Annotated in this window: 55 protein-coding genes, 1 tRNA gene and 1 pseudogene (1 of these 57 only partly in view); 39 read left to right on the forward strand and 18 right to left on the reverse strand. The window is 67.4% G+C overall.

The window, feature by feature from the left end; all coding sequences use genetic code 11:
- The 5 genes and pseudogenes from A5658_RS28560 to A5658_RS23290 all read left to right on the forward strand — a co-directional run.
- Positions 1-524, forward strand: a pseudogene (locus tag A5658_RS28560) (ABC transporter substrate-binding protein); the annotation flags it as partial.
- A gap of 1 nt (position 525) precedes the next feature.
- The gene (locus tag A5658_RS23275) at positions 526-1,452 is read left to right on the forward strand and encodes an ABC transporter permease (RefSeq protein WP_067340787.1); all 927 of its coding nucleotides are present in this window, start codon (positions 526-528) and stop codon (positions 1,450-1,452) included.
- Complete coding sequence (locus A5658_RS23280; protein ID WP_067340788.1) at positions 1,445-2,317, forward strand: ABC transporter permease; 873 nt, start codon at positions 1,445-1,447, stop codon at positions 2,315-2,317. Before A5658_RS23275 ends, A5658_RS23280 begins: the two co-directional genes overlap by 8 nt.
- A gap of 48 nt (positions 2,318-2,365) precedes the next feature.
- Complete coding sequence (locus tag A5658_RS23285; protein ID WP_067340791.1) at positions 2,366-3,958, forward strand: ABC transporter ATP-binding protein; 1,593 nt, start codon at positions 2,366-2,368, stop codon at positions 3,956-3,958.
- Between the two features lie 73 nt (positions 3,959-4,031).
- The gene (locus A5658_RS23290) at positions 4,032-4,808 is read left to right on the forward strand and encodes an oxidoreductase (protein ID WP_067340794.1); all 777 of its coding nucleotides are present in this window, start codon (positions 4,032-4,034) and stop codon (positions 4,806-4,808) included.
- Between the two features lie 398 nt (positions 4,809-5,206).
- Here A5658_RS23290 and A5658_RS23295 read toward each other — a convergent pair whose 3' ends face one another.
- A complete protein-coding gene (locus A5658_RS23295) occupies positions 5,207-6,055 on the reverse strand; it encodes an HAD-IB family hydrolase (RefSeq protein ID WP_067340797.1) in 849 nt (282 codons plus the stop codon).
- Positions 6,056-6,434: 379 nt separating this feature from the next.
- Here A5658_RS23295 and ssd point away from each other — a divergent pair, with 379 nt between their 5' ends.
- The 7 genes from ssd to A5658_RS23330 are packed head-to-tail and all read left to right on the forward strand — an operon-like array spanning position 6,435 to position 10,886.
- On the forward strand, positions 6,435-7,514 hold the full coding sequence (gene ssd / locus A5658_RS23300) for a septum site-determining protein Ssd (RefSeq protein ID WP_067340800.1): 1,080 nt from the start codon (positions 6,435-6,437) through the stop codon (positions 7,512-7,514).
- A complete protein-coding gene (locus A5658_RS23305) occupies positions 7,511-8,668 on the forward strand; it encodes a TadA family conjugal transfer-associated ATPase (protein WP_067340803.1) in 1,158 nt (385 codons plus the stop codon). Before ssd ends, A5658_RS23305 begins: the two co-directional genes overlap by 4 nt.
- Complete coding sequence (locus tag A5658_RS23310; protein WP_067340805.1) at positions 8,665-9,447, forward strand: type II secretion system F family protein; 783 nt, start codon at positions 8,665-8,667, stop codon at positions 9,445-9,447. Before A5658_RS23305 ends, A5658_RS23310 begins: the two co-directional genes overlap by 4 nt.
- Entirely contained in the window at positions 9,447-10,025 is a 579-nt protein-coding gene (locus A5658_RS23315) for a type II secretion system F family protein (RefSeq protein WP_197503202.1), read from the forward strand. The genes A5658_RS23310 and A5658_RS23315 overlap by 1 nt, the downstream gene beginning before the upstream one ends.
- A gap of 24 nt (positions 10,026-10,049) precedes the next feature.
- On the forward strand, positions 10,050-10,241 hold the full coding sequence (locus tag A5658_RS23320) for a DUF4244 domain-containing protein (protein ID WP_067340810.1): 192 nt from the start codon (positions 10,050-10,052) through the stop codon (positions 10,239-10,241).
- Positions 10,242-10,264: 23 nt separating this feature from the next.
- Positions 10,265-10,564 (forward strand): TadE family type IV pilus minor pilin, encoded by a 300-nt coding sequence (locus tag A5658_RS23325; protein WP_067340816.1) that lies wholly within the window; start codon positions 10,265-10,267, stop codon positions 10,562-10,564.
- A 34-nt stretch (positions 10,565-10,598) separates the two neighbouring features.
- Positions 10,599-10,886, forward strand: coding sequence for an Rv3654c family TadE-like protein (locus A5658_RS23330; RefSeq protein WP_067340818.1), 288 nt, complete (start codon positions 10,599-10,601; stop codon positions 10,884-10,886).
- Here A5658_RS23330 and A5658_RS23335 read toward each other — a convergent pair.
- Together A5658_RS23335 and A5658_RS23340 are read right to left on the reverse strand one after the other, a co-directional pair.
- On the reverse strand, positions 10,883-11,902 hold the full coding sequence (locus A5658_RS23335) for a PAS domain-containing protein (protein WP_067340821.1): 1,020 nt from the start codon (positions 11,900-11,902) through the stop codon (positions 10,883-10,885). The genes A5658_RS23330 and A5658_RS23335 overlap by 4 nt on opposite strands.
- 252 nt (positions 11,903-12,154) lie before the next feature.
- Positions 12,155-14,497: a DEAD/DEAH box helicase gene (locus tag A5658_RS23340; RefSeq protein WP_067340824.1), complete on the reverse strand. Its 2,343-nt coding sequence runs from the start codon at positions 14,495-14,497 to the stop codon at positions 12,155-12,157.
- A 335-nt stretch (positions 14,498-14,832) separates the two neighbouring features.
- Between A5658_RS23340 and A5658_RS23345 the strand changes: the two genes are divergently transcribed.
- From A5658_RS23345 to A5658_RS23360, 4 genes are all read left to right on the forward strand, one after another.
- Complete coding sequence (locus tag A5658_RS23345) at positions 14,833-15,036, forward strand: cold-shock protein (RefSeq protein ID WP_003925183.1); 204 nt, start codon at positions 14,833-14,835, stop codon at positions 15,034-15,036.
- Between the two features lie 141 nt (positions 15,037-15,177).
- Positions 15,178-15,756, forward strand: a complete 579-nt coding sequence (locus A5658_RS23350) for a hypothetical protein (protein ID WP_067340827.1) — start codon at positions 15,178-15,180, stop codon at positions 15,754-15,756.
- 172 nt (positions 15,757-15,928) lie between these two features.
- The gene (topA, locus tag A5658_RS23355) at positions 15,929-18,739 is read left to right on the forward strand and encodes a type I DNA topoisomerase (protein ID WP_067340829.1); all 2,811 of its coding nucleotides are present in this window, start codon (positions 15,929-15,931) and stop codon (positions 18,737-18,739) included.
- 151 nt (positions 18,740-18,890) lie between these two features.
- Positions 18,891-19,289 (forward strand): hypothetical protein, encoded by a 399-nt coding sequence (locus tag A5658_RS23360; RefSeq protein WP_067340831.1) that lies wholly within the window; start codon positions 18,891-18,893, stop codon positions 19,287-19,289.
- On the opposite strand, the gene A5658_RS23365 is transcribed toward A5658_RS23360, so the two are convergent.
- Positions 19,286-20,878, reverse strand: a complete 1,593-nt coding sequence (locus tag A5658_RS23365) for an adenylate/guanylate cyclase domain-containing protein (protein WP_067340834.1) — start codon at positions 20,876-20,878, stop codon at positions 19,286-19,288. The genes A5658_RS23360 and A5658_RS23365 overlap by 4 nt on opposite strands.
- A 104-nt stretch (positions 20,879-20,982) precedes the next feature.
- Between A5658_RS23365 and A5658_RS23370 the strand changes: the two genes are divergently transcribed.
- Positions 20,983-22,179, forward strand: a complete 1,197-nt coding sequence (locus A5658_RS23370) for a DNA polymerase III subunit delta' (protein ID WP_067340837.1) — start codon at positions 20,983-20,985, stop codon at positions 22,177-22,179.
- Positions 22,180-22,231: 52 nt separating this feature from the next.
- Positions 22,232-22,304, forward strand: a tRNA-Thr gene (locus A5658_RS23375).
- Positions 22,305-22,339: 35 nt separating this feature from the next.
- On the opposite strand, the gene A5658_RS23380 is transcribed toward A5658_RS23375, so the two are convergent.
- A complete protein-coding gene (locus tag A5658_RS23380) occupies positions 22,340-24,169 on the reverse strand; it encodes a hypothetical protein (RefSeq protein WP_067340839.1) in 1,830 nt (609 codons plus the stop codon).
- On the opposite strand from A5658_RS23380, the gene A5658_RS23385 reads away from it, so the two are divergent.
- The gene (locus A5658_RS23385) at positions 24,135-25,079 is read left to right on the forward strand and encodes an NAD-dependent epimerase/dehydratase family protein (RefSeq protein ID WP_067340991.1); all 945 of its coding nucleotides are present in this window, start codon (positions 24,135-24,137) and stop codon (positions 25,077-25,079) included. The two genes, A5658_RS23380 and A5658_RS23385, sit on opposite strands and share 35 nt — an antisense overlap.
- A gap of 77 nt (positions 25,080-25,156) precedes the next feature.
- On the opposite strand, the gene A5658_RS23390 is transcribed toward A5658_RS23385, so the two are convergent.
- The 5 genes from A5658_RS23390 to A5658_RS23410 are packed head-to-tail and all read right to left on the reverse strand — an operon-like array spanning position 25,157 to position 29,514.
- Positions 25,157-26,680: a neutral zinc metallopeptidase gene (locus tag A5658_RS23390; protein WP_067340841.1), complete on the reverse strand. Its 1,524-nt coding sequence runs from the start codon at positions 26,678-26,680 to the stop codon at positions 25,157-25,159.
- A 44-nt stretch (positions 26,681-26,724) separates the two neighbouring features.
- The gene (locus A5658_RS23395; protein ID WP_156751619.1) at positions 26,725-27,174 is read right to left on the reverse strand and encodes a hypothetical protein; all 450 of its coding nucleotides are present in this window, start codon (positions 27,172-27,174) and stop codon (positions 26,725-26,727) included.
- Positions 27,175-27,198: 24 nt separating this feature from the next.
- On the reverse strand, positions 27,199-27,540 hold the full coding sequence (locus A5658_RS23400) for a DUF2304 domain-containing protein (RefSeq protein ID WP_067340846.1): 342 nt from the start codon (positions 27,538-27,540) through the stop codon (positions 27,199-27,201).
- Positions 27,537-28,229: a glycosyltransferase family 2 protein gene (locus tag A5658_RS23405; protein WP_067340848.1), complete on the reverse strand. Its 693-nt coding sequence runs from the start codon at positions 28,227-28,229 to the stop codon at positions 27,537-27,539. Before A5658_RS23405 ends, A5658_RS23400 begins: the two co-directional genes overlap by 4 nt.
- A gap of 25 nt (positions 28,230-28,254) precedes the next feature.
- Positions 28,255-29,514 (reverse strand): hypothetical protein, encoded by a 1,260-nt coding sequence (locus tag A5658_RS23410; protein ID WP_067340850.1) that lies wholly within the window; start codon positions 29,512-29,514, stop codon positions 28,255-28,257.
- A 197-nt stretch (positions 29,515-29,711) separates the two neighbouring features.
- Here A5658_RS23410 and A5658_RS23415 point away from each other — a divergent pair, with 197 nt between their 5' ends.
- The gene (locus A5658_RS23415; RefSeq protein ID WP_067340995.1) at positions 29,712-30,674 is read left to right on the forward strand and encodes a TerC family protein; all 963 of its coding nucleotides are present in this window, start codon (positions 29,712-29,714) and stop codon (positions 30,672-30,674) included.
- Here A5658_RS23415 and A5658_RS23420 read toward each other — a convergent pair.
- Positions 30,671-31,321: a hypothetical protein gene (locus tag A5658_RS23420; RefSeq protein ID WP_067340998.1), complete on the reverse strand. Its 651-nt coding sequence runs from the start codon at positions 31,319-31,321 to the stop codon at positions 30,671-30,673. The genes A5658_RS23415 and A5658_RS23420 overlap by 4 nt on opposite strands.
- A 100-nt stretch (positions 31,322-31,421) precedes the next feature.
- Positions 31,422-31,910 (reverse strand): inorganic diphosphatase, encoded by a 489-nt coding sequence (locus A5658_RS23425; protein ID WP_067340852.1) that lies wholly within the window; start codon positions 31,908-31,910, stop codon positions 31,422-31,424.
- A gap of 114 nt (positions 31,911-32,024) precedes the next feature.
- Here A5658_RS23425 and dacB point away from each other — a divergent pair, with 114 nt between their 5' ends.
- Genes dacB through hpt form a run of 4 tightly spaced genes read left to right on the forward strand, consistent with a single transcriptional unit; the run spans position 32,025 to position 36,005 of the window.
- Positions 32,025-33,410, forward strand: a complete 1,386-nt coding sequence (dacB, locus tag A5658_RS23430) for a D-alanyl-D-alanine carboxypeptidase/D-alanyl-D-alanine-endopeptidase (RefSeq protein ID WP_156751620.1) — start codon at positions 32,025-32,027, stop codon at positions 33,408-33,410.
- Positions 33,407-34,450, forward strand: a complete 1,044-nt coding sequence (locus A5658_RS23435) for a zinc-dependent metalloprotease (protein ID WP_067340999.1) — start codon at positions 33,407-33,409, stop codon at positions 34,448-34,450. The genes dacB and A5658_RS23435 overlap by 4 nt, the downstream gene beginning before the upstream one ends.
- Positions 34,429-35,391, forward strand: coding sequence for a tRNA lysidine(34) synthetase TilS (gene tilS / locus A5658_RS23440; RefSeq protein WP_067340855.1), 963 nt, complete (start codon positions 34,429-34,431; stop codon positions 35,389-35,391). Before A5658_RS23435 ends, tilS begins: the two co-directional genes overlap by 22 nt.
- Positions 35,392-35,402: 11 nt before the next feature.
- On the forward strand, positions 35,403-36,005 hold the full coding sequence (gene hpt, locus A5658_RS23445) for a hypoxanthine phosphoribosyltransferase (RefSeq protein ID WP_067340858.1): 603 nt from the start codon (positions 35,403-35,405) through the stop codon (positions 36,003-36,005).
- 7 nt (positions 36,006-36,012) lie between these two features.
- Here hpt and A5658_RS23450 read toward each other — a convergent pair whose 3' ends face one another.
- Positions 36,013-36,972 carry a hypothetical protein gene (locus tag A5658_RS23450; protein WP_067340861.1) on the reverse strand — a complete coding sequence of 320 codons (960 nt, stop codon included), beginning with the start codon at positions 36,970-36,972 and terminating at the stop codon, positions 36,013-36,015.
- Between the two features lie 8 nt (positions 36,973-36,980).
- Entirely contained in the window at positions 36,981-37,703 is a 723-nt protein-coding gene (locus A5658_RS23455) for an SIMPL domain-containing protein (RefSeq protein ID WP_067340863.1), read from the reverse strand.
- Positions 37,704-38,307: 604 nt separating this feature from the next.
- On the opposite strand from A5658_RS23455, the gene A5658_RS23460 reads away from it, so the two are divergent.
- Together A5658_RS23460 and A5658_RS23465 are read left to right on the forward strand one after the other, a co-directional pair.
- The gene (locus A5658_RS23460; protein WP_231997425.1) at positions 38,308-39,474 is read left to right on the forward strand and encodes a DUF4185 domain-containing protein; all 1,167 of its coding nucleotides are present in this window, start codon (positions 38,308-38,310) and stop codon (positions 39,472-39,474) included.
- A 157-nt stretch (positions 39,475-39,631) separates the two neighbouring features.
- Entirely contained in the window at positions 39,632-40,003 is a 372-nt protein-coding gene (locus A5658_RS23465; RefSeq protein WP_231997426.1) for a hypothetical protein, read from the forward strand.
- 18 nt (positions 40,004-40,021) lie between these two features.
- On the opposite strand, the gene A5658_RS23470 is transcribed toward A5658_RS23465, so the two are convergent.
- Positions 40,022-41,470, reverse strand: coding sequence for an amino acid permease (locus A5658_RS23470; RefSeq protein ID WP_067340878.1), 1,449 nt, complete (start codon positions 41,468-41,470; stop codon positions 40,022-40,024).
- A gap of 565 nt (positions 41,471-42,035) precedes the next feature.
- On the opposite strand from A5658_RS23470, the gene A5658_RS23475 reads away from it, so the two are divergent.
- A complete protein-coding gene (locus tag A5658_RS23475; protein ID WP_067340879.1) occupies positions 42,036-42,335 on the forward strand; it encodes a PE family protein in 300 nt (99 codons plus the stop codon).
- Between the two features lie 9 nt (positions 42,336-42,344).
- Entirely contained in the window at positions 42,345-43,580 is a 1,236-nt protein-coding gene (locus A5658_RS23480; RefSeq protein WP_067340882.1) for a PPE family protein, read from the forward strand.
- 6 nt (positions 43,581-43,586) lie between these two features.
- Here the strand turns inward: A5658_RS23480 and A5658_RS23485 are convergent, their stop codons facing one another.
- The 3 genes from A5658_RS23485 to A5658_RS23495 are packed head-to-tail and all read right to left on the reverse strand — an operon-like array spanning position 43,587 to position 46,743.
- Positions 43,587-44,600, reverse strand: a complete 1,014-nt coding sequence (locus A5658_RS23485) for a zinc-binding dehydrogenase (protein ID WP_067340885.1) — start codon at positions 44,598-44,600, stop codon at positions 43,587-43,589.
- Positions 44,600-45,778, reverse strand: a complete 1,179-nt coding sequence (locus A5658_RS23490; RefSeq protein ID WP_067340887.1) for an LLM class flavin-dependent oxidoreductase — start codon at positions 45,776-45,778, stop codon at positions 44,600-44,602. Before A5658_RS23490 ends, A5658_RS23485 begins: the two co-directional genes overlap by 1 nt.
- Positions 45,775-46,743 carry an alpha/beta fold hydrolase gene (locus A5658_RS23495; RefSeq protein WP_197503203.1) on the reverse strand — a complete coding sequence of 323 codons (969 nt, stop codon included), beginning with the start codon at positions 46,741-46,743 and terminating at the stop codon, positions 45,775-45,777. The genes A5658_RS23490 and A5658_RS23495 overlap by 4 nt, the downstream gene beginning before the upstream one ends.
- 262 nt (positions 46,744-47,005) lie before the next feature.
- Here A5658_RS23495 and ftsH point away from each other — a divergent pair, with 262 nt between their 5' ends.
- The 11 genes from ftsH to A5658_RS23550 form a co-directional block, all read left to right on the forward strand.
- A complete protein-coding gene (gene ftsH / locus A5658_RS23500) occupies positions 47,006-49,342 on the forward strand; it encodes an ATP-dependent zinc metalloprotease FtsH (protein ID WP_067340890.1) in 2,337 nt (778 codons plus the stop codon).
- Between the two features lie 17 nt (positions 49,343-49,359).
- Positions 49,360-49,968: a GTP cyclohydrolase I FolE gene (gene folE, locus A5658_RS23505; RefSeq protein WP_067340894.1), complete on the forward strand. Its 609-nt coding sequence runs from the start codon at positions 49,360-49,362 to the stop codon at positions 49,966-49,968.
- Positions 49,965-50,798 carry a dihydropteroate synthase gene (gene folP, locus A5658_RS23510; RefSeq protein ID WP_067340896.1) on the forward strand — a complete coding sequence of 278 codons (834 nt, stop codon included), beginning with the start codon at positions 49,965-49,967 and terminating at the stop codon, positions 50,796-50,798. Before folE ends, folP begins: the two co-directional genes overlap by 4 nt.
- Positions 50,791-51,180: a dihydroneopterin aldolase gene (folB, locus tag A5658_RS23515; protein WP_067340898.1), complete on the forward strand. Its 390-nt coding sequence runs from the start codon at positions 50,791-50,793 to the stop codon at positions 51,178-51,180. The genes folP and folB overlap by 8 nt, the downstream gene beginning before the upstream one ends.
- Positions 51,181-51,232: 52 nt before the next feature.
- Entirely contained in the window at positions 51,233-51,772 is a 540-nt protein-coding gene (folK, locus tag A5658_RS23520; RefSeq protein ID WP_067340900.1) for a 2-amino-4-hydroxy-6-hydroxymethyldihydropteridine diphosphokinase, read from the forward strand.
- Entirely contained in the window at positions 51,772-52,248 is a 477-nt protein-coding gene (locus A5658_RS23525) for a DUF3180 domain-containing protein (protein ID WP_067340902.1), read from the forward strand. The genes folK and A5658_RS23525 overlap by 1 nt, the downstream gene beginning before the upstream one ends.
- A gap of 98 nt (positions 52,249-52,346) precedes the next feature.
- Positions 52,347-53,942: a DUF6779 domain-containing protein gene (locus A5658_RS23530; protein ID WP_067340904.1), complete on the forward strand. Its 1,596-nt coding sequence runs from the start codon at positions 52,347-52,349 to the stop codon at positions 53,940-53,942.
- A 112-nt stretch (positions 53,943-54,054) separates the two neighbouring features.
- Positions 54,055-54,960, forward strand: coding sequence for a Rossmann-like and DUF2520 domain-containing protein (locus A5658_RS23535; protein WP_067340906.1), 906 nt, complete (start codon positions 54,055-54,057; stop codon positions 54,958-54,960).
- The gene (panC, locus tag A5658_RS23540) at positions 54,957-55,898 is read left to right on the forward strand and encodes a pantoate--beta-alanine ligase (protein ID WP_067340909.1); all 942 of its coding nucleotides are present in this window, start codon (positions 54,957-54,959) and stop codon (positions 55,896-55,898) included. Before A5658_RS23535 ends, panC begins: the two co-directional genes overlap by 4 nt.
- Positions 55,898-56,305: an aspartate 1-decarboxylase gene (gene panD / locus A5658_RS23545; protein WP_067340917.1), complete on the forward strand. Its 408-nt coding sequence runs from the start codon at positions 55,898-55,900 to the stop codon at positions 56,303-56,305. The genes panC and panD overlap by 1 nt, the downstream gene beginning before the upstream one ends.
- Before the next feature lie 13 nt (positions 56,306-56,318).
- Positions 56,319-57,009, forward strand: the 5' portion of a protein-coding gene (locus A5658_RS23550) for a type III pantothenate kinase (RefSeq protein ID WP_067341011.1). Its footprint extends 125 nt past the window's final position; only the first 691 of its 816 coding nucleotides appear in the window; it begins with the start codon at positions 56,319-56,321; its stop codon lies beyond the right edge, outside the window.

Consider the following 57,009-nt stretch of genomic DNA (forward strand, 5'->3'; position numbering starts at 1 on the left):
CTCGGACGCTGTGGTCGCAGGCCGATGCGATCTCGAAATGGTCTGGCAGATACGCGATTTCCTATAACGCCGACGGCTCTCATCAGGAGTGGGTGGATGCGGTGGCCAACAGCATCAAGAACACGCTGGGCATCGACGCCGTCGGCGCGCCGCAGCCCACGTTCGCCGGCTTTCGGACTCAGATCACCAGCCGCACGATCAACACGGCGTTCCGGGCCGGCTGGCAGGGCGACTTCCCGTCGATGCTTGAATTCCTGGAGCCGTTGTTCGTCACCGATGCGGGCGCCAATGACGTCGGCTACTCCAATCCGCGGTTCGACGCCGGGATCGCCGCCGCCGAGGCCGCCGCGGACTTGCCGCAGTCGTACTCGCTTGCCAACGCTGCGCAGCGAATCCTGTTGCAGGACATGGCCGTCGTTCCGCTGTGGTACACGGTCGCGGTAGCAGGACGGTCATCCGCGGTCAGTCACGTCACGCTGACCTGGAACGGGCTGCCCGACTATGAACACATCGTGAAGGCCTGACGTGGGTTGGTATCTGGTGCGACGTGTCGCGGCGATGGTCCCGGTCTTCTTGGGTGCCACCCTGCTGATCTACGGCATGGTGTTTCTGCTGCCCGGCGATCCGATTGCGGCATTGGGCGGCGATCGCCCGCTGAGCCCCGCGGTCGCGGCGGCCCTGCGTGCGCAATACCACCTCGACGACCCGTTCTGGCTGCAGTACCTCCACTACCTCGGTGGGGTCCTGCACGGCGACCTCGGCCACGCGTACTCCGGTCTTCCGGTCAGCACCGTTCTGGCGCAGGCATTTCCGGTGACCTTCACATTGGCGTTGGTTGCGCTGACCGTGGAGACGGTGTTCGGGGTCGGGTTCGGCGTGATCGCCGGGCTGCGCAAAGGTGGGTTCTTCGACGCCGGGGTGCTGATCGTCAGCCTGGTCGTGATCGCCGTGCCGATTTTCGTGTTGGGGTTCCTCGCGCAGTTCGTCTTCGGGGTCCGCCTGGGTGTCGCCGCGGTGACGGTGGGCGACCAGCCGACATTCGCCCGGCTGCTGTTGCCCGGCGTCGTCCTCGGCGCGGTGTCGTTCGCGTACGTCGTGCGGCTGACCCGGTCCGCGGTGGCCGACAATGCGCACGCCGACTTTGTCCGCACCGCCACCGCGAAGGGGTTGTCGCGGCCACGCGTGGTCGCCGTGCATATCCTGCGCAATTCGCTGATCCCGGTGGTGACGTTCCTCGGTGCCGATCTCGGCGCGCTGATGGGCGGTGCCATCGTCACCGAAGGCATCTTCAACATCCACGGTGTCGGCGGCGTGCTGTATCAGGCGGTGACTCGTCAGGAAGCGCCGACCGTGGTGTCGATCGTCACGGTGCTGGTCGTCGTGTATCTCGTCACCAACCTCGCGGTCGATCTTCTCTACGCGGCGCTCGACCCCAGGATCCGTTATGGCTGATTCGCCCGATGGCAAGGGTCTGTGGTGTGACATGTGGCGCACGCTATGGCGGCGCCCGCAATTCGTCATCAGCGCGGCTCTGATCGCGCTCGTCCTGCTGGTCGCCGTGTGCCCGTCGTTGTTCACCGCAGCCGACCCCGGCTACGCCAACCCCGACCAGAGCCTGCTCGCGCCCTCGGTGGCGCACTGGTTCGGCACCGACCTGCAGGGACACGACATTTACGCCCGGACCATCTACGGCGCCCGCGCCTCGATCACCGTCGGGCTCGGTGCCACCCTGCTGGTGTTCGTGGCCGGGGGCGCGCTGGGTGCCCTGGCCGGCTTCTACGGCGGCTGGCTCGACGCGATCGTGTCCCGCGTTGCCGACGTGTTCTTCGGAATTCCGTTGCTGCTGGCCGCCATTGTGCTGATGCAGGTCATGCACCACCGCACGGTATGGACGGTGATCGCGATCCTCGCCCTGTTCGGCTGGCCGCAGATCGCCCGCATCACCCGCGGCGCTGTGCTCGCGGTTCGCGGCAGCGACTATGTGCTGGCGGCGAAGGCGTTGGGGATGAACAGGTTTGGGATCCTGCTGCGGCACGTGCTGCCCAATGCAATCGGTCCCGTGATCGCAGTCTCGACGATCGCGCTCGGCTTGTTCATCGTCACCGAGGCCACGCTGTCATACCTCGGTGTCGGGTTGCCGCCGTCGGTGGTGTCATGGGGCGGCGACATCAGCGTCGACCAGATTCGGCTGCGCGCCGGATCGCCGATCCTGTTCTATCCCGCTGGCGCGCTGGCGATCACGGTGTTGGCATTCATGATCATGGGCGACGTGCTGCGTGACGCCCTGGATCCTTCGTCGCGGGCGTGGCGACTGTGACTGCGCCGGCGACGATGCGGAGCGTAGCGACGAGGAGAAGCGGCGCCCATGAACACCGCTGACCCGCTGCTGAGCGTCACCGGCCTGGAGGTCCGCTTCGGTGACGCCCTCGCGGTGCGCGGCGTCGAGCTCGCGGTACAGGCCGGTCAGACCGTGGCGATCGTCGGCGAGTCGGGTTCGGGCAAGTCGACGACGGCCGCGGCGATCCTGGGGCTTCTCCCACCCGGCGGCCGAATCACCGCGGGCCGCATCGAGTTCGACGGGGTCGACCTCACCTCCGCCGGTCGACGGCAACTCCGCGCGATCCGGGGCAGCGGGATCGGCTATGTGCCGCAGGATCCGATGACCAACCTGAACCCGGTCTGGCGGATCGGCTTCCAAGTACGAGAGGCGTTGCGCGCCAACAATATCAAGCGTAGTGCCGACGAATTGCTGGCCGACGCCGGCATGCCGGATCCGGCGCACCGCGCCCGGCAGTACCCGCACCAGCTGTCCGGCGGAATGTGCCAGCGGGCCCTGATCGCGATCGGGCTGGCCGGCCGGCCGCGGCTGCTGATCGCCGACGAGCCGACCTCGGCGCTGGACGTCACCGTGCAGCGTCGAGTGCTCGACCACCTGCAGCAACTCGCCGGCGATCTCGGCACAGCGGTGCTGCTGATCACCCATGACCTGGCCTTGGCCGCCGAGCGAGCCGAGCGGCTGATCGTCATGCACCAGGGCCAGGTCGTGGAAGCCGATGCGGCCCAAGCGATTCTACGCGATCCACAGCACCCCTACACGCAGCGACTGGTGGCTGCCGTACCGTCTTTGCGCCCCGCGCCAGCCAAAAAGCCGGTTCTGCAATCTCCCGACGTGATCGTCGCATCCGGGCTGAGCAAGATCTACCGGTCGTCGCACGGGGTTCCGTGGCGTACGACCGAGGTGCGTGCCGTCGACGACGTGTCGTTTCGGCTCAGGCGAGGCACCACACTGGCGCTGGCGGGCGAATCCGGATCCGGCAAGTCCACCCTGTCCCGGATGGTGTTGGGTCTGCTGCAACCAAGCTCCGGCACAGTGGTTTTCGACGGGCTCGATATCTCGTCGTTGAACCGGCGACAGACGTTCGCGTTTCGCCGCAGAGTGCAGCCGGTATTCCAAAATCCTTACGGCAGTTTGGATCCGATGTACTCGGTGGCCCGCATCATCGAGGAGCCGCTGCGGATCCACCGGATCGGGGACCGTCACCAACGACGGCAGACCGTTCGTGAGGTGGCCGAGCGGGTCGCGCTGCCCGCGTCGCTACTGAACCGGCGCCCGCGCGAGCTGTCTGGAGGACAGCGTCAGCGTGTCGCGATCGCGCGGGCCTTGGCGCTCAAGCCGGAGGTGGTGGTCTGCGACGAAGCGGTCTCCGCGCTCGACGTGGTGGTGCAGGCTCAGATCCTCGAACTGCTCGCCGAGTTGCAGGCCGAGCTGGGCCTGACGTACCTGTTCATCAGCCACGACCTGGCGGTGATCCGGCAGATCGCCGACGAGGTGATGGTGATGCGGGCCGGTCGGGTGGTCGAGCACGCGGCCACCGAGGACGTCTTCACCCGCCCGCAGCACGAGTACACCCGCCAGCTGCTGGCCGCGATTCCCCGCGCCGGCGCTGGCCTATCCTGAGCGGCGCAATGACTTGCGCCGGTGACGATAAGCGGAGCAGTCCGATGAAGAGAGGGCAGGAGGAGCGGCGCCGATGAGCACTGATCCGCTCGCCCCGCTGATGGAGCTGCCCGGTGTCGCCGCCGCCAGCGACCAGGCCCGCGAAGCTCTCGGCCGCGCGCACCGGCACCGCGCCAACCTGCGGCGATGGCCCGTCACCGCCGCCGAAGCGGCGCTGCGATCGGCGCGGGCGTCGGCGGTGCTGGACGGCGGCGGCCACAAACTCGACGACATCGACGTCACGGTCGTCAGCGACCCCGTGTTCGCCGGAGCCCTGCGCGTCGCGCAGGCCCTGGAGGGTGGCGAGACCAACCTGGTCGGGGTGTGGCAGCGCGCCCCGCTTCAGGCCCTGGCCCGGTTGCACATGCTGGCCGCCGCCGATCGCGTCGACGAGAGCCGGCTGGGCCGGCCGCGCGCCGACGCCGATGTCGGGCCCCGCCTGGAACTGCTCGCGCAGATCGTGTCCGGCGGCACCCGCGCGCCGGCACCGGTGATCGCCGCCGTCGCTCATGGTGAATTGCTGACCCTCGCGCCGTTCGGTACCGCGGACGGAGTGGTCGCGCGTGCGGTGTCCCGACTGGTGACGATCGCCACCGGACTCGATCCGCACGGGTTGGGTGTGCCGGAGGTGGGATGGATGCGTCGCGCCGCCGATTACCGCGAGGCCGCGGCCGGGTTCGCGTCCGGAAAGCCCGAAGGCATGACCAAGTGGTTGGTGCTGTCCTGCCGGGCGATGCGCACCGGCGCGCAGGAGGCGTTGACGATTGCTGAAACCCTCACCGAGCAGGGCGGGAGCGGGCACCAGAATTGATAAAGCGGGCGGCGTACCGAAGGCTTTCGGCTCGCCGCCCGCTAGCACGGATCTCGGTTACCATGCGTGCACCTGTGGGCTGCGTGGGATGGCCTCGGCGTTCTCGCGACGCTTCCGGTTACCGCCCCACCCAAAGGGCCGTGATCCCATCCACTCTTCGCAATTACGCAGGCCCGCAACACTTCTGCCATTATCGCGGCTATGACTCCGCGTGGGTGCCGAGAACCGTGCTCGGTTGCCCTGTCCGGGAGATCGACCCTTCTCTTCTGGATCGACCTTGGCCGTACGGGCTTCCGTGAGTCCTTTGTACTCCGTGACCCCGGTCACATCAAGAGTCAATTATCATGAAACCGTCAAAACGATGCGCAGCCGTGACGCTAAAAGTTTGCTGTGTGTAGCTACAGCGACAACCGCCGCAACACCGAGTAGGTCAGCGCGCCGGCCGCCAGGGCGCTGATCCCCACCGCCGCAGTGGTCGCGACCGCTGCTCCCGACGGCGCGGGGATGCGGTCGCGCAACGACACCGGCCGGGAAAACTCCAGCACCGGCCAGTCGCGAGAACTCGCCTCGCGACGTAGCGCGCGATCGGGATTGACGACGCTCGGATGCCCGACGATCTCGAGCATCGGCATGTCGGTGATCGAGTCGGAGTAGGCGTAGCAGTGCTCGAGCGGATAGCCCTCGCGCGCGGCCAACTCGCGAATCGCCTGCACCTTGCCTTCGCCGAAGCAGTAGAACCCGATGTCGCCGGTGTACTTGCCGTCTTCGACCACCATCCGGGTCGCCATCGCGTGGGTGGCTCCCAGGGCGCGCGCGATCGGTGCGACGAGTTCCTCGCCGGATGCCGACACCACCACCACGTCGCGGCCACACAGTTTGTGGCTGGCGATCAGGTCGGCGGCCTCGGCGAACACCAGTGGCGTGACGATGTCGTGCAGCGTCTCGTTGACGATGGACTTGACCTGCTCGACGTCCCATCCGGTGCACATGTTGGTGAGGTGGATCCGCATCCGGTCCATCTGGTCGTGATCGGCACCGGAAAGCAGAAACAAAAACTGCGCATAACTCGACTTGAGCACGGCCCGGCGGTTGATCAGCCCTTGCGCGAAGAAGGGTTTGCTGAACGCCAGCGTGCTCGATTTGGCGATGATCGTCTTGTCGAGATCGAAAAATGCCGCGGTGCGGGGACTGGGACCGGGGGGCGTCGACGATGTTTGCTGGTCAGCGGCCGAGTCGGAAACGGTCACCGCCCCAGCATAGGGGCGAAAGTCGGCAAATTGCGATGCCGCCGGTAAAACCGCCGGTCAAAAGTGGTCTAGTAACACGTGAGACCAGCGAGACGTTTGGTTCAGCTACTTAAAGGTCATACGCTTCTTTCAAACGCAACCCTTGCGCTGCGTGACACTCTCGTGTGTATAGTAAGTGTCACTCGGCTTTGCCGAGGGTGTATCAGCCCGACCCCCCGGGGCTGATACACGACGACCCTCGCCTCCTCCCCCCCTGGCGGGGGTCGTCCCTTTTGTCGGGTAAATCCTTAGCCGGACCGTCTCCGCATCGCCTCGACGTTGTCCACAAATTCTGTTGTCGCGACTGGCCGCGTCGACGTGTCGGCGGCACGGTGGACCGATGCCAACCACCGATGCCCGCGGGATCCTTGCGGTGCTCGACGATTCCGTCCTGCGCGACGAACTCGACCGGGTGGCAGCGGCCGTCGGCCTACGGGTGGTCCACGCCGCCGGCTCGTTGCCGGTGAGTAGGAAGGCGTGGTCGGCGGCATCGGCGGTGGTGCTCGACGAAGCGGCGGCCGTTGGCTGCGCCCGCAGCGGGCTACCGCGGCGTGCGCACATCGTCGTCGCGACCGGCGACGACCCGCCGCCGCCAACCTGGGCAGCGGCCATCGAGGTGGGTGCCCGGCGCGTGTTGAGATTGCCCGCACAAGAGCATGATCTGATTCGCGAACTCGTCGACGCCGCAGAGTCGGTCCGCGACGATGGCACCCGAGGCGCCGTGGTCGCGGTGATCGGCGGGTGCGGTGGCGCCGGCGCGTCGCTGTTCGCCGCTGCGCTGGCGCGAACGGCGTCCGATCCGATGCTGGTTGACCTCGACCCCTGGGCCGGCGGCATCGATCTACTGATCGGAGCGGAGACCGCTCCGGGCGTGCGCTGGCCGGACCTCGCACTGCAGGGCGGACGGCTCACCTGGCCCGCCGTGCGCGACGCGCTACCCCGGCACCGCGGGCTGAGCTTCTTGTCGGGCACCCGGTGCGCCTACGAATTAGACGGCGGCGCAGTGCAATCCGTGCTCGACGCCGGTCGGCGCGGCGGGGTCACAGTCGTGTGTGACCTTGCGCGTCGGATGACGGACGCCATCGAAACCGCCTTGGACATCGCCGATCTCGTGGTGGTAGTCAGCCCATGCGATGTGCGGGCCTGCGCGGCGACCGCGACCATCGCGCCGGTGCTCGCCGCGATCAATCCCAACCTGGGCCTGGTGGTGCGGGGACCATCACCGGGTGGGCTGAGCGCGGGGGAAGTGGCGACGATCGCGGGCGTGCCGCTGTTGGCGGCGATGCGGCCGCACCCGGGATTGGCCGGACAACTCGAACACACCGGCCTGCGGATAGGCCGACGTTCGGCGCTGGCCGCGGCTGCTCGCAAGGTCCTCGCCGTGCTACCGACGCATCGGCCCGAGGTGCACGCCGCGTGAGCGACTCTCTGATCGACCGGGTGCGCGAACGGCTTGCGGCCGAGCCGGCTCCGCTGCGACCGAACGTGGTCGCCGACGCGATCCGAGCCGAATCCGGCGGAGTTCTCGGCGACACCGAGTTGCTGAGTAATCTGCGGACACTGCAGACCGAGCTAACCGGCGCGGGAATTTTGGAACCGCTGCTGTGCGCGGACAATACGACCGACGTACTGGTCACCGCGCCCGACGCGGTGTGGATCGACGATGGAAAGGGATTGCGACGCACCGGTATTCGCTTCGCAGACGAGGCCGCGGTGCGGCGGTTGGCGCAGCGGCTGGCCTTGGCGACGGGCCGGCGTCTCGACGATGCGCAACCATGGGTCGACGGTCAGCTCACTGGACTGGGTAGGTTCGCGGTCCGGCTGCACGCCGTGCTACCGCCGGTCGCTGCCGGTGGCACCTGCCTGTCGTTGCGGGTGCTGCGACCGGTCACCCAAGATCTCGCCGCGTTGATTGCGGCAGGGGCCATCGCGGCGGCGGCGGCGGAGTTGATCGACGACGTCATCACCGCGCGGCTGGCGTTCCTGGTGTCCGGCGGGACCGGCGCGGGCAAGACGACGCTGTTGTCGGCGATGCTGAACGCGGTGGCCGCCGACGAGCGGATCGTGTGTGTCGAGGACGCGGCCGAGTTGGCACCGCCACATCCGCACCTGGTGCGCCTGGTAGCGCGCGGCGCCAACGTGGAGGGTATCGGCGAGGTGACCGTGCGCCAACTGGTCCGCCAGGCGTTGCGGATGCGGCCCGACCGCATCGTGGTCGGCGAGGTTCGCGGCGCCGAGGTGGTCGATCTGCTGGCCGCGCTCAACACCGGTCACGACGGCGGCGCCGGCACGGTGCACGCCAACAGCCCCGGGGAAGTCCCGGCTCGTCTCGAGGCGCTAGGCGCTCTCGGCGGACTGGATTGTGCTGCGCTGCATAGTCAATTGGCCGCAGCGGTCCAGGTGCTGCTTCATGTCGCCCGCGATCGTGACGGCCGGCGGCGGCTGGCCGAAATTGCCGTGTTGCGTCGCACGGACGAGCGGGTGCGCGCGGTCACCGTGTGGCACGCGGACCGCGGATACAGCGCCGAGATCGACGACTTTCGGCGACTGGTACGAAGCCGGATGTCGTCATGATCGTGCTCGCTGCCGGCGCGTTATCCGTTGCGGCGTTGATGCTCCCGTCGTCACCGCGGTCGCGGCTGATTCGTACCGATCGCAAGATGTTGCCACCGCAAGTTCTGCCACTCACGTTGGCCTGTTCGCTGGCCGTTAGCATCGTATTACTGCCGCTGACAACCATTTTGGCGATCGTCGTAGTGGTCGCGACAATGTCCCTGCGCTACCGGCGTCGACGTCGCAGCGACCGGGCGATACATGAGAGCCGGTCGATGGAGTCCGCGATCGAGGTGCTGGTGGGCGAACTGCGGATCGGAGCCCATCCCGCGGCGGCGTTCGCCGTCGCAGCGGAAGAGGCAGCCGGGCCCGTCGGGATGTCGTGCCGCGCGGTGGCCGCGCGGGTCCGGTTGGGCGCCGACGTCGCCGCGGGCCTGCGTGGCGTCGCGGAGACTTCGGCGCTGGCCTCCCAGTGGGAGCGGCTGGCGGTGTGCTGGCAATTGGCCACCGACCACGGGCTGGCCATGTCGGCGCTGATGCACGCGGCACAACGCGATATCGCTGAGCGGCAGCGGTTCTCGGGCCACGTGCGATCGGCGATGGCGGGCGCCCGCGCGACTGCGACCATCCTTGCCGCGCTGCCGGTGTTGTCGGTGGTGATGGGGCAACTGATCGGCGCGCACCCGCTGCCGTTCCTGCTCGGTGGAGGGCTGGGTGGCTGGTTGCTGGTCATCGGGCTGACGCTGATCTGCGGCGGGCTGCTGTGGGCAGACCGCATCACCGATCGAGCTGTCGCGTGATAGCGACCGCGGCAATGCTTTTGGCCGCTGCATTACTAGGTAGTGCCGGCCCTTCGGCTGTTCGGGCCCGAGCCGCGCTGCTGGCCCGTCAACCGCAAGCGGCCCGACCGGTGACGCGCGGGCCGGATCCGCTGGCGGTCGCCTCGAGCCTCGATGTGCTTTCGGTGTGCCTGGCCGCCGGGATGGCGGTGTCGACTGCCGCCGCGGCGACCGCCCCGTCGGCGCCACCGGAGTTGGGGCTGGTGCTACGTCGCGCAGCCGACCTGCTGGCGCTGGGCGCCGATCCGGCCGTCGCGTGGTCCGCGCCGCCGGGCTCCGCCGACGCGCAGATCGACGCGGTGCTGCGGCTGGCCCGGCGGTCGTCGGCGTCCGGAGCGGCACTCGCCGATGCGGTCTCCGGGCTCGCCGCACAGTGCCGCCAGGACGCGGTACACGCGGCCGCCGCCACCGCCGAACGTGCCGGCGTGCTGATCGCCGGTCCGCTCGGCCTGTGCTTCCTGCCGGCCTTCGTCTGCCTGGGCATCGTCCCCGTCATCGCGGGTCTGGCCGGTGACTTCCTGCAATCGGGATTGCTGTGATACCGGAAAAAGAAGAGGAGCAACATGTTTCACACATTGAGGGCGCGCCTGGCGGTGTTGGCGGCCGACGAGTCTGGAATGTCGACGGTCGAATACGCCATCGGCACGATCGCCGCGGCGGCCTTTGCGGCGGTGCTGTACGCGGTGGTGACCGGCGACTCGATTGTCTCGGCGTTGACGAACATCATCGCTCGTGCGCTGAACACCAAGACCTAGCCGACGACACCGGTGCGACCACCGTGGAAGCGGCATTCGGCGTCGCGACCCTGGTCGCGGTGCTCATGCTGTGCCTGGCCGGTATCACCGCGGTCTCGGCGCAAGTCCGCTGCATCGACGCCGCGCGTGAGGCCGCCCGGTTGGCGGCGCGTGGTGACGAGCGGTCGGCGGTCGCCGCCGCTCGTGGAGTCGCGCCGAGAGGCGCGGCCGTGCGGATTCGCCGCGACGGTGACTTCGTCGTCGCGACCGTGGCGGTCCGGTCGAATCTGCTTCACGCACTTCATATCTCGGCAACGGGCGTGGCCGCGGTCGAACCGCAGTGACGACCGGGGGTCGGTCACCGTTGTCGCCGCCGCCATGGTGGTCGTGTTGCTGACGGTCACCGGTGGCAGCGGGTATGTGGGCGCCGCGGTGGTGGCGCGGCACCGGGCTCAGGCCGCGGCCGATTTGGCCGCGCTCGCGGGCGCGGCGCTGGTGCCCACCGGAGCCGAGTCGGCCTGCGCCCAAGCCACCGCCGTGGCCCGCGCGATGCGGGTCGGCGTCGCCGCCTGCACGCTCGAGGACCTGGATGTCGTGGTCACGATCGAAACGGCGGTGGGGCGATGGGGCAACGCGCGGGCCGCGGCGCGCGCCGGCCCGGCCTAGCCGGGCAGGCCCGCGGCGGCGAGCTCCGCTGGAGTCGGTAGGCGCAGCGAAACCAGTCCGGCAAAGGTGTCGGTGTCGAGTTCTACCCGGTTGACGGTCACGTGCACCGGCACCCAACCGCCGTCACGGGCCGGCATCCGCAGCACGGCGCAGGCGGCCCCGGCTTCGAACTCGGTGCGCATCGCAGTGCGCTTCGCTTCGTCGTCGGGATGTATCCGCGGGCTGTCGGTCGAGATGCGACGCCAGTCGTAGAACGGGCACGGGGCGTCAAGCCACTTCAGCAGCGTCCAACTCTGCAGATCGAACAGCGCGCGGTGCACCCCAGGCTGGGCCAGCCCGTGCAGGATCTGCTGGGCCAGCCGATCGGACGACGCCGGCGCCGCGGCAGGTTCGGCCCGCCAATTCATGCCCCGCGCGACCATGTGTTCGCGGCCGTCGGCGCCTTCCTCGAGCCCGCTGCGGGTGACAAAGCTCACCCGGATGGGGTTGCCCTGCCAATCACGGCCGTCCCAGGTGTCGCACATGGTGCGATCGGGCTCGAACCTGACCGCCGCTGCCAGCGCCCGGCCTTCGTTGGGCTTCAGGTCACCCGACGGCCAGCACTCCGCGAACGCCCGCTCTTCGGGATCTTCGAGCTCGACGTTGCGGCCCATGTTCGTCAGCGACTCCGCGGTGTCGGTAGCCACCCCGAGGGTCATGTCCCATTTCAGCGGGCCCGGGATGGGCCGCTCGGGCGGCTCGTCGGTGGACGGTCCGCTCCAGACGTGCACGCCGTGAATGCGTCCGTCGGTCATCACGATCGGCTCGGTGCGGATGACCCGAGCCTTCTTGGACGTGATGCTGACCAGACCTTTGCTCGTTTGCATCGACTCGGCGATCGCGGACTGAATGGCCGCGCGCCCGGGGGTGCGCTTCAAAAACGCTGTTATCGGAATGAGGTTCTGCAGTTGACGACCCACCGCGACAACGGCTGGTTCTCGGCCCAGCGTCTCCACCAGCAGCCAGTCGTCGGTCATAGGTCAGCAGTTTAGCTGCGCGACAGTGGATAACCCGTTGCGTCACTGTCGAATCCATCGGGGCTTTTCTTGGGGCCACCTGTGGGTCTTATTGACATCCGAGTCATGAACTTGCACAGGTTGCTGGCCGAAGGTATTTTTCTGCTGCGCCCACCACGGGCGCACGTTTCTTCAGCAGTGAGGAAACCGTTTTCATAGCTGACGCTGCGAAGACGCCGTCATATGGAAGTCGACCGTTCGAGGGGTCGGTCGTCATCCGTATGCCCGAGCTCCCTTTGCCAGCGCGCTGAGAACCAGTCGCAGCACCCGGACCGCGCCAGCCTTGTCCAGCGGTTCGTTTCCGTTGCCGCACTTCGGCGATTGCACGCACGACGGGCATCCCGTCGGGCACTCGCACGCCTCGATTGCCGCGAGCGTCGCGCCCAGCCACGTATTCGCCTGTCGGAAGCCCTGTTCGGCGAACCCGGCGCCGCCCGGAAAGCCGTCATACACGAAGACACTTGGCAGACCGTCGGTTTCGGGGCCGACGGCGGTCGACAATCCGCCGATGTCACCGCGATCGCAGCTGGCCACCAGCGGCAGCAGGCCGATCGCGGCATGCTCGGCGGCGTGCAGCGAGCCCGGGATCTGCAGCGAATCAATCCCGTTGTCGGCCAATTCTTCTGGCGTAATGGTGTACATCGCCGCGACGGTTTCCAGGGTGTGCGCCGGCATCGCCAGCTCGACGAAGTCGATCACCTCGCCGTTGAGCCGACGCCGCAGATAGCCCACCATCTGGTGGGTCACGCTGACCGGCACCAGGCCCAGGGTGACCGGTCCGAAAGCCAGTCGTTCGCCCGGGCCGGTCACGGCGATGTCGGTGAGTTCCCTTGCGAACGTGGCATATCCGGGGTCCTCGGCGTGGACGAAGGCCATGCCCTCGTCGAAGTCCAGCGAGTCGACCACATAACTCTCGCCCTGGTGCAGATACACCGCACCCGGATGCACCGAGGCGGCGGCCCGGCCGGTGTCGGCGGTACCCAGCAGCCGACCGGTGTCGCTCTCCACGATCACCACCTGACCGCCCGACGATCCGCGAATGTCCACTGCCGGATGGGGATCGACGCCAGGCGCCGGGTAGTACTTGCCGGCGCGGTGGCGTAGCAGTCCGTCGTCGACCAGTCCGCGGGCCACCTTCTCGGCGGCAAGCGACCGCGCCTCGGCATCGTCGATAGGCAATTCCGTTGCGGCACAAAGTAGCTGAGGGCCGAGGATGTAGGGGTTGGACGGGTCGATCACCACCCGCTCGATCGGCTTGTCCAGCAGCGCGGCCGGGTTGTGCACCAGATAGGTGTCCAGTGGATCGTCGCGGGCCACCAGCAGCACCAGCGCGCCTTGCCCGCGCCGGCCGGATCGGCCGGCCTGCTGCCAGAACGATGTGACGGTTCCGGGAAAGCCGGCCAGCACCACGGCATCCAGTCCCGCGATGTCGATGCCGAGTTCCAGTGCGTTGGTGGTGGCCAGACCGCGCAACCGCCCGTCGAGCAGCGCCTGTTCCAAGGCGTTGCGGTCCTCGGGCAGATAGCCCGCGCGATATGAGGCCACCGTCTCGGTCAGTTGCGGGGCGATGTCTTCCAGTCGCGCGCGGGTTGCCAGCGCGGTCAGTTCGGCACCGCGGCGCGATCGGACGAATGTCAGCGTACGTGCGCCTTCGGCGATCAGGTCGGCCATCACCCGCGCCGCCTCGCTGCCCGCGGACCGCCTTACCGGAGCGCCGTTTTCGCCCGTGAGGTCGGTGCGCAACGCCGGCTCCCACAACGCCACGGTCCGGGCGCCCTGCGGTGAGGCGTCCTCGGTGACTTCGCACACCGGTTGGCCGATGAGTTCGGTAGCGGTTGCACCCGGGGCGGATGTCGTTGCGCTGGCGAAGATCACCGTGGGCTGCACGACTGGGTCGGGGGAGTAACGCGCACACAATCGCAGTAAGCGGCGCAGCACCATGGCCACGTTTGATCCGAAAACGCCTCGGTAGTAATGACATTCGTCGACGACGACAAACCGGAGGTTCCGCAGAAACATCGCCCATCGGGCGTGGTTACGCAGCAGCGCCAGATGGACCATGTCCGGATTGGAGAACACCCAGCGGGAGCGCTCGCGCGCGAATCGGCGTATCTCGCCGGCGCTGTCGCCGTCATACGCTGTCGGTGCGACGTCGCCAAGCCCCGGAATCGCCGCGGTCAGGGCATGGGCGGCCCGCAACTGGTCGTGGCCAAGCGCTTTCGTCGGCGAAATGTAGAGCGCTCGAGCCCGCGGATCGGTCGACAACGCGTTGAGGATGGGCAGTTGGTAGGCCAGTGATTTCCCGGATGCCGTGCCAGTACTGATAACAACGTGATGCCCGCCGTGCGCCAGGTCGGCGGCCTGAACCTGATGCGCCCACGGCAAACTGACGCCACGATCGGTAAATGCGCGCAGCACATCGGGTTCGACCCATGTCGGCCAAGGCTGTTGGCGGCCATGCCGTGCCGGCAGTTCGGCGACATGGCGAAGCGGGTGCTCGCCCGCTTCGGTGCCGGCGACCGCGGCGGCGAGCAACTCGCTGCCGAATGTCACCACGATTAAGTGCCTCCTGATCCGAACTCGTCACCGAAAACTGCGGCCGATTACCCGTTTGCGACCGGGGGTTTCAGCGCCGCACTTCAATTGTTTACCTAGTGGTAGCTCAATTGCGCGACTGAGGCTGTTGCTGGCGCGATGAACATGGTTGACTGTTTGCGGTCGCAGCTTCTGTGTTCGTGTCAAACTTTCGCAGGATCGACGTTGCGGCCGCGGTTCCTGCGAGGTTGTAGGTCGGGTGAAGTTCCGGCGACTCAGCAAGGTCTAGCGGTCGGAACGGGCCCGGAGCATCGAGGTGATGCTCCGCACCCGAGTAGTAAAGGAAAGATCGAGAAATGCCACAGGGAACTGTGAAGTGGTTCAACGCGGAAAAGGGATTCGGCTTCATCGCCCCCGAAGACGGTTCGGCCGACGTGTTCGTCCACTACACGGAGATCCAGGGAAGCGGCTTCCGCACCCTCGAGGAGAACCAGCGCGTCGAGTTCGAGGTCGGACAAAGCCCCAAGGGTCCCCAGGCCACCGGCGTCCGCTCCATCTGAGCAGCTGAGTAACGACAACCCCCCGCACGGTCCGGAATCACCGGATTCGCTCGGGGGGTTTTCGCTGCTTGCCCGATCTGCTTTCGCGGCGCCCCGCACGCCGCGGCGTGCCGCGGCGCCCTGGCGCTTAATGTCGTTGTCGTGAGCCAGCTGTCGTTCTTCTCGGCTGAGTCGGTGCCGCCTGCGGTCAGCGACCTCACCGGGGTGCTCGCGGCAGCCGGCCAGATCGTCCCGGTCGGCACCGGGGCCCGGTTGTCGGTGGTGGTCGATCAGGCCTGGCGCGCCGAGGCGCTGGGCCAGATGATCGACGAGGCCGGGTTGACGGCCGAGATCACCCAGACCGACGAACACACCCCGCTGGTCCGCACCGACGTGGATGCCCGGCTGCGCTCGATGGCGGCTGAATGGACACGGGGTGCGGCAAAGACCGTTCCACCACTGTGGCTGCCCGGACCGCGGGAGCTGCGGGCCTGGATCTTGGCCGCCGGCAGCCCGGAAGTTGACCGTTATCTATTAGGACTCGACCCCCACGCTCCGGACACCCACTCACCGCTGGCGTCCGCGCTGATGCGCGTCGGGATCGCGCCGACCCTGATCGGCACCCGCGGAGCTCGGCCCGCTCTGCGGATCAGCGGCCGCCGCCGCCTATCGCGCCTGGTAGAGAACGTCGGGGAACCCCCTGAGGTCGCCGAGGCGTTGCCGTTCTGGCCGCACGTCTAGCGGGAATCAGTCGGTCCGCTAACGGGGGGTCGGTTTGCGTCGGCCCATCTCGGGTGCCACATTGTCAGGTGTCTACGGCCCGAACGGCACCGTAGATTGACGCTGGCAGATCGCGGATCGTGAATATCAGCGGGCCGGCAGGGGAAGTAGAAGTAAGTGAAAGTGAGCGTAAATACAGGTGGCTGACGGCGGCGGAAATGGCGCCACACGGCGACTCGTCATTGTCGAGTCGCCGACCAAAGCGCGCAAATTGGCCGGCTACCTGGGCGCCAACTACATCGTCGAGTCGTCGCGAGGGCACATCCGTGACCTGCCGCGGGCGGCGGCCGACGTGCCCGCGAAATACAAGTCGGAGCCCTGGGCCCGGCTCGGGGTGAACGTCGACCACGACTTCGAACCGCTCTACATCATCAGCCCGGACAAGAAGAGCACCGTCACCGAGCTCAAGGGCCTGCTCAAAGACGTCGACGAGCTCTACCTGGCCACAGATGGTGACCGCGAGGGTGAAGCGATCGCCTGGCATCTGTTGGAGACCCTCAAGCCGCGCATTCCGGTCAAGCGAATGGTGTTCCACGAGATCACCGAGCCGGCAATCCTGGAAGCCGCCGCCAACCCGCGCGACCTGGACACCGACTTGGTCGACGCCCAGGAAACCCGACGCATCCTGGACCGGCTGTACGGCTACGAGGTCAGCCCGGTGCTGTGGAAGAAGGTGGCGCCCAAGCTGTCCGCGGGCCGGGTCCAGTCGGTGGCCACCCGCATCATCGTCCAGCGCGAGCGCGACCGGATGGCGTTCCGCAGCGCCGCCTATTGGGACGTGGTCGCCGAACTCGATGCCAGCGTCTCCGACCCCACGGCCACACCGCCCAGCTTCAACGCCCGGCTGACCACCGTCGACGGCCTGCGGGTCGCGACCGGCCGCGACTTCGACTCCCTGGGCGCCGTGCGAAAGCCTGACGAAGTCACCGTGCTCGACGAGGCCGGCGCCGTGTCGCTGGCCGCCGGTCTGCGCGGATCGCAGCTGACCGTCGGGTCGGTCGAGGAGAAGCCCTACACCCGTCGCCCGTATCCGCCGTTCATGACGTCGACGCTGCAGCAGGAGGCGGGCCGCAAGCTGCGGTTCTCCGCCGAGCGCACGATGAGCATCGCCCAGCGGCTCTACGAAAACGGCTACATCACCTACATGCGTACCGACTCGACCACGCTGTCGCAGTCGGCGATCAACGCGGCCCGCACGCAGGCCCGTCAGCTCTACGGTGAGGAGTACGTCTACCCCTCGGCGCGGCAGTACACCCGCAAGGTGAAAAACGCGCAGGAAGCCCACGAGGCGATCCGGCCGGCCGGGGAGACCTTCGCCACCCCCGACGCGGTGCGGCGTGAACTCGACGGCGACGACTTCCGGCTTTACGAGCTGATCTGGCAGCGCACGGTCGCGTCGCAGATGGCCGATGCCCGCGGCACCACGCTGAGCCTGCGAATCAACGGGGAAATCGAGACGGGCGGCCCCAAAAGGGCACTGCAGTTCTCGGCCAGCGGCCGGACCATCACGTTCGCCGGATTCCTCAAGGCCTATGTCGAGACCGTCGACGAGCTGGCCGGTGGTGAGGCCGACGACGCCGAGCGCCGGCTGCCGCATCTGACCCAGGGCCAGCGGGTGGACGCCACCGAGCTGACCCCGGACGGCCACTCGACGAACCCGCCTGCCCGCTACACCGAGGCCTCGCTGATCAAGGCGCTCGAAGAGCTCGGCATCGGCCGGCCGTCGACGTATTCGTCGATCATCAAGACCATCCAGGACCGCGGCTACGTCCACAAGAAGGGCAGCGCGCTGGTGCCGTCGTGGGTCGCATTTGCCGTAACCGGTTTGCTGGAACAGCATTTCGGCCGCCTGGTCGACTACGGATTTACTGCGGCGATGGAAGACGAACTCGACGCGATCGCGTCGGGCACCGAGCGACGCAGCAACTGGCTCAACAACTTCTACTTCGGCGGCGAGCACGGTGTGGCCGACTCGATCGCCCGTTCCGGCGGCCTGAAGAAGCTGGTCGGCGTCAACCTCGAAGGCATCGATGCCCGAGAAGTCAACTCCATCAAGCTGTTTGACGATGCCGAGGGCCGCGCGGTCAACGTCCGGGTCGGCAAGAACGGGCCCTACCTCGAGCGGATGGTCGTCGGCGACGACGGTGAACTGACGCCGCAGCGCGCCAATCTGCACGATTCGCTGACTCCCGACGAGTTGACCCTCGATGTCGCCGAGGAGCTTTTCTCGACGCCGCAGGAAGGGCGCTCGCTGGGGATCGACCCGGAGTCCGGGCACGAAATCGTCGCCAAGGACGGCCGGTACGGCCCCTACGTCACCGAGGTGCTGCCCAAGCCGGACGACGACGATGACGGTGCCGCCGGGCAGCCGGCCAAGAAGGGCAAGAAGCCCATCGGTCCCAAGCCGCGCACCGGGTCGTTGCTGCGCAGCATGGATCTGCAGACCGTGACGCTCGAGGACGCGCTCAAGCTGTTGTCGCTGCCTCGGGTGGTCGGTGTCGACCCCGACTCAGGCGAAGAGATCACCGCGCAGAACGGTCGTTACGGCCCGTATCTCAAGCGCGGCACCGACTCTCGATCGTTGGCCACCGAAGACCAGATCTTCTCGGTGACGCTCGAGGAGGCGCTGAAGCTCTACGCCGAGCCGAAGCGGCGCGGCCGGCAGGGCGCGGCCGCACCCCCGCTGCGCGAACTGGGTACCGACCCGGCGTCCGGCAAGCCGATGGTGATCAAAGACGGCCGGTTCGGCCCGTACGTCACGGACGGTGAGACCAACGCCAGCCTGCGCAAGGGCGACGACGTGCTGTCGATCACCGATGCGCGCGCTTCCGAACTGCTCGCCGACCGGCGTGCCCGCGGCCCCGTCAAGAAGGCCACGAAGAAGGCGGCGAAGAAGGCGCCGGCCAAGAAGACGGCCGCGAAAAAGGCCGCCAAGCGCAGCTAGCAGGGCATATTCGACCCCGTCGGGGGGCTGAGCGGACCCTCAGCAAAGTTTTTCGCGATTTTTGAGAATTAGATGGTGATTCTCAGCCAGTTCTCAGGTATAGTTCTCCTCAACACGTCGTGCACTAGGCACGCGTCACCAGGAGAGAGAAATGCGACCGGCCGTCCGATACTGCATCACCGCTGGTGTTGCGCTCGGTGGTGTCAGCATTCTGATCGCCGCCCCGTCCTCGCCGCCGCTGCGCGACGTCGAGGTCCCCGCGATGCAGCTCTCCAACAACGCGCACGAAAACCCCGACGCGAACAGCCCGTCGATCGCTGACCTGCTGCAAACGATGGGCGGGCCGGAAAGCTCTGTGGTGGTGCAGAACATCATCGAGTCCGACGCCGGGGTGCTCCAGGGCGGTCAACCGTCGAGCGTTCCGGGCCTCAGCGACCTGCTGAACCTGGGCAACGACCCGGTCGGCACCCCGGACCCGCAGGGCAAGCCGTTCTTCGACATCGGGCCGCTGCTGCCCAGCGATCTCACGCTGTCGCCCAACGGCCGCTAACCGCTGGCTTCTTCGCTGATCATGTCTTCCGGCGTGGCCAGATTCAGCGGTCGGGCCAACTGAGTCGGCGCGGTCCGACCGCGCAACGCCACCACCTCGGCCACATCCCAGCAGAGCGCTTCGGCATCGAGAGCGTTGCTGACCGCGACCGACGAGGCCAGCACATGGCCCTCCTCGAGCTTGGCCAGCTCGGTCAGCCGGGCGGCCTCGTTGACCGGGTCGCCGATCACGGTGTACTCGAAGCGGGCCAGCGCCCCGATGTGGCCGGCGATGGCACGACCAGACGAGACGCCGATGCCGAATTCCGCAGAGCCGATTACCGGCAGCAGTTCGTCATGCAGTTCGCGGGCCGCGGCCAGCGCACCCCCGGAGGCATCCGGGTGCTCGATCGGCGCTCCGAAAATGGCCAGCGCGGCGTCACCCTGGAACTTGTTGACGAACCCGCCGTGCCGCCCGACGGTGTCAACCACGACACGGAAGAATTCGTTGAGCAGATTGACCACCTCGGCCGGCGGCCGTGTCGACGCCAGTTTCGTCGAGCCGACCAAGTCGACGAAGAGCACCGCTACGTCCCGTTCCTGCCCGCCCAGCTCGGTGCCGCGCTCCAGCGCCCGGCGGGCAACGTCTTCGCCGACGTAACGACCGAACAGGTCGCGCAGGCGTTGCCGCTCGGACAGGTCGCGGACCATGTCGTTGAACCCGGCCTGCAGCAGACCCAGCTCGCTGGCGTCGTAAATCTGCATGTGCGCGTTGTAGTTACCGCGCTGCACCTCACCAAGCGCCCAGCGCAGCTGGCGCAGCGGGTCGGCGATCGACATCGCCACCAGCAGCGTGCTGGCCAGCCCGATGCCCAACGCCAGCAGCGCCAGCAGCAGGATCGGGTTCAACAGCTTCTCCGGTGGCCCATGCAGGTATGAGGCCTTGTCCCCGACCACGGCCAGCACGATGGCCAGCAGCGGCACACCGGTGGACAGCGCCCACGCCAGCATCTGCCGTCCGATCACCCCGGAGGCTCGGATGTTCTCCGGCAACCCGCCCCGCAACGCGGCGACAGCCACCGGGCGCAGCACGCGTTCGGACTGCAGGTAGCCGATGATCGCGGTGGCCGTGGCGCCCAAGGCGACGGCGACGGCAACCACCGGCGCCGCGTGATGGGCCACCGGCCAGCTGGCCGCCAAGAAGATCACTCCGCCGACGAGCCAGGACACCAAGTTGATCACCGTGCGGTGGAACGGCGTCCGCAGCGCGCGGCTGCGAGCCAGCTCGGTGGCGGCCGGGTCGGAGTCGGTCAGCAGAGAGTCGCGGCGTTGCCACCGGAAAACCGGTATCAGCAGACGCGCGCTGACCGCGGTCCCGATCGCGAACAGCACCAAAATCGACCCGGTGAACGTGGCCAGGTTCAGCGCCGGGAGCTGCTGCAGCTCGATGCGGTCTTCCGGCGGCAACGCGTACCGCAGAAAGCCAAGCACGAACAGCGCGCCGATGATGTCGGCTTGCATCTGGCTCAGCGTGAACACCGGCCACGGTGTGCGCACGAACCACTCGACGAATCCGCGGATTCGTCCAGGAAGTGCCCCCGGCGTGCTCACCTGCCCACCGTATCGGTCGACGGCAACGAAGAAGTAGCCAAAACGGCGGTACGCGTTCGCTGATCATGCGGCATGGTCGGCGGCGACCACTACTCTTGCCGGTGATGTCACGGGTATTCGCGCGGCTGGTTGGCCAGGAGGCGGTGGAAGCCGAGCTGGTTGCCGCCGCGGGTGCGGCCCGCGGTGATTCCACTCACAGCTCCGCGATGACGCATGCCTGGCTGATCACCGGCCCGCCCGGTTCGGGGCGTTCGGTGGCCGCGCTGTGTTTTGCGGCGGCCCTGCAATGCACGTCTGACGGCGTTCCGGGCTGCGGTGAATGCCGGTCCTGCACGACGACGATGGCGGGCACGCACGGCGACGTGCGCCGGGTCATTCCGGAGGGGCTGTCCATCGGCGTCGACGAGATGCGCGCGATCGTCCAGGTCGCGTCCAGGCGGCCCAGCACGGGTCGCTGGCAGATCGTGCTGATCGAGGACGCCGACCGGCTGACCGAGGGCGCGGCGAATGCCTTGTTGAAGGTGGTCGAGGAGCCGCCGCCGTCGACGGTGTTCCTGCTGTGCGCGCCGTCGGTGGACCCCGAGGACATCGCGATCACGCTGCGGTCCCGCTGTCGGCACATCGCGCTGGTGACGCCGAAGCCGGACGCCATCGCCCAGGTGCTGATCGACAGCGACGGGTTGTCCGCCGAGACCGCGACCTGGGCGGCTTCGGTCAGCGGCGGGCACGTCGGTCGGGCTCGACGGCTGGCCACCGATTCGGAGGCCCGCGACCGCCGTCTACAGGCGCTGGGGTTGGCCCGCGACGCCGCCACCCGGTCGAAGGCGTTTGCTGCGGCCGAGGCGCTGGTGTCGTCCGCCGAGGCCGAGGCGGCGGTTTTGACGGCTGACCGCGACGAGGCCGAGACCGAGGAGCTGCGCACGGCGCTGGGTGCCGGAGGTACCGGTAAGGGCGCCGCAGGTGCGCTGCGTGGGTCCGCTGGTGCATTGAAAGACCTTGAGCGACGGCAGAAGTCGCGTCAGACTCGGGCGTCGCGTGACGCGTTGGATCGGGCGCTGATCGACCTGGCCACGTACTTCCGCGACGCGCTGCTGGTCGCCGCGAGCGCACCGGGTCCGCGAGCAAACCATCCCGACATGGCCGAGCAGATCGCGTCGATGGCCGCACACGTGCCGGCCGATCGGCTGCTGCGCTGCATCGAAGCGGTGCTCGAGTGCCGCGAGGCGCTGGCCATCAACGTCAAACCCAAGTTCGCGGTCGACGCGATGGTGGCCACGATCGGTCAGGCGCTGCGCGACTGAGTTTGGGTGCTCAACTGGCCCTGCCGTAGACTCGTCCCGCCCGTCAGGGCACGCCACCTTAGCTCAGTCGGTAGAGCGGCTCACTCGTAATGAGCAGGTCAGGAGTTCGATTCTCCTAGGTGGCTCAGATCTTCGTCGACCCTGCCGGCCAGCCGCAGCGTCAGCGCGGTAGCACGTACCCAACCGGCCCCGCCGCGATGCACACGCTCAGCGCCGTCGTGTTGGCGCGCACCCGGATCGCGTTGCCCGCGCCGGGCAGTCGCACGTACACCCGGTTGAGCCCCGGATGCACCGGAACCCGGGTGGCCGCCCCGTCGGACAGCGCGACGGTCATCGAGCCGTCGCTGTTGGCCAGGTAGTTGACCTCGGCCGTCCAGTCCGTCGGTAGCAGGGGGCCGTCGAGTCCGATCTCGATCGGATGGTCGGGCTGCACGAGATACCCGCACTGCGGTACCGGACCCGGAACCATCGCGCGCACCCAGGTCACCTGCGCGTCGACCAATCGGCCATGGGCATCCAGTGTTCTCAATTGCGTTGTCGTCGAGCCGAATTCGGGGCGGTCGTGAAGCAGGGCGAACAGGTGACTGGCAAGGTTTTCGGGCCAGGCGACCCGACCGAGCACCAGCGGGTCGACTTCCTGGTCCAGCAGCGGCACACTCGAGTTCGCTTGCGCGTCAGACAGATAGCGGCGCGCATTCTGCACGTACGGTTGTGCGGGGTTGTCTCGCCACGACGTCAAGAACGTCGCGGTGGAATAGCAGCTGCTCGCCACGAACGCCGCCGCCAGCACGGCGACGATCGTCGTGCGTAGTGCGGAGGCGTGAAGCCAGCGTGACGAAGGACGGTTGGGCGCGCAGAACGCGACCGCGGTCAGCAGCGCCAGCACCACCACGAGATCCGGTAGATAGCGCAGAGTTTGGGCCAACTCCAGCGCGGTGAAGCGCGACGAACGCATCAGATAGATCGGCACCTGGCAGGCCACCACGTAGCCGGCGGCGGTCAGCCACACCGGCGCGATGCGTTGCTTGCGCGCCAGCGACACTGTCAGCCCTGCCGCCAGCACCAGCCAGCCCAGCGCGATCACCGACGTCGTCGGAGTCGCCCATGGCGAGGCCGGGGCCCACCTGCCCCACTCCCACGGCCCTCCGGCCAAGCCGGGGACGATGCCGTGAGTGATGGAGCGGCGCAACAGATCCCACGTCATTGCCAGGTCCGAACTCCAGCGCCGCTGGTTGACCACAGCCAGATAGACCGCGATCCACGCGGCGGTCAGCGCAAGCGATACCACCCACAGCCGGAAACCGGCCCGCCAGACCGTGCGCAACGGAGCGCGCTCGCCCTGCACATGGAACAGCAGCGCGGTGACCGCAAACGCGACGAACGGAATCACCGCGGCCTTCTCGAAGAACAACAGCCCGCCGAGGTACACCAAGGCGCCGGTGAGCGCGTACCGCTGATTCCCGGTGCGCGCCAGCATGATCGCGTCGGCGCAGACCCAGGCCAACGCCGCCAGCATCGGCAGCGAGTTCAGTGCGGCCGCCCACCAGGCGAAGCCCGGCACACCCAGCGGGGAGAACAACGCGAACGTCAGCGGCACGAGCAGCACCGGCCGCCAGCCAAGGATCACATGCAGCGCACGTAGCAGCGCCAGCGAAGCCAGCAGCTGCAGCACCACCAGGCTGATCGCCGGTCCGATCCAATTCAGCGGCGCCAGCCGGGTGATCGCCCCGGAGACCAGGAACGCGGCCGGCATGACGTGGCCGTCGTGGTCGTCGAACAGAAACTCTCGCGTCAGCAGGCCATGGGTGCCGGCCCGGCTAACCAGAATGAAGTCGTCCCAATAGAAGTAGCCGCGAAACGCCAGTATCCCGCGGATCACCAGTTGGATTGAGACCAGCGCCACGGCGGCCCGCGCCACTTTCGGGAGTCGGCCGGCCCGTCGGTATGGTGAGCCGGTGCGCGCACTGGTCACCGGGGCTGCCGGGTTCATCGGGTCGACGCTAGTCGACCGGTTGTTGAGCGACGGCCACAGCGTCGTCGGCCTGGACAACTATGCCTCTGGGCGGGCCACCAACCTCGAACACTTGGTCGAGGTGGTCGAGTTCGCCTTCGTCGAAGCGGACATCGTCACCGCCGATCTGCAGGCCATCTTCGCCGAGCACCAGCCGGAGGTGGTGTTCCACCTGGCCGCTCAGATCGACGTGCGTCACTCGGTGGCCGATCCGCAATTCGACGCATCGGTCAACGTGATCGGCACCGTGCGGATCGCCGACGCGGCGCGGCAGACCGGGGTGCGCAAGATCGTGCACACCTCGTCGGGCGGGTCGATCTACGGAACGCCGCCGACCTATCCGACCGCCGAGGCCGTGCCCACCGACCCAGCGTCGCCGTATGCCGCGGGCAAGGTGGCCGGCGAGATCTACCTCAACACGTTCCGCCATCTCTACGGCCTGGAGTGCTCGCACATCGCCCCGGCCAATGTGTATGGTCCCCGCCAGGATCCACATGGCGAGGCCGGTGTGGTCGCGATCTTCGCGCAGGCGCTGCTGTCCGGCAAGTCGACGAAGGTGTTCGGCGATGGCTCCAACACCCGCGACTACGTGTTCGTCGACGACGTGGTGGACGCATTCGTCAAGGCCTCCGGCCCGGCGGGCGGCGGCCAACGATTCAATGTCGGCACTGGCGTGGAAACCTCTGACCGCCAACTGCATTCGGCCGTCGCCGCCGCCGTGGGCGCGCCCGACGACCCGGAATTCCACCCACCGCGGCTGGGTGACCTGAAGCGATCCTGCCTCGACATCGGCTTGGCCGAGCAGGTTTTGGGTTGGCGCCCGCGCGTCGACCTCGACGAGGGTGTGGCGCGCACCGTGGAGTATTTCCGGCAAAAGCATTCCGGCTAGTGGCGGGCCGACCCGTAACATAAGCCACTGCGTCGGGTGTAAACGAGTCGTCGCAACTGGTTACGTGTCGCGGCCAATCACGTCCAGCGCTTGAAGCAGGTGTCCTCGTCACTCAAGACGCCGGTGCGGAAGGCATCCACCCGCGCGAAAACCGACGCCGCCGACTGGCCGTTCACGTCGCCGGCGACCTGACCGTTGGTCAGAAGGCCCGATACCGCCTCGTCGAGATCGCCACCGCTCAGCGCAATGCTTGCCCCATTCGAGATCGTCACCGGCTTGGCGAATTTCGAGGTGAACACTCCAGTGAGGCACGCGGTGCGCAACCCGGTGTTGGTGTTGTCCAGGGGAAGACCGCCGCGCTGGCTCTGCACCGCGAGCATGTACCGCGACGCCAGCACCGAAAACGCGGTGTAGTCACCGAATAGCGGACCTGTCCCCTGGAAGGGAGCGCCGCGGGCCAGACTCGTGCCCATCAATATCAGCTGGGGCATGTCGACGGCGACGGTGTTGGTCGACGGGCAGTACGACGCCGTCGGGTTCGGCCGCGCTTCGGGGCAAAAGGCCGGATCGAAACTCAGCTGTGGGGGCTTCGCGAGGGGGAAGAGCTTGCCCATCACCTCGATCAACGTCTTCGCCGACTCCTGACTGATCAGGTACTCACCGGTCTGGCCTTGCTCGACGAACTCCTTGGGTAGATTCCCGCGCCGCTGCTTGATCTCGTCTTGATCGATCGCTGCGCACGCCGACACCCCGTCGTCGAAACCGAACTGGAAGGCCGTCACCCGCTCGAACGCCGAGCCGTGTACCTGACGTCTCTTCAACCTTTCCGAAACCGCTGATGTGACAAGCGAATCGCTGATGCCGATCATCACCGACAGCAGCTTGGTCAAGCCGTCCCCGGTGCTTAACTTGAATCGCTTGGACTTGCCGTCGGCAACCCAGCGCATGTAGACACCGGCATAACAGTCGGCCTGCTGTTCGCCCACGGTTTGCGAGGCCGGGTCTTTGATCTCCAGACCTGCCATCCGCTGCACCGCGTGACCGTACTCGTGCGCGAGGACGACGACGACGCCCATATCGCCTCCGGTGCTGCGCTGATCGGGCAGCAGCACCCCGCGATCCCAACCGATGGTGTTCTGCGAACTCGTGCAGTCGGCGGGGGGACTGGGCCGGTCGTCCGGGCAGTTGGTCCGGTCGGCGGGGCAATAAAAAGCGTTGGGCACGCCGTGCGTGTCTGACCCGCAGAACTTGCCGTTTTTGTATCTGGAGTCATACGAGAACAAATCGTTGACAGGGGCGAACTTGCCTTTCAGCGGCGCGGTGTAGGCGTCGGCCCAGAAATGTTCGATGTCGGCCACGGCCATCGCGGCCAAATTGTCGATCTCGCCGCCGTCACCGTCGGTCACCTTCCGGGTCGGCGGGGGAGCGTCGGGGACCAGTCCCGAGAACCCGTTTTCGACGGGCTTGTCGGCCACCTCCGACGGGTTGGGCGGCGGCAGGATCGGACCGGTCACATGCGGTGGCGGAGAAGGCTTCGAGCACGCCAGCACCAGAACGGCGACACTGGCGATGACGCCGACGGCGCGCAGGACACGGTTCAACGGAGTACCTCCACTGCGTTCGGCGGTAGCGCTCTGGGCACGCGTCATTTCGCCGGCACCAGTGCGATCAGGACGGTGTCTGCGCTGGACAGATGTTGCTCCGCGTCCCGCGAATGTGACCAGAAATCGTTGAGCTTGGCGTCGCTGTCCGCCTCGAAGAAGTACTCGCTGCAGGATTCCGTCGCGCTGTCGAAGTGGTCGATGGCCTGCTGGACCTCCGCCGTCAATTGCGGGTTAGGAGTAGGCATTACGTTACGTAAGGCCTCGTTGGCGTTGTGGAGCTGGTCGCAACTGGTCTTCAGCTTGGCGTCGTCGATGTGTCCGGGCCTGGCGATAATCGCGTACGCATCGTTCTCGGCCTTATGGATCGCTTCGATAGGCACCGCGGCCTTCGAAAGCCAATCGGCCAGATCGGTCTGGCTGGTCGCGGCGGCCACCGGAGAGGTGGCCAGCAGGCCGGCGGCGACCATCAAGGCGATCGAGACAGGTTGCATCACAGCACCTTTCGGGTGGGGCGTCTAGTGTGAGTCCGGCGTCTGGGCGCCGTCGAGTGCAATCGCGCGAGCCAGTCGCGCGTAACGCAATTCGAGGTCCTTGAACCGCAGATAGGTGCTCACCGTGCTGAAGCTGAACGCGATGATCAACGCGTACAGCATCAGGTCGGTACCGCGGGCGACACCGAGCCAATGTGCCACCACCGTAGTGTCGTTCGGACGCAGCACCGCGTACACGCCGGCCAGGACGAACAACACGAAACCGACCTTGACCCACGCCTGCGTCTGAGCGCTGCGACGGGATCGCACCAGGTAGATCACCAGAGCGAAGATCGACGCGATCAGCAGGCCCTGAATCCAGTTCATCGCGGCATCCTTCCTCGCAGGAACCCGTCGACGATAATATTGACGCCGTTGAGCAGAGGTTGCCCTTTTGCCGATGAGTATTCTGTGTAGAGCACCTCAACCGGCTGTTCGGCCACCCGCCAACGGTTTTCGTCGATCAGCATGATGAATTCGGTGGCATGGCTCATCCCGTTCATGGTGATGTCCAGCCGGTCGGCGACGGTCTTGTTGAATACCCGCAGGCCGTTGTTGGTGTCGGTGAGGCCCAGCCGGCGGCCGCGCGGGCTCAGCGCCGCGGCGGTCTGCAGCACAACGCGTTTCACCAGCGGTGGCCGGCTGACACCCGGGCCGAATCGGGTGCCGATGACGATGTCGGCGGAATCGGAGTGCAAGAGGTCGATCATCGCGAGCACATCGCTGACGCGATGCTGACCGTCGGCGTCGAACGTTGCGAAGGTCCGTGCACCGGGGCGGCTGCGGGCGTACTCGACACCGGTCTGGATGGCCGCGCCCTGGCCGAGGTTCACCGGGTGTCGCACCAGATGCGCCCCCGCCCGCAGCGCGATGTCGCCGGTGTCGTCGGCGCTGCCGTCGTCCACACACACCACGTTCGCGAATACCGAACGCAGCTGGCCGATCACGTCGCCGATGACGCCCGCTTCGTTGTAGGCGGGCACCACGATCCAGACGTCACGCGTTTCACTGGGCATGTCAAGCCCACAAGGTACACGCAGATCAGCGGCCCGCACGTGCAAGCGCGACCAGGTGTACGCCGATGCCGACCAACGGACCGCACAGCAAGGCGACGATGGTGCGGGTGGCCAGCGGTAGCGGCAGCAGCAGGAGCAGCGCCGCCGCGGCCGTCGCACACACCCAGCCCAGGGCATAGGAGCGGTGCAGGGCGGCCGCGACGGTAGCGGCCCCGGTCAACGTCAGCATGGCGATGGCCGCGGCGGCCGCGGTCAGCCATGCCAGCAGGGCACCCGTTGCTTGGTAGTCGGGGCCGAAGCCGGCCCGCAGCAGCCACGGGCCCAGCGCTCCCGCCGCGAGCACCCCGACCAGACCGACGGCGCCGACCAGCGCTGCGGGCGCGACGAGCGCCCGCAGCCGGGCGGTGCGCTCGTCGACGAAGTGCGCGATCAGGTTGCCCTGCATCGCGGTCAGAGGTACTAGTAGCGGCGCGCGGGTCAGTGTCACGGCCAGGATTACCACCCCGCCCTGGGCGCCGAGCTCGCTGGAGGTGACCTTCAGCAGCACCGGGAACCCCATCACCAGAATCGCGCTGGCTCCGGCCGCGGTGATCGAATGCGCCGCCCCGCGCAGAAACGTCGCGGTGCTGCCCGGCGTCAGCAGCCGGGCGGCCGCCCGGCTCGTTGGCGAAGCCACGATCATGATCAGCCACGCCACCGCGCCCGCGACGGTGGCCCACAGGAAGCCGGCCAATGCCCAGCCGACCACCACCGTGGCGGTCGCGACGGCCACCCGGATGACGGCATCGGTGACCATCAAGGCCCCGTACTGGGTCCAGCGGTTGGTGCCGGCCAGCATGCCCAGCAGGGTCGCATGCAGGCAAAATCCCGCCAGCCCGACGCTGAGCAAGCCCACCGAAAGCCATTGGCCCTGCGCGAAGACGCGGCCGCTCCACAGCGGCGAACTCACGGCAACCACGACGGCGGCGCCGATCCCCACCAGGGCGGCCACCCGCAGCGGATGGGTGCGGGGGCCCGGCAACGCCTCGACGTAGCCGGCGGCGCGAACTTCGCGGGTGGCTTCTTGCAGCAGGCCGTTGGCCGCCCCGGTGACCAGCCCGAACGCTCCCCAAAACACCGCGAAGACAGAGAAGCCGGCGGGCGCCAGGTCGCGGGCGGCCAGGTACACCACCGCGTACCCGCATACCGCGGTCACCGCGGTCGCCACCCCGACACGGGCCACGCTGCTGCGGGCGATCGGGCTGGCGAAGGCCCCGACGCCTGCGGTGCCGCCCACTTCGGTCACCGTTCGAAAATACTCACAGCCTTCACCGACCTGCGCATGCCGCGACTGGCCCGACCTGACAGACTGCTGGCGGAGGGGAGTATTCCTCGGCCGCGCAGTCGTCATCACGTCGCCCACCATCGGGTGACCGGCCCGCGGGCCGTCGCACTCGCGGTGGTGGAAGAGACCTCTGGTTGTCAACGACCGGAGGTATGCCCGTGCACGTCCACCTGCTGGAGTGGATCTTCACCCTCGCGGTGACGATCGTGGTGTTGCTGTTCGACGTGTTCGTGATGGCGCGCCGGACCGGCGAACCGACGATGCGCCGCTCCGCACTAGCGTTGTCGGCCTACATCGGGCTTGCCGTGTGTTTCGGGCTCTGGACGTGGTTCTTTCACGGTCATCAGTACGGCATCCAGTTCTTCGCCGGCTGGCTCACCGAGTACAGCCTCTCGGTCGACAATCTGTTCATCTTCGTGATCATCATGTCGAGTTTCGGGGTGCCCAGGATCTATCAGCGCGAGGCACTGTTCGTCGGCATCGTGATCGCGCTGATCTTCCGGGGCGTCTTTATTGCGTTGGGCGCGGCCGCTATTCAGCGATTCACGTGGGTGTTCTACGTCTTCGGCGCGTTCCTGGTCTACACCGCGGCCCGATTAGCGCGCGGCGATACCCACAACGCCGACAGCGAGAACGCGTTGGTCCGGTTCGCGCGTAATCACTTGAGTGTCACCGACGACTGGCATGGCCGCAGGCTCGTCGTGAAAGACGGTGGGCGGCACTCGATCACGCCGATGGCTCTGGTCGTCATCGCGCTCGGCGCCACCGACCTGGTGTTCGCGCTGGACTCCATTCCGGCGATCTACGGGTTGACGTCCGAAGCGTATTTGGTGATGGCCGCCAACGTGTTTGCGCTGATGGGTCTGCGGCAGCTCTACTTCATCGTCGAGGGTCTGTTACAGCGGCTGGTCTACCTGTCCAAGGGGCTCGCGGTGATCCTGGTGTTCATCGGCGTCAAGCTGATCCTACACGCGCTGCATGACAACGACCTGCCATTCATCAACGGCGGCAAGCACATTGACGTTCCGGAGATACCGACGCTGGTCAGCCTCGGAGTGATTGCGGCGACCCTTGTCGTCGCGACGGTCGCCAGCATCTACGCCACGCGCGACAGCGGCTAGGCCTCGATCTGCGCGGCGATGCGTTGCTCGATGCCGGCCCGTGCAACGGCCGGCAAGGCGATCAACCCGTCGAGTTCGTGCCCCGCGCGGGCGTACGCGTTCTGGCGCTCCTGCGGTGACGCGGCTTCGTCCTGAGCCAGCCGCAGCAGGTTTTGCGCCCGGGCCAGTCGCTCTTGGTCGTCGTCGGAGAAATCGCTGCGGCGGCGGCGAATCGCTTCGGTTTCGGCGACCTCGAACGCGCTGACATACTCGTGCACGGCCTCGCGGTATTCGAGCTGCGCGCCGCGATCGTGGAGCAAGTCGTCGGGCCGTTCCGGCCGCAACAGGTCGGCCCGCTGCTTGGACTTGTGAAAAGCGACGGTCAGCGGATTGCGCATGTCGGTCATCAACGGGAAGTCGAGCAGCCGGGCGACGTCGACCTCGTAGTCCAGCCAGCGGGCATCGATCCGATCATGCGCGGCAAGAAGTTTGACGAGCTCGCGGCGCTGACTGTCCTGGTTGACTCGCCCTCGCCCGGATGCCTCGGCGATTGCGATCCTGGCCTGCTGCTTGAGCCGATACTTTTCGAGCCGTCGATTGGCCCGTCGTTCGTTGGCGGCGGCGATCGCCCTCACGGTGCCGAATATCGTGCCGCTGAGCGGAAACATCAGCCACCAGAACTCCGCGGCGAATCGAAGTGGACCCACCTAGTCAGGATGCCACCGCTGCGGTCGGCGGGGTGTTCGCTCAGAGCCGAACGAACGAAGGTCAGTGACCCTCTTTCTTGAACCTCTCGATCGACCGCTGCACCTCGGCTTCGGCTTCCTCGCGGCCAACCCAGTCGGCGGCCTTGACGAACTTGCCCGGCTCCAGCGCCTTGTATTGCGTGAAGAAGTGCTTGATCTCGTCGAGTTCGTTCTGCGGGACGTCGCCGATGTCCTGGATGTGATCCCAGCGGTGGTCTTTGGCGGGCACGCACAGCACCTTGTCGTCGCCGCCAGCCTCGTCGGTCATCCGGAACATGGCGACCGGTCGCGCCTTCACCACCACGCCCGGGAACACCGATTGGGGGAGCAACACCAGCGCGTCCAGCGGGTCGCCGTCCTCGCCGAGGGTGTCGTCGAAGAACCCGTAGTCCGTCGGATAGACCATCGACGTGTAGAGGTAGCGGTCCAGATAGACCCGGCCCGTCTCGTGGTCGACCTCGTATTTGTTGCGTTGACCCTTGGGGATCTCGACGGTCACGTCGAATTGCACCGGTCCGGCTCCTTCGCGAAGAGAATTGTCGCTTCGCGATGATCGTAGGGCTCCCGCGGCGCACCGGTCCGCGCGGCCCTGACGCACAATAGGCGCAAAGAAGTCAGGAGAGTCATGCGTCCCACTCGGTGGCGAACGTCTACGCACCTGATCGTGGGAGCGGGCGTGGTGGCGGTCGTTGCCGCCCTGGTGGCCGCGGCCGCGCTGCTCACCTCCAGCGGTCGCGGCACCAGCGCGAACGTTCCACCCCCGCCGCCGGCCGTCACGGCCAAGCCGGGCGTTGTGCCGGTGTCGGCGAACGCCCCGACGCCGAGCCAGCCGGCCCTGGCGGCGGCGCTGGCGCTGGCGGCAGCCGACCCCAACCTGGGCAAGCTGGGCGCCCGGGTCACCGACGCGATCACCGGCGAAGAACTCTGGCAGCAGTTCGACGACCTGCTGCTGCAGCCGGCGTCCACAAACAAGACGCTGACCAGCGCCGCCGCGCTGCTGGCCCTCGACCGCAACGCGCGGGTCACCACCCGCGTGGTCGCGGCCAGCGACCCGGGAACCGTCGTGTTGGTCGGCGGCGGTGATCCGACCCTGTCGGGCGCGGCGCCCGGGCAGGCCACCTGGTATCACCACGCGCCGCGGCTGAGCGATCTCGCCGATCAGGTCCGGCGCAGCGGCGTGACACCGACCGCAGTCGAGGTGAACACCTCACTGTTCACCGGCCCGTCCTTCGCGCCCGGCTGGGATCCGGCCGACATCGAGGGCGGCGACATCTCCCCGATCGAATCGGTGATGCTTGACGCCGGGCGGATCCAGCCGGCCACCGATGAGTCGCGACGATCGGCGACGCCAGCGCTCGACGCGGGCCGCGCGCTGGCCACCGCCCTGGGCATCGACCCCGTGCACGTGACCGTCACCAACCAGCCCGTCGACTCGGGCGCGCGACAGCTGGCCGCGGTCCAGTCCGCCCCGCTGATCGACCGGCTCAACGAGATGATGAACGTCTCGGACAACGTGATGGCCGAATGCATCGCCCGCGAGGTCGCCAAGTCCATGCAGCGGCCGCTGAGTTTCACCGGCGCAGTCGACGCGGTGCTCAATCGACTGGGCACCGCGCACATCGACACCAGCAACGCGATACTGCGCGACTCCAGCGGGTTGTCCGTCGACGACCGGCTGACCGCGAAAACCCTTGACGCCGTGGTCCAAGCGGCCGCCGGGCCCGACGAACCCAAGCTTCGACCACTGCTGGACCTGCTGCCGATCGCCGGTGGCAGCGGCACGCTGTCCGACCGCTTCATCGACGGCACGCCCGCAGGTTCCGGGCCGGCCGGCTGGCTGCGCGCCAAAACCGGTTCGCTGACCGCCGTTAACGCGTTAGCCGGGGTGGTGACCGACCGCAGCGGACGGGTGCTGACGTTCGCGCTGATCTCCAACGACGCCGGGATGTCCGGCCGGACTGCGATCGACGCGCTCGGCGTCGCCCTATGGTCATGCGGATGCGTGACATGACCGCCGCGGCGGACCTCACCGTCGGCCGCGCGGTCGACTGGGGATTCGCGGCGACGGTCGGGCAGTGGTTGGCCCGCCCGGGCCCGCCGTCCACCGACTACACTCGCCGCCAGGTGATCGAAAACCTCACTGCCGCAGCCAAATCCGCCGAACCGCTGGTGCGCGACGTCACCGGTCTGCACACCGACGCTCGTGTGCCCGAGGCCCGCATTATCGACCGGCCCGAGTGGATCCGGGCGGCCGCCGAGTCGATGCGGGCGATGACCGGCGGTACCGACAAGCCGCGCGGCGCAATCAGCGGACGGATCACCGGCGCGCAGACCGGCGCGGTCCTCGCGTTCGTGTCGACGGGCATTCTCGGCCAGTACGACCCGTTCAACGACGGCGGGACCTTGTTGCTCGTCTATCCGAATGTCATTGCGGTGGAACGTCAATTGCGGGTCGCGCCGTCCGATTTTCGGCTATGGGTCTGTCTGCACGAGGTTACCCACCGGGTGCAGTTCACCGCCAACCCGTGGCTGTCGGGATACATGTCGCAAGCCCTCGGTGTGCTGACCACCGACGGCCCCGACGACGTGACCCAGGTGCTGAGCCGGTTGGCCGAGTTCGCCCGCGGCCGCGGCGACTCGCCGCAGTCGGACCCGAATTCGACCGGCATCCTCGGACTGCTGCGCGCCGTGCAGTCCGAACCGCAACGCGAGGCGTTGGACCAGCTTCTGGTGCTCGGCACGCTGCTCGAGGGTCACGCCGACCATGTGATGGATGCCGTTGGGCCCGTGGCGGTTCCGTCGGTGGCGACCATCCGGGCCCGCTTCGACGAGCGACGCAACCGCAAACAGCCGCCGCTGCAACGGTTGCTCCGCGCCCTGCTGGGCATCGACGCCAAACTGAGCCAGTACACCCGGGGCAAGGCGTTCGTCGACCATGTGGTGGACCGCGTCGGGATGGAGCGGTTCAACGCCGTCTGGACGAATCCGGACACCCTGCCCCGGCCGATCGAGATCGAATACCCGCAGCGATGGATCGATCGGGTGCTGTAGCCGAACTCCGCACAGCGGTAGCGGCGTTCGCGACGGAGCATCTCGACAGCGCCGACCGCTGGTGCGTCGCGCTGTCAGGAGGCCCGGACTCGTTGGCGCTCACCGCGATTGCCGCGTCGCTGCGGCCCACCAGCGCGTTGATCGTCGACCACGGTCTGCAGCCGGACTCGGCAGCGGTGGCCGCGACCGCGCAACGGCAAGCCGAGCACGTGGGATGCGTTGACACGCAAGTGCTTTGCGTGCGGGTGGGCGGCGAAGGAGGTCCGGAGGCGGCGGCGCGTCACGCCCGCTACCGCGCGTTGGCCGATGCGCGTCACGACCGGCCGGTGCTGCTGGCCCACACCCTCGACGATCAGGCGGAAACGGTGTTGCTCGGGTTGGGCCGTGGCTCGGGTGCGAGGTCGATCGCCGGCATGCAGCCCTACGACCCACCCTGGTGCCGGCCGCTGCTGGGCATTCGACGCGCGACGACGCATGCCGCGTGCGCGGACCTGGGCCTGCAGGCGTGGCACGACCCGCACAACTCCGATCAGCGATTCACCCGCAGCCGGCTGCGCCATGAAGTGCTGCCGTTGCTGGAGGAGGTGCTCGGCGGGGGCGTGGCCGAGGCACTGGCGCGTACCGCGACCGCGCTTCGCGGCGATACCGGGCTGATCGACTCGCTGATCGACCAGGCGATGAGTACCGCGGGCACCTCCGACGGGCTCGACACCGCGGTGTTGACGGCGCTACCCGACCCGGTCCGGCGCGGCGTCATCCGTCGCTGGTTGCTTGCCGGTGGCGCGATCGGGTTGACCGACAAGCAGATCCGTGGCGTCGACCGGCTGGTCACCGCCTGGCGCGGCCAGGGTGGGGTGGCGGTCGGCTCGACCCTGCGCAATCAACGGTTGGTTGCGGGCCGCCGCGGCGGGGTGTTGACGCTGCACCGGGAGCCGGTCTAGTTCTCGGCCCGATGGCATGGCACGCTGTGCTCGTGGCAGCGGAATCGCCGGAGCTGTATCCGGGGGATATCAAGTCGGTGCTGCTGCGCGAGGACGAGATCCAGACGCGCATCGCCGAGCTGGGTGCTCAGATCGGCGCCGAGTACCGCGACCGGGCCGGCGTCGACGGTCGCGACCTGTTGCTGGTCACCGTGCTCAAGGGCGCGGTCATGTTCGTCACCGATCTGGCCCGCGCGATCCCACTGCCGACCCAGTTCGAGTTCATGGCGGTCAGCTCGTACGGATCGTCCACGTCGTCGTCGGGCGTGGTGCGGATTCTCAAGGACCTCGACCGCGACATCAACGACCGCGACGTGTTGATCGTCGAAGACGTGGTCGACTCCGGGCTGACGCTGTCGTGGTTGTTGCGTAACCTGGCCACCCGCCGTCCGCACTCGCTGCGGGTGTGCACGCTGCTGCGCAAACCAGACGCGCTGCGGGCCAACACCGATATCACCTACGTGGGCTTCGACATCCCCAACGAGTTCGTGGTCGGCTACGGCCTGGACTACGACGAGCGTTACCGCGATCTGCCCTACATCGGGACTCTGGATCCGCGGATCTATCAGGACTGACCGAACGTCAGTCCGGGAAGGGCTGCAGCGCGACGTCGAAGGCGCGTCGGTCGCCTCCCACCTCGAGGACTCCACGCCTAACCGGGTGGAAGTCATCCCGTGACTTGCCACGGTCGATGGCGAGCGAGATGTCGGCGACCGAGCTGTTGACCACCTCGTGGCGGTGACCTCCGGGGTCGGAGTACTCCCAGCCGACGGTTGCCGCGAGGGAGACCTCGGCCCTTACGCGCACCGAGACGCCGGCACCGGCGAGCCCGATGGTCGCGCCGTGGTCGGCCAAGGTGACGGATGTGCCCCGGGCCAGCAGCCCGCCGAGCCGGTGGCGGGTGCCGTCGAGTTCGAGGGCACCGAAGGCGGTCCACGGCGCGAGTGCCGGGCCGACCCGAACGCGGCCGAGCACCGCATCGAGCCAGCCCGCGCCGTCGTCGCCGAAACCGCATGCCCGCAACCAAATCCACCGCGCCGCGTGCTCGGTGCCCCAGTTGTGGCCGAGCATTCCGGTCCACCCGGTCAGGTCGACGGGTGTGCCGTCGAGGACCAGGGTTCCCTCGAAGTCGAGGTCGGGCACCGGCGACGTCGCCTTGGTGCGCGGAAGGGGGGCCCGGTAGAGGAACGCGGAATGCAGGTGTTCCAGAGCGCGGGTCCGGGGAGCGAAGGCCAGATCCCATCGAGCCGAGAGCGAATCGGACTCGACCGACCCACGGGTGCCCGACGGCCCCTGGGAGGCCGGCCCGCAGCTCAGACCGTGACCGCTCGGGCTGGCCGGGAGGTCGTTGAGCTTGGTCGCGCGAACTCCGGCCGGGCTGAACCAGGTGACCCAGAGGGCGCCGGTCGCGTCCTTCCCGGGGCGTTTCTGAACGGTGGTCCGGACCCAGAGGGCTTCCGGCTCGGTGGGGTGGACGAGCGCGCAGTAGACGCTCTCGTAGTGCGGTCGTGCCTTGGCAACGTCAGGGAAACGGACCTTCATGACCGCTGCTAACGCAATTCCCACACCGCGGTGACCGAGAAGCTCACGGTCTGCTGACCGGGTTCGAGGGGAACCATCGACGGCATAGCCCCACCCCGCACGGGTGGCGCCGGCGGAGCTGCGCCTCCGGACGACTCGGAAATCGAGATGATCTTGCCCAGCCCAAGCCCGGACAGCTGGGCGTATTGCGCCGCGCGGTCCTTGGCGTCCTGGAAGGCGCGCGAGCGGGCGTCCTTGACCAGCTGCGAATCGTCGGCGATCGAGTAGGTGACCGAGTTGATCCGGGTCGCGGAGCCACCGGTGCCGACGACGAGGGCAAGCACCCGCGATGCCGTGTCGGCGGGGTGGATCTTGATCCGGATGGAATTGGCGGCGCGATAGCCGGTGATGGTTTCGCCCGTCGGGTCGTGTTGTGGCTGCAGGCTGACATCGGTGGTGCTGATGTCCTTGCGGTCGATTCCCGCGTCGGCCACGGCCGCGATGACGGCCTGCTGACGGTCGTTGGTCTGGTTCATCGCCGCGGTCACGTCCGGCGCGAGGAACTCGATGCTGACGTCGGCGGTGAGCGTGTCGGGTACGCCCTGCACGTGACCGGAGCCGACGACGGTCACCTGACGCGGATTGGCGCCCACTTTCTCCGCATCGTGATCGCACGCCGACACGACGACGAGCGTGAGCCCCAACGCGAGCGCGATACGCAATGGCAGTCTGGCACTTCTGCGGGCAGGCATGCTGGCACCCTAGCCGTTTTGCGGTCGATTATGGTTGCGCGCCTGTGCTATTCAACCGCTTCGTTGTTTGGCTCTGCTTCGTCCGTCGCGGGGAACAGGTCGACTCCGCCGGCTTACGGCCGCCTCCAACGGGTCGCGGGGGTGGTTGCGGCACGGTCACAACCGGGTACCGATCCAGCGCATCACTGGCCCCAATGCTCACTGCAGTCACTATCGTCACAGTTTCGAATCCCTACACGTCCGCTGTTGACGGCCAACAGGTAGTCCAGGCATCCCTCGGAGGTTTGAGGTGTGGGCATTTGCCCGGCTCGCGCCGGCGCCGATGGCGTTGGCGGCCACCATGGGACTCATCGCGTCGGTCGTCATGGCCCCTCCGGCGGCAGCCGACCCGTGTTCTCCAGCGGCTTCGGCGGCGGCAACGAACAATGGTCGGGCGCTGCCCGGGGCGGCGACGCCCCCGCCAGAACACATGCCGACAGGCCGCATGCCGCGCGGCGCGCAGACCCAGGCAATGCCGCCCGGGCTTGGCCCGCTTCCGGCCGCGGCCTCAGACTCGGCGGCGCCGGGCGCTCTGAACTTCGCGCCGATGCAACAACAAGGCGCGGTGCTGCCGCCGCCCGCGCCGGGGCTTCCCGGTCCGGCGGGCCAACAGGTGCCGAACCCCATGGGCCTCACGACCGGAGCTCCTGCCGCGGCCGTCGCGGCCCCGACAACAACCATCGTCAGCTGGATTGACGGGCCCAACAGCCCGAACAACACCTACGCACGCTTCGCCATCTCGGGCGCCGATCTCGGGATCATGTGGGACAACGGCCAGACCGGGGCGAACGACCAGGTGCTCATCGCATTTGGCGACACGTTCGGCAATTGCAGCGTCGCCGGCCAGCAATGGCGGAGCAACACCTTGTTTCGTAGCGCGGACCACAACCTGGCCGACGGAGTGTCGGTGCCCGACCCCGCGTTCGGCAACGTGTACGCCGGCTCACCCGTACTGTCAGCGACGCCCCCGGGATCGAACTTCTCAAGACAGATCATCGCCAGTCTCAATCTCGCCCCAACCGAGGTGACCATCATCCCAACCGCTGGAATATCGGTGGGGACAACGCAATACGTCAATTTTATGTCGGTCAGGCAGTGGGGTAATCCGGGCCAGTGGACCACGAACTTCTCGGCAATCGCGGTTTCCACCGACAACGGCGAAACTTGGACCGCCGGCCGTGAAACCGTCCGCCCTAGCTTCTTTTTCAGCGTGCCAAGCGTCTGGTTCAACTGGGGCAATCAGAATTTTCAGCAGGGGGCCTTCGTCCGACGTGACGGTTACCTGTACTCATTCGGCACGCCGTCGGGACGCTCGGGCTCGGCGTACGTGTCGCGGGTTCCCGAGAATGCTGTGCTGGACCTCAGTCAGTACCAATACTGGAGCCAACCGTGGTGGAATTTCTTCGGAACGGGATCGTGGGTCACAAACAGTCCCTGGGCTGCCACGCCGGTCATTTCGGCTCCGGTGAGCGAGATGTCCGTCCAGTACAACGATTACCTCAACAAATACATCGTGCTCTACACCGACGGCTCGAATAGCGTGGTGATGCGAACATCGGACAATCCGCAGGGGCCGTGGAGCACAGCGCAGACCCTTGTGACCTCAACACAACTTCCTGGCGGCATCTATGCCCCGTTCATCCATCCCTGGTCGACCGGCCGCGACCTGTATTTCAATCTCTCGCTGTGGTCCACCTACAGCGTAATGTTGATGCACACCACGCTGCCCTAGCCGCTTTTCGAAGGCTAAGCCAATCATCAGACACACCGCGCCGATAGTGCTGACGACGCTGGCACAAGCCTTCGCGGTGCTTCTCGCACCGGCGGCGGCGCATGCGAATCCCGGTGTACCGCAACCAGACACACCCTGTTCGTCCACTCTCGCAAATGTGATGACTCGGCCTCCGGACCAGCAAATGACCCTGGTGTGCCAGCAGCAGGCAAACGAGGACTACCGGTGGACGATCGTCACCTCCGACTACCCGAGCAGTGATCGTTGGTTGACCTATGGACCCGAAATGACACTGCGCGGCGAGGGAACTCGCAACTACGACCTGCGGTCGGGCGACTGGATCGCCCTCCCACAAGACCCTGATAGCCAGTGCATCGAGGAGCAGATCACAGTGGTCGGTCCAGGAGTCGTAAGTTCGCCCCGAGTAAAGGCCGGGGAAGCAGGCCAACAGCTCTCGTTTCGGGTGTTACCGAATCTCTTCTCGATAACGATGAAGGGTTATTGCCTGTGGAGCAAGGTGGGACCCTGATCCCCTTCGCCTCGTTTCCTAGTCGCGCGGGACGGCCGTAGTGGCGCCGTCGGCGTTGAGGGCGCTGTGCCTGCGGCCCCACGACAGGTAGAAGATCACCGCCACCGCGACCCAGCCGCTGAACGCGACCCAGGTGTACCAGTGCAGGCTGAACAGGATGTAGGCGCACGCGGCGATCGACAGGATCGGCGTCACCGGGTAGCCGGGCACCTTGAAGCCGCGAGGCAGGTCGGGTTCCTGGATTCGCAACACGATCACGCCGCCCGACACCACGATGAACGCTGTCAGCGTCCCGATCGACACGATCTCGGCCAGCCGGTCCAGCGGCACCAGCGCCGCCAGCACCGCGACGACCAACGCCACGATCAGCGTGTTGCGCACCGGCGTCATCGTGCGGGGATGCACCTTGGCGAACGCGGCCGGCAGCAATCCGTCGCGGCCCATGGTGAACAGGATCCGGGTCTGCCCGTACAGCGTCACCAACGTGACGGAGAAGATCGAAATCACTGCTCCCGCAGCCACGATGGTGCTGCCCACGGTATTGCCGGTGATGTGGTCCAGGATCACCGCGAGCACCGCCTCCTCGCCTTTGAAGTCCTGCCACCGCTGGGCGCCGACCGCGGCCACAGACACCAGGATATGGATGGCGGTGACGATGACCAGAGCGGCGATGATTGCCCGCGGCATGGTGCGTTGCGGGTCTTTGACCTCGTCGCCAGCGGTGGACACCGCGTCAAGGCCGATGTAGGCGAAAAAGATCGTGCCCGAGGCGAGGCTGATGCCGGAGAGGCCGAACGGCGCCAGGTCCCTGAAATTGCCGGCGTGGAACGCGGTGAACGCGATCGCCGAGAAGAGCACCAGCACACCGATCTTGATCATTACCATGACCGAGTTGACTCTGGCGGACGTGCTGGCGCCGCGGATCAACAACAGCGTGCACAGCGCCACCAGAGCTATCGCCGGCAGGTTGATCACACCATGGTCGGGGTCCCACGGCGCTGCCGAAATCGATTGTGGTAGAACAAATCCGAAGACGTTCGCGAGCAACTTGTTCAGGTACTGGCTCCAGCCGACGGCCACCGCGGCGGTCGAAACGCCGTATTCCAGCAGCAGGCAGGCCGCGACGCCGATCGCAGCGAATTCGCCGAGCGTCGCGTAGGCGTACGAGTAGGCCGATCCCGAAACCGGCACCGCCGAAGCCAGTTCGGCGTAACAGATCGCGGCCAGGCCCGCCGCGATGCCGGCGATGATGAACGAGATCACCACCGCCGGCCCGGCCTGCGGCACCGATTGTGACAGCACGATGAAGATGCCCGACCCGACGGTCTCGCCGACACCGAACATGGTCAGCAGGAAGACGCCGAGGGTGCGTTGCAGCTGATCGGTGGCGCCCGGCGCGACCGGTGCACCGCGTACCGGCTGGCGGCGCAACATCTGCTGTCGCAGGCGGAGGGCGGGCGTGGGCATCGCGCCTCCTCGGTAGCATCCGTGGTCGCCACGCCGGGACGGTCGACTGCATGGGCCTACAGCTGGTCAGCTCGAACCAAGATATACCAGTGCAACGGTTTGCGGCGGATGCGACGCAACGGATGGCGCGACGCCGCTGATAGGGCGTCACGCTAGAGAGCCTCGTGCTCCGATGAATGATTGTGGAGCACAACACTATTCACTTACCGGTCAGCGAATTTGACTCTCTCCCAACGTTATCTGCGCAAGCAATCCGCGGGGCCACGCGGTCAGCGCGCGACTTTCGGCGCAAAAGATGCGTCGAGCAAAGCCTACCTTGTAGGGTGGCAACCATCTGGAAGTTCATACTGACTTCTAATCATGTTGAACTCCAATGGTTTTCATGCCAGATCCCTATCTTCCAGTTCAATCCCTCAGCTAAATGAATAGTCATCGTCTCGACGGTGAACAGGCTTTGTGGGGGCTGTGTTTGCGTGGCTTGACTGCCTTAACGTGTCGCATGATCCGCTTCGGCCGCGACGACGCTGGCTGAAGCTGTTGGGTACAAGCATTTTTCGGAGGAACCGTGTCGAACGTCATCGCGCAGCCCGAAGTCCTTGCCGCGGCTGCGGGCAAATTGCGCACCATCAACGAGGCCCTCAAGGCCGGGAATGCGGCCGCGGCCGCTCCAACGGTCGGAATCGTGCCGGCCGCGGGAGACCTGGTGTCGGCCCTGACCGCCGCGCAGTTCGCCTCGCACGCACAGCTCTACCAAACGGTCAGCGCCCACGCCGCCGCCGTCCAGGAATTCATGGCGAACGTGCTCGGTGCCAGCTCCGCCTCGTACGCGGCCACCGAGGCCGCCAACGCCGCAACGGTCGGATAGGTCGCCGACATGCTGGATTTCGCATCGCTGCCACCGGAGATCAACTCCGGTTTGATCTATGCAGGACCCGGTTCGGGACCGATGCTGACGGCCTCGTCGGCATGGGCGAGTCTGTCCGCGGAGCTGAACACCATGGCGGCGGCCTATGAAGCGGTGGTTGCCGCCCTCACCGACGGGTCGTGGCTGGGGCCGGCCGCGGCGGCGATGGCTGCGTCGTCCCAGGCGCAGGTGGAGTGGCTGGCCAGCACCGGCGCGCAAGCCGAGCAGGTCGCCGCTCAGGCGGCGGCCGCGGTCAGCGCTTACGAGTCGGCCTTCATCGCGACGGTGCCCCCACCGGAGATTGCCGCCAACCGCGCGCTGTTGGCGGCGCTGGTGGCGACGAACGTGCTGGGGCAGAACACTGCCGCGATCATGGCGACCGAGGCGCAGTACGCCGAAATGTGGGCGCAGGACGCGGCTGCGATGTACGGCTACGCCGGCGCTTCGTCGCAGGCGTCGACGCTCGCGCCGTTCGTCACCGCGGCCGAATCGGCCAACCCGGCCGGCCTGGGCGCGCAGGCATCCGCGGTGGCTCAGGCAGTCGGTTCCAGCGGCGGGCAGACCGCGGTGACCGAGACCTTGGCTGCGCTGGCCGGGGAAATGCCGGCACCGCCGTGGATGGGCAACCTGGACAGCTTGCTGAATGCGATCGGGATTACCGGGCACGTCTGGAATTCCAACGGCGACGGAATCGTCGTCGGCGGCTTCATGGGCGACCTTCTGGAAGGCCTGACCGGATCGCAGACGCTGGATGCCAGCACCGGGTTCGATGCATTCATCCGATTGGTTTCGCCCACACGCCTGTTCACCACCGCATTCAAAGACATGGATGGTCTTGCGCATAGCGCAATGTCGGCAATGGGTGCTACGAAGGCTTCCGCCATCGAGGCGATTCCGCCGGTCGCGCCGAGCATTCCGTCGGGCGTACCCGGCGCGGCTCTCGGCAGCCTGGGCAAGGCGGAACTCGTCGGTCGGTTGTCGGTGCCGCCGAACTGGGGCGGGGTGGCGCCGTCGGTGAGCCCTGCCGTCACCTCGGTCGGCAATCTCGGCACCCCGGTCTCGTCGCAGCCGCTCACGGCGCAGCCGGTCGCCAATACCATGGGCGGGGTTCCGGTCGGCGGCACCGGCGGGCGCGGCATGCAATTCGCCGCTCCCCGTTACGGTTTCAAGCCAACTGTGGTTGCGCGTCCGCCGGTCGGGGGATGAGGTCAGCTACGGTGTGACGACGATCTTGCAGTGTTGTTCGGGGTCGGCCAGATCGTCGAATGCGGTCCCGACGTCCTCGAGGCCCACGCTGCCGGTGATCATCGGGGTGACATCGATGTCACCCTCGGCGATCGCTCGCAGCGAATCGCCGAATTCCTGTGGGTCGTAGGCGAGCACGAATTGGACGCTGATCTCCTTGGCGATCGCGAAAAACGGGTGCACGGTATCGGCCTGCATGCACACGCCGACCACGACCAACCGGGTGCCCGGCCGCGCGCGGCGCATCACATCGTCGATGATTCCGGGAACTCCGACCGCCTCGAACACCACCACCGGCTTCGCGGCGTCGAACGGCGACCCCCGCGCGGGATCGATGGTCTGGTGGGCGCCCATCGTCGCGGCCAGTTCGCGGCGCTTCGGCGAAAAGTCATCTGCCACAATGGTCTCGACGCCCCGGAGTCGCAGCGCCGCGATGGCGGCGATCCCGATGGGACCACAACCCAGCACCAGCGCCGGCTCTCCTGGCTGAATCGCGGACTTGTTGACGGCATGCAGCCCCACCGCCATCGGCTCGGTGAGCGAGGCGGGTTGTGGGTCAAGACCGTTCGGAACCGGCAGCAGCAGCGGGGCTGAGAGCAGCATCCGTTCGGCGTAACCGCCCACCGTCGTGTTGCTGTAGACGATCGGCTCGACGTTGGTGCCCGACAACAGGATCGGGATCGACGTGACGAGCGTCCCCGCCGGGTGCGTGTCAGCGCCAGGTCCGGCCTCGAGCACTTCTGCGCTGAATTCATGGCCCATGAACACGTCGTGGGCCAGGTCGACGCTCATTGCGCCGGCGCCGCTGGCCATCTCGTCGCTCAGCGACAACACCTCCGCCCCGTGCTTGGCGAAATGCAGGTCCGAGCCGCAGATTCCGCACGACCGCACCGCGACCAGCACCTGGCCTGGACCGGGCACCGGGTCGGGTGCGTCGTCGCGGTACACCATGCGGCCGTCCCGCAGCACCGAGGCGCGCATCAGTTGCTCGTTTCGGCGACATGCTCGGTGATCGCCTGCACCACAGCCTGTCCCGCGCGCCCGATCAGCTCGTCGCGTTTGTCCTTAGCCCACTCGTGCGACGACCGCGCCGCCTCGAGTTGGCCCTTGAAGTGCGGGATGACCTTGCGGGCCATCAATTCGTAGCAGTGGTAGGTCGCCTCCGGTGCGGCCCAGTCGTGGCCGAGCATCAGCAGGGTGCCGAATCCGCCGGACCGCACGAGCAGATCCTCGATGTGCGCGATCGCGTCGTCGGGACTGCCGATACAGCAATTACCTTTAGCCGCATAGTCTTCGACGAACTCGTACGGCGTCTGTGCGCCCTCGACCTCGTTGGCCAGCGGGACGAACCCGGCTGCGCCGAAGTAGTTGGCGAAATCCTGCAGGCCGTACGTGCAGTCGTCGATCGCCTTTTCCCGGGTGTCGGCGATGTGCATGATCGACAGCACCCGCCAGTCCGCGCGGTCCGGGGCGTTCCGGCCAACCTTGGCCGCCTGCTCCTCGACCACTTCCCAGGTGTTCTCCAGCGCCGCGTAACCGCCGGGAACCGACATCGACAGCGAAAGCAGTGACGTGCCCAACGCACCGGCCAGCCGCGGGCCGGACGGCGAAATCATTGCCGCCGTGGATATTTCGGGGTACGGCCAGGTGTAGGGGCGGATGTGGAGTTGGGCGTCGCGCAGGGTGAACCAGTCCGAGTGCCGGCTGATGCGCTCGCTCGGCTCGGCTCGGAACAACGCGAGGATAGCCTCCAGCGCTTCCTGCATCATCCGGCGTTGCTCGAGCGGGTCGATGCCCATCATGTAGGCGTCCGACGGCAGGGCGCCCGGTCCGGTGCCGAACATCACCCGGCCGCGGGTCAGGTGGTCCAGCAGCACCCAACGGTCGGCCACCATCAGAGGGTGGTGGTAGGGCAGCGACACCACGCCGGTGCCCAGCCGGATGTGTTTGGTCCGTTCGGCGGCCGCCGCGATGAACACCTCCGGGCAGGCGATCAGTTCGTAGCCGCCGGAATGGTGTTCGCCGAACCAGGCTTCGTCGAAACCTAGGCGATCCAGCGCGACGACCCGGTCCATGTCGTATTCCAGTGCCACCGTAGGGGATTGGCCGGTTGGATGAAACGGCGTGACGAACACGCCGAAACGTAGCGGCGCGCTCATCGCAGCTCCAGTCCGTCGAGGAATTCCAGTAGGGCCGCATTGACCTCGTCGGGGCGCTCCTGCTGCAACCAGTGCCCGGCGCCGTCGAGCATCATCTGCTGATACGGCCCGGAGATCACCTCCGAAGCGCGGTCGGCCCGGGTGAAAGCCAGCACGGGGTCGGCCGTCCCACCGATGAACAAACACGGCACCGAGATCTTGGCTCCGTCGAGTTCGGCGGTGGTCTCCCAGTTGCGGTCGAAATTGCGATACCAGTTCAGGCCGCCGGTAAAACCTGTCCGGGAGAACTCGGTGATGTAGTGGTCGAGCTCGTCCTCGCTTAGCCAGTCCGGAAGTCCGTTCGGTTCGGGAAGGCGCGCGACGAAGCCTTCAGGTCCGGGGGCAGCCATCCGCACCAGCGCATCTTGGCCGCCGGATTCTGGTGAGCCGCCGCCTATCATCCGGCGCAGGAAACCCGCGGGATCACCATCGAGTTCCGCGTCGGCGACGCCAGGCTCCTGGAAGTACAGGATGTAGAAGAAGTTCTCGCCGAAAATTTTGCGCCAGGCTTTCGTCGGCGGCACATGGGAGCGAGGCGTCGCCGGGACGCTGAGCGCGGCGACGGCCGCGACCCGGCCCGGGTGTAGCAGCGGAGCGTTCCACGCCACGGCGGCGCCCCAGTCGTGCCCGACCCACACGGCACGCTGCGCACCGACGTCGTCAAGCACACCGACCAGGTCGGCGGTCAATTGGTGAATGTCGTAAGCCTCGACGGCGGCCGGACGAGAAGAACCGCCATATCCGCGCTGATCGGGCGCCAGCACGTGGTAGCCGGCCGCGGCCAGCACCGGGATCTGGTGGCGCCAGGAATAGGAGGTTTCGGGGAACCCGTGGGCCAGCATGACGACGGGTGCGCCGGGCTCACCCGCTTCGACGGTGCGCAGCTGCACACCATTCGTTTCGATGATGCGCTCGGTGATCCGCAGGCTGTCAGACACACGTTCACCAAAGCACACGCCGACCCGGGCCGGAAGGTGTCGGGAACTTCGATTCGTTGTTCAGACCGAGGCGATCAACGGCTCGACCGCCTGCGCCCGGCTCTGGCCGGGCTGGCGATCACCACGGGGTCGAACGGTGGTGACCCGCTGCGCCCGGCTCTGGCCGGGCTGGCGATCACCACGGGCGGTAACCTGGACTATTCCAGCTGCGTGTATCGGGAAGGACCTGGCCGGCGACGGCCGATGATTGATGAACCGGAAAAACGTGATCCGCACGCTCACGGCCATCGCAGTCGTGCTGCTGCTTGGTTGGTCCTTCTTCTACTTCAGCGACGACACCCGCAGCTTCAAGCCGGTCGACACCTCGGTGGCGACGGCGCAGATCAAGGCCGGCAACGTCAAGAGCGCCCAGATCGACGACCGCGAGCAGCAGGTCCGGTTGACGCTGAAGAGCGCCGCGCCCGGCACCGAAGGTTCCGACAAGATCATCACGCACTTCCCGACGGGCTACGCCGTCCCGCTGTTCGACCAGCTGAGCAGCAAGGACACCCAGGTCAGCACCGTCGTCAACCAGGGCAGCATCATTGGCTCGCTGGTGGTCTACGTCCTGCCGCTGCTGCTGCTGGTCGGCTTGTTCTTGATGTTCTCCCGCATGCAGGGCGGCGCCCGGATGGGCTTCGGCTTCGGCAAGTCGCGGGCCAAGATGCTGAACAAGGACATGCCCAAGACCACCTTCGCCGACGTCGCCGGCGCGGACGAAGCGGTCGAAGAGCTCTACGAGATCAAGGACTTCCTGCAGAACCCGTCGCGCTATCAGGCGCTGGGCGCCAAGATCCCCAAGGGCGTGCTGCTCTACGGCCCGCCGGGAACCGGCAAGACCCTGCTGGCGCGGGCCGTTGCCGGTGAAGCCGGGGTGCCGTTCTTCACCATCTCGGGCTCCGACTTCGTCGAGATGTTCGTCGGCGTCGGCGCGTCCCGGGTGCGTGACCTGTTCGAGCAGGCCAAGCAGAACAGCCCGTGCATCATCTTCGTCGACGAGATCGACGCCGTCGGCCGCCAGCGCGGCGCGGGGCTGGGTGGCGGGCACGACGAGCGCGAGCAGACGCTGAATCAGCTGCTCGTGGAGATGGACGGCTTCGGCGACCGCCAGGGCGTCATCCTGATCGCGGCGACCAACCGGCCGGACATCCTCGACCCGGCCCTGCTTCGCCCCGGCCGCTTCGACCGCCAGATTCCGGTGTCCAGCCCTGACCTCGCCGGCCGGCGCGCGGTGCTGCGGGTGCACGCGAAGGGCAAGCCGTTCGGCCCCGACGTCGAGTTCGACGGGCTGGCCAAGCGGACCGTCGGCATGACCGGCGCCGACCTGGAAAACGTCATCAACGAGGCGGCGCTGCTGACCGCCCGCGAGAACGGCACGGTGATCAGCGGCGCCGCGCTGGAGGAGGCGGTCGACCGGGTGGTCGGCGGCCCGCGGCGCAAGGGCCGCATCATCAGCGAGCACGAAAAGAAGACGATCGCCTACCACGAGGCCGGACATACGCTGGCCGGCTGGGCGATGCCGGGCCTGGATCCGGTGTACAAGGTGACGATTCTGGCCCGCGGCAAAACCGGTGGGCACGCTCTGGCAGTGCCGGAGGACGACAAGGGCCTGCACACCCGCTCCGAACTTATTGCCCGGTTGGTGATGGCGCTGGGCGGCCGGGCCGCCGAGGAGCTGGTCTTCCGCGAGCCCACCACGGGGGCGTCGTCCGACATCGAGCACGCCACCAAGGTGGCCCGAGCCATGGTCACCGAATTCGGGATGAGCTCCAAGCTGGGCGCCGTCAAATATGGGACTGAGTCCGGCGATCCGTTCCTGGGCCGGACCATGGGCACCCAGCCCGACTACTCCCACGAGGTGGCGCGCGAAATCGACGAGGAAGTCCGCAAACTCATCGAGACCGCACACACGGAAGCCTGGGAGATCCTCACCGAATACCGCGACGTGCTCGACACGTTGGCCGGTGAACTCCTGGAGAAGGAAACTCTGCACCGCGCCGACCTGGAAGCGATCTTCACCAACGTCGAAAAGCGGCCACGGCTAACACTTTTCGACGACTTCGGCGGCCGCATTCCGTCGGACAAGCCGCCGATCAAGACCCCGGGTGAACTCGCGATCGAGCGCGGGGAGCCCTGGCCGAAGCCGGAGGCCGAACCGGCGTTCAAGGCGGCTATCGCAGCGGCGTCGCGGGAGGCCGCGCAGGCCGAAGCCGAGCGGGCCACTAATGGCAACAACGGCTTTCACGCCGGCCCCAACGGCGGTCCGCCCAATTCGACGCAGCCCGACTACGGTGCACCGGCCGGCTGGCACGCGCCGGGATGGCCGCCGCCCCAACAGCATCCGAACCCGCAGCAGTCGGGCTATTGGTACCCACCGCCGCCGCCCCAGCAGCCCTGGCCGACGCCACCGCACCAGCATGCGGGCCAGCCCTATCCGCCGTATCCGCCGTACCCCCCGCCAGGTGCACCCGCGCCGGAGGCGGGCCAGGCCGCCGACCCACCCGCGGGCGGCGGTCCGAGTCCGTCTAACCCGTCGACACACGGCTGACACGAACGGAGACTGCGATGGCGCAGCCGAATTCCCACACGGTGACCTTGAACAAAGCGGTGTTCGACCAGCCGCGCGCGGAGGCCGCCATTCGCGAATTGCTGCATGCCATCGGGGAAGACCCGAACCGGCATGGCCTCCTGGACACCCCGGCCCGCGTCGCCCGCAGCTTCCAGGAGATGTTCGCCGGCCTGTACACCGATCCGGATGCGGTGCTGGACACCACTTTCGACGAGCAGCACGACGAGCTGGTGTTGGTCAAAGAGATTCCGCTGTACTCCACCTGCGAACACCATCTGGTGGCGTTTCACGGTGTCGCGCATGTCGGTTACATTCCCGGCCGCGACGGCCGGGTGACCGGATTGTCCAAGATCGCCCGACTGGTCGACCTGTACGCCAAGCGGCCACAGATTCAGGAGCGTCTCACCGCGCAGATCGCCGACGCGCTGATGCGCAAACTCGATCCGCGCGGGGTGATCGTGGTGATCGAAGCCGAACACCTCTGCATGTCCATGCGCGGTGTCCGCAAGCCCGGTGCGATCACGACGACGTCAGCCGTACGTGGACAGTTCAAGTCCGACAACGCATCTCGAGCCGAAGCGCTCGATCTGATTTTGCGCAAGTGAGCATCACGCACGTCCAGGTCATGGGGGTGGTGAACGTCACCGACGACTCGTTCTCGGATGGCGGGCGCTATCTCGATGCCGATCGTGCGGTTGAGCAAGGGCTGGCATTGGCCGCCGACGGGGCAACGATCATCGATGTCGGGGGTGAGTCGACCCGCCCGGGCGCGCAGCGCATCGACCCGCGGGTCGAGACGGCGCGCGTTGTTCCTGTCGTCAAAGAGCTTGCTGCCAAAGGACTTACAGTCAGCATCGACACCATGAACGCCGGGGTTGCGCGCGCGGCTTTGGAGAACGGCGCATCGATGGTCAACGACGTCTCCGGCGGCCGCGCCGACATGGACATGGCGCCCCTGTTGGTCGAGGCCGACGTGCCGTGGGTGTTGATGCATTGGCGTTCGGTGTCGGCCGAGCGGCCGCATCAGGTCCCGCCCTATCGCGATGTGGTCGCCGAGGTTCGCGCCGAGTTGATGGTCTGCGTCGACAATGCCGTCGCCGCCGGGGTGAATCCGGGCAAGCTGATCATCGATCCCGGCCTGGGCTTCGCCAAGTCCGCGCAAGATAACTGGGCCCTGCTGCATGCGTTGCCCGAGCTGGTGGCCGGAGAGGTGCCGGTGCTGGTGGGGGCCTCACGTAAGCGTTTTCTCGGCAGTTTGCTCAGCGGTCCCGATGGCGAGGTTCGACCACCGGACGGTCGCGAGACGGCCACCGCGGTGGTGTCGGCACTGGCCGCGCTGCATGGGGCGTGGGGCGTTCGGGTACACGACGTGCGGGCTTCGGTCGATGCTGTCAAAGTGGTCGAGGCGTGGACACAGGGCGGGACGGATGGCTGATCGAATCGAGTTGCGCGGCTTGAAAGTTCGCGGCAATCACGGCGTGTTTGGCCACGAGCGTGCCGACGGTCAGGATTTTGTCGTCGACATCACCGTGTGGATAGATCTGGCGGATGCGGCGGGCAGCGACGACTTGGCAGACACCTACGACTATGGCCTGCTGGCCGAGCGGGCGGCCACGGTCGTCGCGGGGCCGGCCCGTAATTTGATCGAGACGGTCGCCGGCGAGATCGCCGAGGACGTCATGAAAGACCATCGCGTGCACGCAGTGGAGGTGACAGTGCACAAGCCGCAGGCTCCTATTCCGCACATGTTCGACGACGTCGCCGTGGTGGCGCGGCGATCCAGACGCGGCGGTCGAGGGCAGGTGGTGCCGGCGTGACTTCCGCCAACGACGATGACGCCGGCCTAGCCGGCGTGGAGGAGTGGCGCCAATGACACGCGTCGTGTTGTCGATCGGCTCCAACATCGGCGACCGGCTGGCCCGGCTTCAGTCGGTGCTCGACCGGCTCGGCGACGCGGTGAAGGCCGTGTCCCCGGTGTATGAGACGGCGGCCTGGGGCGGTGTCGAGCAGGGCCCGTTCCTCAACGCGGTGGTCATCGCCGAGGACGCGACGCTCGACGGCCACGGCTGGCTGCGCTGCGCACAGGAGATGGAAGTCGCGGCCAATCGCGTGCGGGGGCAGAAGTGGGGCCCGCGCACCCTGGACGTCGACGTGATCTCGTGCCACCTGACGTCGCTGGAAGGCGACAGCGAGGTGTTCTCCCTGGAAGACGGGCTGACCCTGCCGCATCCGCTGGCCCATCTGCGTGCCTTCGTGCTGATTCCCTGGCTGACCATCGACCCGGACGCGACGTTGACGGTGGCGGGCGGACAGCGATCGGTCGCCAAGCTGATCGCGGAGCTGGATCCAGCCGATCGCGCCGGAGTGCGGCACACCGAGCTTGTCCTCGAGCCGCGTACCGAAAGCTGATGGGCCCCACTCGCAAACGTGACCTGTCGGCCGCAGTGCTCGGTACGGCGGTCGCGGGATACCTGCTGGTCATGGCGATCTACCGGTGGTTTCCGCCGATCACCGTGTGGACAGGTCTGTCGTTGCTTGCGGTCGGCGTCGCCGAGGCGCTGTGGGGGCGTCACGTCCGGGCCAAGATCGCCGAGGGCGAGATTGGCGACGGGCCCGGGTGGCTGCATCCGCTCTCGGTGGCCCGCACCCTGGTCGTCGCCCAGGCGTCGGCATGGGTTGGCGCGCTGGCGCTGGGCTGGTGGGTCGCGATGCTGGCGTATCTGCTGCCGCGGCGATCCTGGCTCAGGGTCGCCGCCGAAGACACCACCGGCAGCGCGGTTGCGGCCCTCAGCGCGCTCGCTTTGGTGACCGCCGCGCTGTGGTTGCAGCATTGCTGTAAATCGCCGGGCGACCCGACCGAGAACGGCGAGGGCGTCGAAAATTAGCTAGCCCCGGCGACCATCCGATTTTCGCGATTAGTCCAGGTGAGAAACGCCGGACTACGACGACACGCGCAGTGACCTAGGGCCGGTACAGTCGGGCCATGACCGATCTGTCCCGCGGCGCCCGCGTGCGGCGCAGCGGCCGCAGACCGGGTTGGGTGCTGCTGACGGCGTTGCTGGTGTTGGCCATCGGCGCCAGTTCCGCGCTCGTCTTCACCAACAGAGTAGAGCTTCTCAAGCTCGCGGTGATTCTCGCGTTGTGGGCCGCCGTCGTGGCCGCATTCGTCTCGGTGATCTACCGACGGCAAAGCGACGTGGATCAAGCCCGGGCGCGAGACCTGAAGCTGGTTTACGACCTGCAGCTGGATCGGGAGATCTCGGCCCGCCGCGAGTACGAGCTCACCGTGGAGTCCCAGTTGCGTCGCGAGTTGGCCAGCGAATTGCGTGCCCAAGCCAACGACGAGGTGTCGGAGCTGCGGGCTGAGCTGGCCGCGCTGCGCACCAACCTGGAGATCCTGTTCGACGCCGAGCTCAGCGACCGCCCGGCCCTGGAAGGCGAACGCAAGGCCGTGCGCGGCTACAGCGAATGGGAGCGCGACAACGAAAGTGCCCGCGACCGGATCAACCGGGTGCAGTCCGTACGGGCCGAAGAGCCTGCGCGACGGGCCGACGACTCGATCATCGACGTGCACGAGGAACCGCTGATCCCGAGCCCGCCCCGGCAACCCGCCGCGGAGGCCAACCCGCCGAACTACGCCCCCCAGCCGCACGAGGCGTACCCGCCACCGCGCCAGAGCCGGCCCGAGGCTCCCGCAGCGGATCGCGGTTCGCATCGGCGTTCCAGCGAGCAGGACATCTCTGCCGCACCCAACGAGCCGGCGGCCGGCTGGGCCCCGCCGCAAGCTGGGGGCCCGGCTGAACGTCAGCAGGACGCCCGTGGCTGGGCTCCGCCGCAGGGCCCGCCCGCTGGATGGCCCACGCCCGGCCCGCAGCCGACGGCCGGACCCGAGCGGGCCGAGCCGCCCCTGAGGCGCTCCCACCGGCGGGCTGAATCTCCGACGCCCGAACCGCAATTCGCGCCCCCGCCGCCCCAGCCCGAGCCACCACAGCAGCAGCCGCGGATCCCGTGGCCGCCGCCGGCCGAGGCGCCTCGGCAGCCCGAGCAACCGGCAGCTTGGCAGCCGGTCAGCTCCGAGGGTCAGTGGGTGCCCGCCGGAGCGCCCGGCAGCAACTGGAATTCCAGACAGCCCGAAAGCCCGACGTCGTGGGCGTACGACAACGGTCCGTCCCGAGACAAGCCGTCGCATCGGTCACCGACCGTCGGTGAGCCCGCCGAGCCGCCGGCCGAGCGCCGAGGGCGCCATTCCAGCGCGGCCGACGAATCGCTGGCGGGCAGCGAACCGGCCGCGCGGTCCCGCCACGCTGTCGACGACTCCGAGCCGGGCAGCGCCGAATCGACTCCCGCCCCGGCGATGTCGCCGCCCCCGGCAGCTCCGCCGCCACCGCCGCCGCCCGCGCCCGATCGCGGGCCCACGATGTCGCCGCCACCACCTGCCGGCGCCCGTCATCGCAGCACAGACCCGCTGTCCGAGGCCGAGGAGCCGCAATCCGGCGGTCAGTCGGTGGCCGAGCTGCTGGCCCGCCTGCAAAGCACCCCGTCCGAGGGTGGGGGGCGGCGACGGCGCCGCGAAGACTGAGGCGAACACCACACCGTTTCGGCTGCATTGCGGGGTAAAGTCGTAGCGACCGTCCGGTACCCGCTACGCGGGACTGGAACGAAACCAAAAGGACTTGTGAGGGTCGTCTGCGATGGTGCAGTTCGACGGACTGCGCCCGGCTCGGCTCAAGGTGGGAATCATCTCCGCCGGCCGGGTGGGCACCGCGTTGGGTGTGGCGCTGGAACGCGTCGACCATGTCGTGGTCGCCTGCAGCGCAATTTCCCGCGCCTCCCGGCTGCGCGCCGAGCGCCGGCTGGCCGACACCCCGGTAGCGCCCGTCGAGGGCGTCGCCCGCAGCGCCGAGCTGCTGTTGTTGGCGGTGCCGGACACCGAATTGCCCGGGCTGGTCTCGGGTTTGGCGGCCACCGCGGCCGTGCGGCCAGGCACCATCGTTGCGCACACCTCGGGTGTCAACGGTGTCGACGTGCTGGCGCCGCTGGAAGATTGCATACCGCTGGCCATTCATCCGGCGATGACGTTCACCGGATCCGACGAGGACATCGCCCGGTTGCCGGACGCCTGCTTCGGGATCACCGCTGCCGACGAAGTCGGCTACGCGATCGGGCAGTCGCTGGTGCTCGAGATCGGCGGCGAGCCGTTCCGGGTGCCCGAGCAGGCGCGCACGCTGTATCACGCGGCCCTGGCGCATGCGGGCAACCACATCGTCACCGTGGTCACCGACGCGCTGGATGCGCTGCGGGCCGCGGTCGCGGGCACCGAATTGCTCGGCCAGCAGCTCGTCGACGACCAGCCCGGCGGCATCGCCGAGCGCATCCTCGGCCCGCTCGCGCGCGCGGCCCTCGAGAACACCTTGCAACGTGGTCAGGCGGCGCTGACCGGGCCGATCGCCCGCGGCGACGCCGGCGTGGTCGCGGGGCATCTGCGCGCGCTGCAGAGCGTCGACCCGCACCTGGCGCAGGCCTACCGGGTGAATGCGATCCGCACCGCCGAGAAGGTGCACGCCCCCGAGGACGTGCTCGAGGTGCTGGCGCGATGAGCATCCAACGGCCGAAGTTCAACGCCGGCGAACTCCACGTCTACGAGAACCCGGGCGATGTCCGCGATGTCAGCCGCGCGCTGCGCCGCACCGGTCGACGGGTGATGCTGGTGCCGACCATGGGTGCTCTGCACGACGGCCACCTCGCCCTGGTGCGGGCCGCCAAACGCGTGCCCGGATCGGTGGTGGTGGTGTCGATCTTCGTGAACCCGTTGCAGTTCGGCGCGGGCGAGGATCTCGACGCCTATCCGCGGGTGCTCGAGGCGGACCTGGAGCTGCTACGCGCCGAAGGTGTCGAAATCGCCTTCACCCCAACCGCTTCGGCGATGTATCCGGAAGGCCCGCGGACTACCGTGTATCCCGGACCGCTGGGATCCGAGCTCGAGGGCGCTGCGCGTCCCACTCATTTCGCGGGCATGCTCACCGTCGTCTGCAAGTTGATGCAAATCGTCGCACCTGACCGAATCTTCTTCGGCGAGAAGGACTATCAGCAGTTGGTTCTGGTCCGGCAGATGGTCGCCGACCTCAACATCGATGTCCAGGTCGTCGGCGTGCCGATCGTGCGCGAGAGCGACGGCCTGGCGATGTCGTCGCGCAACCGCTACCTCGACGCGGCTCAGCGCGAACTGGCCGGCCTGCTGTCGGCGGCGCTGCTGGCCGGGTCCCATGCCGCGCCCGGCGGCGCGGACGCGGCGCTGGACGCTGCCCGTTCGGTACTGTCCGCGGTGCCAGCAATCGACGTGGATTACCTCGAGGTGCGCGACAGCGCGCTGGGTCCGGCTCCCGCCGCCGGCGCCGCGCGTCTGCTGGTCGCGGCCCGGCTCGGCACGACCAGGCTTCTGGACAACATCGGAATCGAAATCGGCGCAGGAGTTGGCGTCGACGGGCGAGTGCCCGCAGTCTCGGCTCAATCTGTCGAATCGCATTGGAGGAATTGATGTTACGGACAATGCTCAAGTCGAAGATCCACCGGGCGACGGTCACCCAGGCCGACCTGCACTACGTAGGCTCGGTGACAATCGACGCCGACCTGATGGATGCGGCCGACCTGCTCGAGGGCGAACAGGTGACCATCGTCGACATCGACAACGGCGCCCGGTTGGTCACCTACGCGATCACGGGTCAGCGTGGCAGCGGTGTGATCGGGATCAACGGCGCGGCAGCGCATCTCGTGCACCCCGGCGATCTGGTGATCCTGATCGCCTACGCCCAGATGGAGGACGCCGAGGCGCGTGCCTACCAGTCCAAGATCGTCTTCGTGGACGCCGAGAACCACGCGATTGATCTGGGCAGCGACCCGGCATTCGTGCCGGCCGATGCGGGCGAGCTGGTCTCGCCGCGATGAAGGCCTGCTAGTCGTGCTGCTGGCCATCGACGTCCGCAACACCCACACCGTCGTCGGACTGCTCTCCGGCGCCAAGGAGCACGCGAAGGTCGTGCAACAGTGGCGGATTCGGACCGAAGCCGAGGTCACTGCCGACGAACTCGCGCTGACGATCGACGGGCTGATCGGTGACGACTCGGATCAGCTCACCGGCGCCGCTGCGCTGTCGACGGTGCCTTCGGTGCTACACGAGGTGCGCCTGATGCTCGAACAGTACTGGCCGACCGTGCCGCACGTTTTGATCGAGCCCGGTGTGCGAACCGGAATCCCGCTGCTGGTGGACAACCCGAAAGAAGTTGGCGCCGACCGAATTGTCAACTGCCTAGCAGCTTTTCAGAAATACAACACGGCCTCGATTGTGATCGACTTCGGCTCTTCGATCTGCGTCGACGTGGTGTCCGCCAAAGGTGAATTCCTCGGTGGCGCGATCGCCCCGGGGCTGCAGGTGTCGTCGGATGCCGCGGCGGCGCGTTCGGCCGCCCTGCGTCGCGTCGAGCTGACCCGGCCCCGCTCGGTGGTCGGCAAGAACACCGTCGAATGCATGCAGGCCGGCGCGGTTTTCGGCTTCGCAGGTCTGGTGGACGGCCTGGTCAGCCGGATTCGCAACGACGTCGACGGTTTTGCCGGTGAGAATGTCACGGTCGTGGCGACCGGTCACACCGCGC

This window comes from Mycobacterium sp. 1245111.1, from assembly GCF_001673405.1.
In the GTDB taxonomy this organism is placed as follows: Bacteria; Actinomycetota; Actinomycetes; order Mycobacteriales; family Mycobacteriaceae; genus Mycobacterium.

Excerpts from the sequence above, each read along its gene's own strand:
- A5658_RS23280 (WP_067340788.1), top strand. The coding sequence starts at position 1,445 with ATGGCTGATTCGCCCGATGGCAAGGGTCTGTGGTGTGACATGTGGCGC.
- A5658_RS23285 (WP_067340791.1), top strand. The coding sequence starts at position 2,366 with ATGAACACCGCTGACCCGCTGCTGAGCGTCACCGGCCTGGAGGTCCGC.
- A5658_RS23290 (WP_067340794.1), top strand. The coding sequence starts at position 4,032 with ATGAGCACTGATCCGCTCGCCCCGCTGATGGAGCTGCCCGGTGTCGCC.
- ssd (WP_067340800.1), top strand. The coding sequence starts at position 6,435 with ATGCCAACCACCGATGCCCGCGGGATCCTTGCGGTGCTCGACGATTCC.
- A5658_RS23310 (WP_067340805.1), top strand. The coding sequence starts at position 8,665 with ATGATCGTGCTCGCTGCCGGCGCGTTATCCGTTGCGGCGTTGATGCTC.
- A5658_RS23320 (WP_067340810.1), top strand. The coding sequence starts at position 10,050 with ATGTTTCACACATTGAGGGCGCGCCTGGCGGTGTTGGCGGCCGACGAG.
- A5658_RS23330 (WP_067340818.1), top strand. The coding sequence starts at position 10,599 with ATGGTGGTCGTGTTGCTGACGGTCACCGGTGGCAGCGGGTATGTGGGC.
- A5658_RS23335 (WP_067340821.1), bottom strand. The coding sequence starts at position 11,902 with ATGACCGACGACTGGCTGCTGGTGGAGACGCTGGGCCGAGAACCAGCC.
- A5658_RS23345 (WP_003925183.1), top strand. The coding sequence starts at position 14,833 with ATGCCACAGGGAACTGTGAAGTGGTTCAACGCGGAAAAGGGATTCGGC.
- A5658_RS23360 (WP_067340831.1), top strand. The coding sequence starts at position 18,891 with ATGCGACCGGCCGTCCGATACTGCATCACCGCTGGTGTTGCGCTCGGT.
- A5658_RS23370 (WP_067340837.1), top strand. The coding sequence starts at position 20,983 with ATGTCACGGGTATTCGCGCGGCTGGTTGGCCAGGAGGCGGTGGAAGCC.
- A5658_RS23380 (WP_067340839.1), bottom strand. The coding sequence starts at position 24,169 with ATGAACCCGGCAGCCCCGGTGACCAGTGCGCGCACCGGCTCACCATAC.
- A5658_RS23395 (WP_156751619.1), bottom strand. The coding sequence starts at position 27,174 with ATGCAACCTGTCTCGATCGCCTTGATGGTCGCCGCCGGCCTGCTGGCC.
- A5658_RS23400 (WP_067340846.1), bottom strand. The coding sequence starts at position 27,540 with ATGAACTGGATTCAGGGCCTGCTGATCGCGTCGATCTTCGCTCTGGTG.
- A5658_RS23405 (WP_067340848.1), bottom strand. The coding sequence starts at position 28,229 with ATGCCCAGTGAAACGCGTGACGTCTGGATCGTGGTGCCCGCCTACAAC.
- A5658_RS23420 (WP_067340998.1), bottom strand. The coding sequence starts at position 31,321 with ATGTTTCCGCTCAGCGGCACGATATTCGGCACCGTGAGGGCGATCGCC.
- dacB (WP_156751620.1), top strand. The coding sequence starts at position 32,025 with ATGCGTCCCACTCGGTGGCGAACGTCTACGCACCTGATCGTGGGAGCG.
- A5658_RS23435 (WP_067340999.1), top strand. The coding sequence starts at position 33,407 with ATGACCGCCGCGGCGGACCTCACCGTCGGCCGCGCGGTCGACTGGGGA.
- tilS (WP_067340855.1), top strand. The coding sequence starts at position 34,429 with ATGGATCGATCGGGTGCTGTAGCCGAACTCCGCACAGCGGTAGCGGCG.
- hpt (WP_067340858.1), top strand. The coding sequence starts at position 35,403 with ATGGCATGGCACGCTGTGCTCGTGGCAGCGGAATCGCCGGAGCTGTAT.
- A5658_RS23450 (WP_067340861.1), bottom strand. The coding sequence starts at position 36,972 with ATGAAGGTCCGTTTCCCTGACGTTGCCAAGGCACGACCGCACTACGAG.
- A5658_RS23455 (WP_067340863.1), bottom strand. The coding sequence starts at position 37,703 with ATGCCTGCCCGCAGAAGTGCCAGACTGCCATTGCGTATCGCGCTCGCG.
- A5658_RS23470 (WP_067340878.1), bottom strand. The coding sequence starts at position 41,470 with ATGCCCACGCCCGCCCTCCGCCTGCGACAGCAGATGTTGCGCCGCCAG.
- A5658_RS23480 (WP_067340882.1), top strand. The coding sequence starts at position 42,345 with ATGCTGGATTTCGCATCGCTGCCACCGGAGATCAACTCCGGTTTGATC.
- A5658_RS23485 (WP_067340885.1), bottom strand. The coding sequence starts at position 44,600 with ATGCGCGCCTCGGTGCTGCGGGACGGCCGCATGGTGTACCGCGACGAC.
- A5658_RS23490 (WP_067340887.1), bottom strand. The coding sequence starts at position 45,778 with ATGAGCGCGCCGCTACGTTTCGGCGTGTTCGTCACGCCGTTTCATCCA.
- ftsH (WP_067340890.1), top strand. The coding sequence starts at position 47,006 with ATGAACCGGAAAAACGTGATCCGCACGCTCACGGCCATCGCAGTCGTG.
- folE (WP_067340894.1), top strand. The coding sequence starts at position 49,360 with ATGGCGCAGCCGAATTCCCACACGGTGACCTTGAACAAAGCGGTGTTC.
- folB (WP_067340898.1), top strand. The coding sequence starts at position 50,791 with ATGGCTGATCGAATCGAGTTGCGCGGCTTGAAAGTTCGCGGCAATCAC.
- folK (WP_067340900.1), top strand. The coding sequence starts at position 51,233 with ATGACACGCGTCGTGTTGTCGATCGGCTCCAACATCGGCGACCGGCTG.
- A5658_RS23525 (WP_067340902.1), top strand. The coding sequence starts at position 51,772 with ATGGGCCCCACTCGCAAACGTGACCTGTCGGCCGCAGTGCTCGGTACG.
- A5658_RS23530 (WP_067340904.1), top strand. The coding sequence starts at position 52,347 with ATGACCGATCTGTCCCGCGGCGCCCGCGTGCGGCGCAGCGGCCGCAGA.
- A5658_RS23535 (WP_067340906.1), top strand. The coding sequence starts at position 54,055 with ATGGTGCAGTTCGACGGACTGCGCCCGGCTCGGCTCAAGGTGGGAATC.
- panC (WP_067340909.1), top strand. The coding sequence starts at position 54,957 with ATGAGCATCCAACGGCCGAAGTTCAACGCCGGCGAACTCCACGTCTAC.
- panD (WP_067340917.1), top strand. The coding sequence starts at position 55,898 with ATGTTACGGACAATGCTCAAGTCGAAGATCCACCGGGCGACGGTCACC.